This is a genomic window from Ruegeria sp. AG7, assembly GCF_056541545.1.
In genome coordinates, this window is the sequence record NZ_JBQFYP010000017.1 from 1 (window position 1) to 57,084 (window position 57,084).

A 57,084-nucleotide genomic window follows, 5' to 3' on the forward strand; every position below is an offset into this window, starting at 1 on the left:
AGTTTGGCCATCTGCTCGTCGGTCAGCCAGTAAAGATCGCTCATGACACCGCTCCGTTTTCCGAGCCGTGAATCACGCAGCGCGTTGGAAATCAATGCATCCTGACCCTAGTTTCAGCGATAATCTCAATGGCAATTGACGCGGGCGTCGGCCAGTTGGGGTGCATGATTGCTTCAACAATATCCGCGTCAGCTACAAACTGCGCACTATGTTTCGCCGCAAGATAGCGCAAGTGGCGGTTTTCCTTCAGGCACATCATTTGGATAGTCCGGACGCCTCTGTTCTGCGCCATCGCGTACATCAGTTGAAACAAAGCGTCGCCAATCCCAATGCCTTGCCACTCGGCTTCGACAGAGAGTGCAGCCTCTGGCTTTGATGGCCATGAATGAAAGAGGCCGCGCAGTTCGACAAGGCCTCTCAATTGGCCCCAGACAAACGCTCCACAAGCGATACTGTCGTACCGAAGGATATTCTGTGCGTAACTCAAGACACCATTGTCGTCGACGGCTCCACAAAACCCTGCCCGCCGCGTTCGGACATCTAACCGCAGAAAATGATCACAGATGTTATCTTGATCGCCGAAACCGAGACGACGGACGACCAGATCTTGTGAAGTTCTCCTATCGCTCATTTTTCGGGGCTCCTGCTTGGCAGGTTGGTTTGGGCCAGCACTTTCGGGAGGAGTTGAAAATGCTGGCCCGTGCGTTGGCGCTCCCTGTTGGCTTTTTCGCCGCCGCTCATGCTGGCTTACTCTGGGAGGAGCGAGAACCAGCATTTTTCGTGTAAGCTTTTGGACCTGAGGGCTCGCTTACCTATTCGTCAGCCATCAATTTTCCGGCATATTCCGGTATCTCAGATCGCGAAATTCCGATCTGAGAGAGTTGGTAATCGCTCATATTTGAAAGCGCAGAGAGCATCCGGGCCAATTTCAGTGCTTTCAAGGCAGCTTTTGCCGTGGATCTGATCCACGCCAAGAAGCTGATTGATAGGGCAATGGCGTGACCACGATCTGTACCAGCCGTTTGGGTGTTAGCAGCCATATGCAGCCTCCATAGCAAGTCTTTTGATGCTACTGCGCGGAATGCCCAAATCTATTAAGTCACGGTCAGATAGCACCGAGAGTTCATAATAAGTTTCGCGATAAACCCTGCGTTTGGCCTGTGCCTTGCGTATCGTGTCCAGCTTTTGATGAAAGAACGTGCGGCCAGCTTCGAAAACGACATCCAGCGCGCTGTTTGATCGAGTAATTGCCATGATATTGCCTCGTCCATTGCTGCAATGCAGTATTTATGCTGCAATGCAGAGATAAAGGCATTTGGTAGCGCTCACAACTCGCCATTTTGGCAAAGGCCCCATGCCATATTGGAACAGCAAAGGTTATGACATGGACATTTCTGCGCAAATGCTAATCTATGCGACGGTTGTCGAGCAGGGCAGTATTTCTGCGGCTGCAAGATCAATGGGGCAGACCCCATCAGCAGTAAGTAAGCAGATCGGGTTACTTGAAGATCAGGTGCACTACCGCCTTCTGAATCGTACCAGAACGGGTGTCTCTCCAACGCGGGAAGGCCAAGATTTCTATGAAAAATGCAAAGAGATGGCTGACAAATTCAATGAAGCCAAAGCGATGATCCACAGCTTTGACGGTGTCCCACGCGGAGAACTCAGGATCGCATCCACTGTTGCATTCGGTAAGTCCCAACTGATTCCTGCCCTCCCAGAGTTCATGAAAGAGAACCCAGAGGTAGAAATGTCTTTAAATCTGACCGACCGAGAAATTGATCTTCGGAGCGAAGGGTTCGACGCGGCGATCTGCTTTGCGGAACAACGGAAGAATCCAGATATGGTCATTAGGCGCGTTATGCAGAGTCGAAGGGTGCTATGTGCCTCACCTGAATACCTTGAGCGTTGTGGAACGCCGTCGAATTTTGCCGAACTGGCTGAGCACAATTGCCTGAGAGTTGCTGGGAGAAGCCAACGGAACGCTTGGAACAGCATCGAACCGAACGCAGGCGAAAAGTTTGAAGCAACGGGCAGCTTTGAGGGGAACAGCACCGATGTCGTCTTTAGAGCCGCTCTGGCTGGTATCGGCATCGCACGGCTGCCCTGCTATATGGCAAACAGGAAATTTCTCTCTGGCGAACTTGTCCATGTCATGCCGGAGTATGCACCTCCCAGCACGGATATTGTCGTAATGTTTGCCGAACGGAGGAATCTGGCACCAAAAACGCGCGCGTTTGTGGATTATCTCGCGCGGCGGTTTCGGGATGCCGAAGAGAACCAAAGGAACGGCTAACTACGCATAGAAACGGTCGTAGTTGTCCAAAATATTCCGGTCCCGTCCGCTGTGAGTGGTTAAAATTCCGGCCGACATTGGAAGAGAACTGAAGGGGTACCTCCATCGAAAACCTGGCATTGATCAAAAAACACTACATAGGTCATTTCGGTCACCTAGCTGCCTTCTCCGAACGCGTTATCAATGGCTGATATCAGCGGCATAAAAGTGATAGTGCGTTTAACCCGCAGATGAGCTGAACACTTAACGATGAATCGCTTCATCTAAAACCGCTTCGACAATATCCGTCCATGGTTTCGAAACCATAAAAACATCCAATAGTAGGGATTGCGGGCCAAGACCTTGTCGCAGAATCTCTAACTGCGAAGTTCAAGTTACTGTAGCTTCTAAGGTCTTGGCCAAGATGGGCCGAGGATATCAACGAAAAGATTTCAACGCATGACTGGCTTGGTAGCTTGTACCAATTACTTCAGATAGGTGTTGAACCAATCAATTGTGCGGTCCCAGGCTAGGTTTGCCATTTCCTCATCATAGCGTGGCGTACTGTCGTTATGAAAACCGTGGTTGGCGTTTTTGTATATATATGCCTCGTATACTTTGTCGTTGGCCTGCAGAGCAGCCTCAAAATCCGGCCAACCTGCGTTGATGCGCTCATCAAGCTCTCCCATCTGAATTAGTAACGGCGCTTGAATTTTGGCTACATCCTCAGCTGCTGGCTGGCGACCATAGAACGGCACGCCTGCGGCCAGTTCCGGGTAGGCCACGGCAATTGCACTGACTACACCGCCGCCATAGCAGAAACCCACTGCGCCGACCTTTCCGGTGCTGTCATCTCGGTTCAACAGGTATTCAAACCCATTGAAGAAATCGTTCATCAACTCGACACGATCCACTGTCTTTTGCAACTCGCGCCCATCGGCGTCGTTGCCCGGGTAGCCGCCAACCGATGTCAGGCCGTCGGGGGCCAACGCCATAAATCCGGCTTTTGCCAACCTGCGCGCCACATCCTCGATGTAAGGATTCAAACCGCGGTTTTCGTGGATCACCAGCACCCCAGGTAGGGGCTCTTCAACGCCAGCGGGCCGGACAAGATACCCTCGGACATCACCGGTTCCATTGGGTGACGGATAGGTAATGTAGTCTGCGTGGATATCGGGATCGTTGAATGACACTTGCTGAGCCATCGCATAATTCGGGCTGAGCATGTTCAGCAACGCAACCGCTGTCACGCCGCCGACCGCGAACTTTCCGGCGCGATCCAGGAATTGGCGCTTGGTGATCTTGCCGTGCGCGTAAAAGTCGTACAGGTCCAGAAGTTCCTGGTCGAAGTCTTTTGCCGTCATGCGGGTCATTATGGATCTCCTAATGAGTTTGGCAGTCTGAAGGGGAGGGTAGTATCCGATCTGAAAGTCTTTATTTGATTGAGCGTCTGGATGGGCTTACTAAGATTCTGCCGGCGACAGTTCCATGTCCGCGTACCGTTCGCGCAGCACGTTCTTTTGAACTTTTCCCATAGTGTTTCGCGGCAATTCCGAGACGAATTCGTAGCGGCGCGGATGTTTGAAGCGCGACAGCTTGTCCCTGATGGTCTCAGCAATCTGATCCGCTTCAAGTTTTACGCTTGGCTCAATAACCAGAGCGGCGATGATTGCTTCGCCAAAATCGTTGTCGGGGACGCCGAAAACCGCCGATTCCAGAACACCGTCGATGTCGTTCAGTATCTCTTCAATTTCTTTGGGATACACGTTGTAACCCCCGGTAATGATCAAGTCTTTCGACCGCCCCACAATCGATAGATAGCTGTCCTCGCTGAATTGGCCCAAGTCCCCGGTGATGAAGAACCCGTTCTCTCGTAACTCTTCGGCGGTTTTCTCGGGCATCTGCCAATAGCCTTTGAACACGTTGGGGCCGCGGACTTCGATCATTCCAACTTCGCCCGGGGGAAGTGGTTCTCCGGTTTTCGTATGTGTCACGATCACCTCGATGCCGGGCAGTGCCATGCCAACAGTTCCCGCGCGACGTTCGCCACTATAGGGGTTAGAGGTGTTCATGTTTGTCTCGGTCATGCCATAGCGCTCAAGTATTCGGTGGCCGGTGCGCGTTTCGAATGCCTGATGGGTTTCGGCAAGCAGGGGGGCAGAGCCCGAGACGAACAGGCGCATGTTCCCTGTGATCTCTTTTGTGAACCGGTCGTCTGCCAACAGTCTGGTATAGAAAGTGGGAACCCCCATCAAAAGGGTTGACTTGGGCAATTCATCCAGGATGGCGCCGAGGTCGAACTTTTGCATAAGGCGAACTCTGGCACCGGCGAGTAGTGACGTATTCATCGCCACGAAAAGCCCGTGCGTGTGAAAGATCGGCAGCGCGTGAACCAAGCGATCGTCGTTTGTGATACCCCACAGACCAACAAGAGCTTGGGCGTTGGACAATAGGTTTTGATGGCTCAGCATTGCGCCTTTGGAACGGCCTGTGGTGCCTGATGTGTAGAGCAACGCGGCAAGATCGTCCGGAGCGCGATCCACGGTTTCGAATACGCAGGGCTGCGCGTCGGCCTCGCGGCTCAGACTTGAAGTGTCGCCGCCGAGGGTCCGCAGCTTTGCGCCATAACGGGCCGCCAGTTTCCCGACCTCAGTTTCGTTGGTGCTGTCGCAGACGATCATGGCAGGTTGGGCATCGGCGATAAAATAGTCCAATTCTGCCAACGTGTAGGCAGTATTAAGCGGCAGATAGATAGCGCCCGCCTGAACCGCAGCAGCGTATAGCGCCAGTGTATCAGCCAGCTTTGGGGCCTGCACAACGATGCGATCGCCTGGTGAAACGCCGTTGTTTTGCAAAACATGCGCGACCTGCGCGGTGCGCTTCAAAAACGCGTCATAGGACACAACCTGATCATCGTCGAGTTGCAGGAACGGAGCCTCGTTGCCCTCATGCCGGGCAAACAGGCTGTCGTATAGAGTGTTGGTCACGCGGTATTTTCCCTTGGCTTGGTCGCAAGCGCAGCGGTTGAGGCCGCGCGAACAGAACGCGAGGCTTCGATCGTCGAATGTGTCGCGAACTCTTCGTGATGACGTTCTGTTTTGTTTAAATCGTACAGGTAGTTCACCATCGCACCGCCGGATTGTGATCGTCCGTTCGGTGACAAATCGGCTTCGGCGTGCAACTCGTGCAACTCGGCACCGTTTCCGAGGTGAAAGCGGGCCACGGGATCCAACGGCATCCCATCCTCGCGCTTGGCGAACAACAGGTACCGGGCGGCCATTGCGCGCACGTCCTGCGCAGAGGCTGTTCCCGCAAGTACAGCTTTGGCGGCATGGCCATGCTCGGGGTGCCCTGTTTCGCCAGCCAACCACCGGTTCATACCCGGTATCGGGGACAAGGTCACAAATGTATCAAGCCCCTCAAGTTCTCGCGACAGCTCAGTTACAACCTGTTTGATCAACAGATTGCCAAAGCTGATACCGGTTAAACCTTTCTGGCAATTCGAGATAGAGTAGAACGCCGCGACTTTCGCTTGTTCGGGTTCGATCGGTTCCCGATCTTCAGACAAAAGCGCATCGATTGCGTCTGGAACTTCAGCCGTCAGAGCAACTTCGACAAAAATCAGCGGCTCATCTGGCATCGAAGGATGGAAGAATGCAAAGCAACGACGATCCGGCGGGTAGAGCCTGCGTCGCAGATCATCCAGATCGTTGATTTGATGGACCGCTTCGTAGGCAACGATCTTGTCCAAAACGCGGGCAGGGGTATCCCAACTGATTTGTTTGAGGACAAGAAAGCCCCGATTGAACCAACTTCTCAGCAAATGAACGAAATCAATATCTGTTCGTTTGAGCTCGGGGTTGGATTTAAGAAAGCGCAATAGGTCAACGCGCATTGCTACGAGTTCTTGTGTCGCGCCGGATGGTTGGTTCAATCGGCGCAACAACTCTTGCCGTTTGGGTTCCGCGAATTCGCTAAGCTTCTGATATAAATTGACACTTCTGTCGTTGGCATAGAGGCTAGCCACTTCGGCAAGCTGATCCGCGTCCAGCTCAAGCTGGTCATTCAAATAGGCAAAAAACTCCAATTTCTCGGGGTCTTCTAAGGTCTGGAACCGATCAAGAATTGTGGAGGCGAGGGTGAAGCCCGATACTTCGCCTTCGGCGGACAACAAGGCCTCACAAAGCTCTGCAATGGATCGATAGTCATCGTTGCCGCGCTTTTTGCCGGGACGATCGAACAGCTGATTCAGCAGATCGCCCAGAAACCAGTTCCGCTGCATTTCAGGACTCCATCTGACTGCTCAGGTACTCACCCGTTCGGCGGTAGTGGTTGAGCAAGTGCCGGGTCGCGCTGTCTGCATCGTGGTCGAGTGCGGCATCCAGGATTTGCTGGTGTTCGGCAGCGATATCGCGCTTTTTGTAACTGGGCCCTCCCGCCGCCAGATAACGATAGCGAATGTTGAGGTCATAAAGCTGCGAGCAATACCGTAGCAGCAACGGCAGTTTTGCATTTTCCAACAAGGCCATATGAAACACTTTGTGGGCGTCTTCGAAGTCTGGTGCACTTTTTTGACTGGCCTTTTTCATATGGTGATGCCGCAAAACAAGCCTGTCCTCCCAAGCTCCATCTGCATTAGCGATGGAAGCGCGCAGCGCTGTTTCCTCGAGGTTGCATCGGAGCAACAGTATTTCCTCGAAGTTGGATTTGCTGACTGGCGCCGCCCTGAAGCCACGCTGGTCAATTCGTTCCACCAGCATATCCGAGGTCAAAAGGCTTAGGGCTTCGCGAACTGGGCTTGCGCCAGTGTCCAGTAGCCCGCGGAGCTGCTCGATCTTGAGCTTTTGACCGGGTGGCAGCTCGCCTGTCAGAATCATTTCGCGCAGCCTTCGATACGCACCATGAGTGGCGGAAGTCTCTTTGCCCTCGGTATCAAGCATGGCGTCCATATCTGGCTTTCCCTTCTTCGTGGCGCAATCTTCTGGGGCTCTTAGCTGAGAGCGCTCGTTCCAGTCGATAGTCCGATCGAGATGTTCAATGAGCCTTCGTTTATCATCCATCGCCGAAGTACAAAGCTGCGCGCCCCGCTTTTGTGCATCGGGTCATCCTCTGCCAGCTTTCGGGCGGCTTCGAGACTGTCGGCGCGGTAGATGATCAGGCCCATTCCCTGCATATGCTCACCGGTTTCATCCGACATTGGTCCGGCAAAAGCCAGCTGACCCGAACGTTCAAGCTGCGCCTGATATGCCAGGTGATCAGGAAGTGATGCCTTCACGTCTTCGGGCGCTTTGGCAGGCGTGCTGTGTGCAACGTAAAGCTCCAAAGCAAGTGCGCCGCGGCTCTGTGCTTCTGATTTGTAGTCTGCCCAGGCAACCATCTGCGCCCTCCAATAAAATCGATATTAATTGACATATGGCAAAATAATCGGCAAAAATCAAGCAAACTGATATGGATGATGAAAATGAAATACCTAGTGGGAGAGACTTTGGAAGGTACCGCGGTGTTTGCCGTGAACGGCGAAAAAGCAGTAAATTTAACGGCTTTGGACTCTGGTGTCGGCACAGATCTGATGGGATTGATTGCCGATCCTGGTTTGAGCGACTCACTGGCCGATAAAATCTCAGCAGCGGTGCCTGTGCCAGTCTCGACTATCACGCCGGCATTGCCGGTGGCCGCCCCCGGCACCATTGTTTGCATGGGATTGAACTATACCGACCATATCAAAGAAGGTGGATACGACGTTCCCGAGTACCCCACGCTGTTCATGCGCGGAAAGAACTCAATCATGGCGGCAGGCAAACCCATGGTGCGACCGGCGGCTTCCGAGCATTTCGATTATGAAGCGGAATTGATGCTGATCGTTGGGAAACGCGGTCGCCATATCTCGGAAGAAAAGGCGCTGGATCATGTGTTTGGTTATACCGTTTTCAACGATGGGTCGGTGCGGGACTATCAACGCAAAACGGTTCAGTGGACGCCGGGTAAGAACTTTGACGACACGGGCGCAATTGGCCCCTTCACCGTGACTCAGGATGAGTTGCCCGAAGGCGCTTCGGGCCTCAAGATCGAAAGCCGCGTGGGGGACGAAATCCTGCAAAGTTCGAACACCGCCAACATGATCTGGGGTGTCCGCCAGGTGATCGCGACAATTTCGGAATTCATGACCCTGGAACCGGGAGATCTGGTTGCATTGGGAACACCGCCGGGCGTGGGCCACGCCAAAAAACCCGACCCTCGCTGGTTGAAGCCGGGAGAAACCGTTGAGGTCGAGATCGAAGGTATCGGCGTCTGTTCCAGCCCGATCGTGGACGAAAAAGACAATAGGTCAAAGGTGGCAGCAGAATGAGCGCACCGACCGGGGCAGAGCTGGAGGCACTTCGCGCCAAGGCGCAGCAAGATCATCGCGAACTGCGCGCGCGCATTCCTCGTCTGTCGGATGACGCAATCGCCTTGATTCTGCGCGAGTCCCGGTCGCACTATGCGTGGACAAACAAGCCGGTTTCCGACGCGTTGCTTGAAGAGATTTACGACATCACGATCAACGGCGCGACCAGTATGAATACACTGCCTGCGCGGTTCATTTTCGTGAAAAGTGCCGAGGGCAAAGTGCGGCTTGCCAAGTCTTTGAAGCCAAAGAACGTGCCAAAGATGATGGGCGCGCCAGTCACGGCCATAATTGCCTACGACATGGACTTCTGGAAGGAACTGCCCTTCCTTTTCCCACACGAAGATCGTCGGCCGTTGTTCGAAAACAATCCCGATTACGTGGCTGATACGGCGTTTCGCAATGGTACGCTTCAGGGCGCCTACTTCATGATCGCGGCACGGGCCGTTGGGTTGGACGTTGGTGCCATGTCAGGCTTTTCGAACAAGATTGTCGACGAGGAGTTCTTTGCAGGAACCACCCTCAAATCGAACTTTCTGTGCAATCTAGGTTACGCCGATGAAACGGGTTTGTTTCACAAACTGCCGCGATTTCCGTTCGACAAGGTTTGTTCTTATGCATGAGGAAATGACGCAAGTGGGCGGCCAATCGGCCAAGTACTTTGCCGTCGCAATGCTGCGCAAATCGGTTGGTGTGGAAAGGACTGACTGCCGGGGTTCAAGGCGAACAAATAAAGGGCAACAAGATCAAACTTTCTGGGAGGAGAGATAATGAAAAACTGGACCAAGTGCAGTCTGCTGGGTGTTGCCGTGGCAGGCACTATGGCACTGTCAGTCGCAGCGGAAGAGACCATTTCAGCTGTCGTAATTGATGGTTACCCAGACCGGGCCTTGTGGGTGAAAGAATTCACAAACTTCTTTATTCCTGAAGTGGATAAGCGGTTGGCCGAGTCCGGCAATTACAAGATGAACTGGCAGGAGAACTATGGCGGTTCTATTGTAAAACCCAAAGGTGTTCTGGAAGGCGTACAGTTGGGTTTGGGCGACATTGGTATCGTCACAACCATCTTCCATTCGTCCAAGCTGCCCAGCCAGGGGATCTCGGGCTCGACACCATTCGTCGCGTCGGATGCTCGCGCAGTGGCCAAGGCGGTCGACGAGATCGCGCGAGAATATCCGGCGATGCAGAATGAGTTCGCTGCGCAAAATCAAGTCTATCTGGCGACAGGCGTTGTGCTCGACACCTATCAGATGTTTTGCTCAGAGCCGGTCGAGAAAGTTGCAGACCTTGAAGGACGCAAGATCGCGGGTGCTGGTCTGAACCTGCGCTATCTCGAGGGTATCAAGGACGCGGCGGGCGTACGCGGAGGCCTCACTGATTTCTACAACATGGTTCAAACCGGCCTTGTCGATTGCGTAATGATTTGGCCGGAAGCTTCCAAGACGTTCAAAATCGTCGAAGTGGCCCCTTACATGTTGAAGGCAGACCTTGGTGCGGTGAATACAAAAACAGTCACCGTCAATGCCGACTACTGGGCGAGTCTGCCCGATGAGGTCAAAGAAGTACTACAGGCCGTGGCTATCGACTACCGTGACCACGTGGCAGGTATTGCAATGGATCGAGCCGCTGCGTCGCGAGATGCATTTGTAGAAGCTGGCGGATCGATCATTGAAATCTCGGACGAAGACCGCGCTGCGTGGGCAAATGCGATGCCCAATGTTGCGCAGGAATGGGCTGCAACGCTGAATGAGAACGGCGAGCAGGGCACAGATATGCTGGCCGCTTATCTCGGCAAGCTTCAGGATGCTGGTTTCACTGGTGTGCGGGACTGGACGGCCGAATAATCGTTCGGCGACCCGAGAAAGGGGCCAGACATGCTGAAGACCGCAGTTGCCGTCCTGTCGCGGGTCGCCAATTCGCTTGCTATCGCCGCCAACGCATTGGGTACGCTTGTCGTCCTAGCGTTGGTGGTCATTCTGAATGTTGACGTCATTGCGCGGGGCCTGTTTTCGGCCCCACTGCGCGGAACCTACGAGATGGTGCAATTCTCGGTCGTGATGATCGTGTTCCTGCAGCTGGCCGACGTTGTCAGAGTGGATCGATTGACGCGCTCAGATGGGTTTCTGAACCTGCTACACCATCGTCGCCCCGGTCTGACAGCCAACCTGAGGCGCATCATCAACGCTATTTCGGCAATCTTCATGGCCTTGATCGCCTATGTAACCTTCCCAGAATTTCTTCACATGTGGGAAACACAGGACTACTTCGGAGTGCCCGGTCTTTTTACATTGCCTTGGTGGCCGGTCAAATTGGTCATCGCGTGCGGGACTGCGCTTGCCTGCGTGATCTTCCTGCTCAAGGTCGTCACGGCGCAGGACCGCCCGCAACTGGTCCGCACCCCCGAGCATGACGAGGCCGCAGAATGACTCCGATCGAGATTGGCCTGATCTCGGTCGTTGCAATCGTTTTCCTGATTTACGCAGGCGTCTACATTCCGATTGCGCTGGGCGTCGTGTCCTTCGTGTCGATCTGGCTGATGCGGGACAACTTCACACTTGCGCTGAACTTGCTGAAAGTGGCGGTCGGCGACAGCGCGATGGAGTACAGTTTCGCGACCATTCCGCTGTTCACCTTTATGGGTCTCATTGTCTCGAAGGCCGGGTTGGGTAAGGACATTTACGAAGTCATGACCATGCGATTTCGCAAGGTCAAAGGCGGCATCGGCATGGCAACCGTCGGAGCCAACGCCGTCTTTGCAGCCGTAACCGGGTCGTCAATAGCCTCTGCATCCGTGTTCACCAAAGTCTCGGTTCCTCAGATGATGGCGCAGGCTTACAACCCGCGCTTTGCTGTCGGGGTGGTCGCTGGGTCTTCGGTCTTGGGTATGATCATCCCGCCTTCGGCCATGCTGATCATCTATTCCTTTGTCGCCGAACAATCCGTGGGCGATATGTTCCTGGCAGGCGTCATTCCGGGGATCATGCTGGCCATTGCCTACGTCGCCGCGATCTGGGTTATGGGCCGTTTTACACCAGCTTTTGTCGGCGGTCGGGTCGTGGAAGACACCGAATGGATGTCCGGCCGCGAGGTCGCGTCTAAAACTCTGCCGACACTGTTCATTATCACAGTCGTGCTCGGCGGGATTTACACGGGGTGGCTAACCGCTGTCGAGGCGGGTGCCGCTGGGGCACTGGTTGCGCTCGTGATCGCAGTCGTACGCAAGTCCATGACACCAAGAGCGTTCTGGGACGCGTTGCTGGAAACCGGTCATATTACAGCGGCGATCTTGTTCCTGATTACGGCGGCTTCGATCTATAGTCGCATGCTGGGGCTGGCCGGGCTGCCCAATCAGTTGCAGGATTTGCTCGCGGGAAATTCCGCGTCCTTTTGGTCGATCATGCTGCTCTACGTTCTCTTGATGCTTTTTCTGGGAACTTTGCTCGATACAGCGTCCATCATTCTGATCGTCGTCCCGCTGTTCCTGCCCATGGCCGAAGCCCTGGACATGTCGTTGATCTGGTTTGGCATTATCACTGTGGTCGGCGCCGAAATCGGGCTTTTGACCCCGCCTTTGGGCATATCTTGCTTCGTCATCAAATCGACGATCAACGATGACCGAATATCGCTCAAGGATGTGTTCATGGGCGCGCTGCCCTTTGCGTTTGTTATGCTGATCGTCCTGTTCATTCTGATCGAATTCCCGATCCTCAGCCTTGCCCTGATTTAAGGAGACCCAGATGCGCTCTGTCACCAAAGACAATATCACCGACGTGTTCATGGGATACCTGTCCAAGGACACCGATCCGCGGATGCGCGAAATCATGGGGTCACTTGTCAAACACCTGCATGACTTCGCCCGAGAAACCAACCTGACGCATGACGAATGGCGAGCTGGGATTGCGTTTCTCGAGGGCTGTGCCGCTGTGGAAACCGAGGACCGGCACGAGTTTGTGCTTGCCTCGGACGTCCTGGGCCTGTCTTCTTTGGTGGATATGCTGCATTCCAGCCCGGATGCGACCAGCTCTTCCGTTTTGGGCCCGTTTCACGTCTCTGGCGCGCCTGCTTTGCCTATCGGTGGCGACATGAAACGCGACTACGGCGGGCCGGTGCTGCTTGCAGAGGGCGTCATACGCGATGCCGAAGGCAATCCGATTGCCGGGGCCGAGCTTGATATCTGGCAAACGGCCCCGAATGGCCTTTATGCCAGTCAGGATGAAGAACAGGATACGTATTCTTTCCATGGTCTGATGACCACTGGTGAAGATGGTCGGTACGCGTTCACCACCGTGAAACCAGTCGAGTATACCGTGCCGTCAGATGGGCCTGTCGGGGATATTCTGCGGGCATGTGGCCGTCATCCATGGCGACCGTCGCACCTGCATTACATCGTCAAGGCGCCCGGCCACCGATCTTTGGTGACCGAGATTTTTCCCGACGACGATCCCTATCTGGATCAGGATACCGTGTTTGGCGTTCGGGACGACCTGGTGATGACCTATGTGGAACGACCAGCTTCGGAATTTCCCGAAGGAATGGAGCTTTCTGGAAAGATTACCGAACCCTTCTTGCACGTGACTTTCGACGTGAGGCTTGCAAAATCCTGATAGTTGTTGAGGATGTTTGAGGTGCTGAGACATACCTTCATCATAGGTGCCGCGCTGTTCTGCGGCGCGGCGACCGCTGACGAGCGACCAATCTTCGATGCGCATATTCATTACAGCCATGATGCCGTAAAGCTGGTTCCACCAGAGCAAGTGGCCAAAATCCTTCAAGACGCAGGCGTGAGGAAAGCACTGGTTTCCAGCTCGGACGACAATGGAACTCAATTGTTGTTGGCGGCAGCCCCGGACATCGTTGTTCCGGCACTTCGCCCTTATCGTCGCCGAGGTGAAATCAACACCTGGATGCACGATGAAACTGTCATCGATTATCTGGAAGCAAATCTGGCCAAGAACGAATACGAAGCCATCGGAGAGTTTCACGCATATGGCGACGATATAAAAACGCCAGTTATCCAACATATGATCGCGCTGGCGAAAGAAAGGAACCTGATTCTGCACCACCACGGTGATCGCGACGCGGTTGACCTGATCTTCGAAACCTGGCCGGAGGCTCGGGTATTGTGGGCACATTCTGGCTTTGACGATCCGGGAAAGGTTGTCGACGCTTTAAATGCGTATCCCCGGCTTTGGGCCGATCTGGCGTTCCGTTCCGACATGGTCTCGCGGGGCCGTGTCGATCCGGATTGGCAAGCTGCGTTCGAAGCGCATCCTGATCGGTTTATGGTCGGTACCGATACATTTGCGCCGGAGCGCTGGTATTACGTCGGCCCGCATGCAGTTTTTTCGCGCGAATGGCTGGATCTGCTGCCAGATCGGATTGCAGACAACATCGCGTATGCCAACGCAGAACGTTTGCTGGCATCAGAATGATCCGCTGGGTTGTCTGGCTTATTGCTTCCCCTGGCGCAGCAATTGCTTGTGACGCTGTGGGGCAACGCATGGGTTCGCAAGCCCCAAATGCACCTGAAGTTTATGTGGATGTCGGTGAAATTCCGTTGGCCCAACCGTTTTCAATTCAGATTTCAGTCTGCGCTGAAGCCACGGTTCAAGAGGTGCGTGTTGATGCATTCATGCCCGCGCACCAGCACGGATTGAACTACGCTCCCGAAGTTTCGGCATTGGGTGACGGAATGTTCTGGGTCGATGGTTTGCTGTTCCACATGCCGGGTCTGTGGGAGTTGCAGACCGATGTTGAGTTCCGTGGGCGATCGGTGTCCTACACGTCAGATATTTCGCTAAAATGAAGCTCTGGGCCGCAGCCGTGCTCGTGTCGCTTCCGGTTGCGGTGCACTCAGACGTTCTGTTGTCCGAAGATGAAATACAGCAAACGCTCTCCTTCGGGCCGTGGCCACCAACATACCAGCCAGACCCCAGCAATCGAGTTTCAGGTGACTCCAGAGCGATTGCGCTCGGCGCGGCCTTGTTCAACGATCCCGTGCTGTCGATTGATGGTGCATTTGCCTGTGCAAGTTGTCACGACCCCGAGCAGGCACTCACCAACTCCGAGGCACGAACATTCGGTCGCGTGATTTTGGATCGGAATACGCCATCACTGCGAAATCTGGCAGGTCTGCGATGGTACGGGTGGGGCGGAAAGAGCGATAATCTGTGGGCTGCCAGCTTGCATCCGATCATTGAAGAACAAGAGATGGCGCACAGCAAAGAAAGCCTAATGAGAGCCATTTCCGAGAATACGTACATTGAAGATTTTGAGGTCATTTTTGGCGATGTTCAAAGCCAAGACACAGAGCAGGTCTTGGTAAACATTGCCAAAGCCCTATCAGCTTATCTGGAAACGCTGGTAACCGAGCGGACACAATTTGACGATTTTCGCGACGCGTTGGAGCGCAGCGATCTGGCAGAGGCTGCGAACTACCCCGAAGCTGCCCAGCGAGGGCTTCAGCTCTTCTTGGGGCGCGGGAATTGCGCGTTCTGCCATAATGGCCCGAGATTTTCCAACAACGAATTCCACGACGCGGGCGTGCCATATTTTCTGAGTGAAACCGAAGTCGACGATGGCCGGTTCGGAGGGCTGAACTTCTTGCTCTCCAGCCCTTACACATTGGACGGAGACTGGACTGACGATCCGGAAAAGAAAGGCGCGTGGGCGGTCCGAAATGTACGAAGGAGCCATTCCGATTTTGGAACCTTTCGCACGCCCAGCCTTCGAGGTGTGGCCGAAACCGCCCCCTACATGCATGACGGCAGCCTGGATGATCTGGACGCCGTGGTCCGACACTATAACGAAATTGATATAGAAAGGCTTCACGCCGATGGCGAAGCCATACTCTCTGAACTGAATTTATCCGAGCAGGAGATTGCAGACCTGGTTGAGTTTTTGGAGACTCTGTCCGGCGTTACGCGGCCTTGAGATACTCCAATGCAGCCTGAGTACCGCCTGTAGTGTGCGGCACGCCACTTTTGGCGAGTCCCATTTCTACGCCTGAGAGTGTGCCCATCAACATCAGGTCGTTGAAATCGCCCAAGTGACCTATTCGGAATACCTTGTCGGCTACTTTGGATAGACCATTTCCGAGTGAGATATCATAGTGCTCCAGCGCAGTCGCACGAAAGGCATCAGCAGAATGTCCCTCAGGCACTTTGACAGCGGTCAGTACGCCTGACTCCTGACCTTGGCGGGCACACAATACCTCAAGCCCCCATGCTTGCACGGCAGCTCGAGTCGCGGCTCCGTGGCGGGCATGACGAGCGAATACGTTCTCCAGCCCCTCCTCGTGCAACATATCGATGGCCTCATTCAATCCATAGATAAGATTGGTGCCAGGGGTATAAGGGAAGAACCCTTTCTGGTTCGGCTCGACCATATCCTGCCAATTCCAATAGCTGCGTGGCATGGTCACGGATTTTGAATGTTCCAGAGCACGATCGCTCACAGCGTTGAAGCTGAGACCCGGCGGTAGCATCATCCCTTTTTGCGAACCGGAGACACAGACATCTACGCCCCATTCGTCGAACCTAAGATCGATCGATGCAAGGCCAGAGATTGAATCAACCAAAAGAAGGGCAGGGTGTTTCGCCGTGTCTATTGCCCTGCGCACTTCCTCAATAGGCGAGACTGACCCGGTAGAAGTTTCATTGTGGACGACGCATACCGCCTTGATCTCGTGCTGACTGTCCGCGCGCAAGCGGTCTTCTATCTGATTGGGGTCCGCACCGCCACGCCAATCCCCTTCAATCAACTCTGGCTGTAACCCTATTTTTTCAGCCAAGTTGCACCACATGAATGCGAAATGTCCTGTTTCGTACATGAGAACATTTCCGCCCGGCGACACTGTGTTCACAAGCGCAGCTTCCCACGCGCCTGTACCGGATGAAGGGTAGATAAAGACGTTTTGTTCTGTCTTAAAAATTGTTTTCATCCCAGCGAGGGCTTTGTGGCCTACTTCTGCAAAATCTGGCCCCCGGTGATCGATGGTCTGCATGCTTATGGCCTTCAGGATGCGTTCCGGCACGGCACTTGGCCCTGGGATTTGCAAAAAATGTCTGCCCGCCTGGCGCATCTGAATTGATCCTTCCGCTGGCGCCGAAACAGTGGCGCAATTACCTATTGGCAAAAGTTAATTATGAATTCATTATTCAGTCAACGGTGAAGTGAAGCTTCTAATTGGCTAGTTGGGAAGGGAAGGCGAACCCGATGCTTGAGAATGGATCGTTGCATCGCCGACTGATGTCTGACGTCCAAGGCGAGGTGATGGCTGACCCGGCATCACGCGCACGATACTCGACTGACGCTTCGATCTATCAGATGATGCCGGACGCCGTGGTCATTCCCCGAAACAAAGAGGACGTGCAGGCCGTGATGTCTGTAGCGCGCGACGAAGGATGCTCCGTTCTTCCGCGCGGCGGCGGCACATCGCAATGTGGGCAAACGGTCAATCAAAGCGTTGTCTTAGACAACACCAAGCACTTGAATCGTGTTCTTGACGTGGACGTTGAGAACCGTGTCGCGCGTGTTCAGCCCGGCGTTGTTCTGGATCAGTTGAACCAGTCACTAAAGCAATATGGCTTATGGTTTCCCGTAGACCCCTCGACCGCGTCGCGTTGCACGCTTGGAGGAATGGCCGCCAACAACTCTTCTGGTGGAAAATCCCTGCGCTACGGGATCATGCGCGATAACGTCCGTGCAATAAGTGCAATCCTCAGCGATGGTATGGAAGCACGGTTCAGCGCCGATACGACGGCATCTGGCGATTATGCCGATCTTGTTGGGGACATGCGTGCTCTGGGGCGTCGCGAGGCTGCGGAAATTGACGCCCGGTTTCCCAATCTCCAGCGTCGTGTGGGCGGGTATAACATCGATGCGCTTGTCGGCAACGACGTCAACATGTCTCATTTGCTGGTGGGGTCAGAAGGCACTCTGGCCTATTTCGCTGAATTGGAACTGAACCTTGCTCACTTGCCGGGCGAGAAAGTTGTCGGCGTGTGTCATTTCCCGACGTTCCGTGCTGCGATGGAGGCAACACAGCACCTCGTGACGCTCAAGCCGCAGGCGGTAGAATTGATCGACGACACCATGATTGCGTTGGGGAGAGATATCCCATTGTTCCGCAGTACGATTGAGGCGTTTGTAGAAGGCAGCCCTGAAGCGTTGTTGTTAGTGGAATTTGCTGAGGGTAGCGCTGACGCCAATGCTGCAAAGCTGGTCGAGCTATCGCAACTGATGGGAGATCTTGGGTTTGATTTCAGTGGGACTGAAAACCGCTGGGGCGGGGTTGTATCAGTTACTGATACCAAACTGCAAACCTCGATCGCCGAATACCGAAAATCCGGGTTGAACGTTATGATGTCGATGAAGGAGGCCGGCAAGCCGATCTCTTTTGTGGAAGATTGCGCCGTCCCGTTGCCTGATCTCGCCGATTATACCGCTGGCCTGACCGAAATTTTTACCCGGCACGGCACAAAAGGGACATGGTACGCGCATGCCTCAGTCGGGTGTCTCCATGTTCGTCCTGTCCTGAACATGCGGCAGGACAAAGACGTCCGGACAATGAGGGCGATTGCCGAAGAGACCTTTGATCTAGTCAAGAGATACAAAGGGTCTCATTCAGGCGAACACGGTGATGGGATCGTGCGATCAGAGTTTCATGAAAAGATGTTCGGCCCTCGTATCGTTTCCGCGTTTGAACAGGTTAAGGCCCGGTTTGACCCTGCCGGGCTAATGAACCCCGGCAAAATCGTGCACGCGCCTGCCATGGATGATCGCCGCCTATTCCGCTACAGCCCGGACTACTCAGTTCCTGAATTCGAAACGGCGTTGGACTGGTCCGCTTGGCCGGGTGCCGGAGGAGGATTTCAGGGTGCCGTCGAGATGTGCAACAACAACGGTGCGTGTCGCAAGCTCAAGGGCGGAGTAATGTGTCCTTCCTTCCGTGCGACGAGAAACGAGCGTGACGCCACACGCGGGCGGGCAAACACGTTGCGTTTTGCCATCAGCGGGCAGTTGCCTGGTGGTTTAACTTCAGACGCAATGCAGGACACGATGGAATACTGCGTGTCTTGCAAGGCTTGTGCGCGTGAATGCCCGACTGGCGTCGATATGGCCCGCATGAAGATCGAAGTACTTTCAGCAAAGCGCAAAAAAGACGGGCTGACATTGGCTGATAAATTAATAGCTTATCTGCCGAGATATGCGCCAAAAGCTGCAAAAGTCGCGTGGTTATTGAATGCTCGAAACAAAATTGGGCCCTTGCGTACGCTGTTGGAGAAACCAACTGGAATTTCGGCGCGACGTGACCTGCCAGTGTGGTCCTCCGACCCATTCCGGGATGTCGAGGCCCAAGACACAGATCCGCAGGTGCTTCTGTTTGCCGATGTGTTCAACCGATATTTCGAGCCAGACAATCTGCGCGCCGCTGTCCGGGTTCTGCGTGCGCTAGGGCTTCGGGTTGCCATAGCAAGAGATGACCAAACAGGAAGGCCGCTGGATTGCGGGCGCACTCTTTTGGCTGAGGGTTGCGTGGAAGAGGCGCGTCACGAGGCACAGCGTGTGATTGACGCGACGCGAGAAGCAGCTGCACAGGGCATACCGGTAGTCGGTCTCGAACCTTCTTCTATCCTCACATTCCGGGACGAGTATTTGGCTCTTTGTCCGGGGCGGGATGCGGAGTTGCTATCCAAAGCCTCTCATACCTTTGAGGAGTTTCTGGCCAAACAGCCGGATCTGCCTCTCAAATCGGTAGATCGCCCCATTTATGTGCATGGTCATTGCCACCAGAAAGCACACGATGCCGTTACACCGATGCTCAACTTACTTAAGCGTATTCCCGCATCACAGGTTCACATGATCGAAAGCAGTTGTTGTGGTATGGCCGGGGCGTTTGGATACGCGCCCGGCACTATTGATGTCTCGATCAAGATGGCGGAACTCGACCTGTTTCCAGCTTTGGAGGCGGCGCCTGCGGATGCAATTGTTGTGGCGGATGGAACATCATGCCGCCACCAAATCGCCGAAGGTACGCAGCGCCAAGCGATGCACGTCGCGCGCCTGCTGGATATGGTCCTTGAATATTAGGATGTGGATATGAACCTGACGGATAGCATTAATCGCCCGACCCTACATGAAGAGTTGGTCGAACGCTTGCGCAATCTTGTCGTCGAAGACGTTTTGAAGCCGGGTGAGAAAGTGCCCGAGAAACAGCTTTGCGACTCATTGGGTGTTTCCCGGACACCATTGCGAGAGGCCCTAAAGGTTCTTGCATCCGAAGGCTTTGTGGTGCTTCAAGCCAACCGGGGTGCCCGTGTCGCGAGTGTTACGAGGGAAGAATTGGAAAACACGTTTCCAGTGCTCGCAGCGCTTGAGCAACTGGCGGGGGAACTAGCGTGTCAGCAAATGGACGTTGCGGAAATTCAACGGATTGAAAGTAGCCACAAGGATATGCTGAGCGCGTACGAAGCGCGTGATCGACAGGCGTACTTTAAAGCCAATCAAGACATCCATCAGGCACTTATAAAGGGCGCGCGAAACGACATACTGGAAAACCACCATAAGCTTTTGGCCGCGCGGGTCCGCCGTGCACGTTTTTTGGCCAACTTGTCGGACGAGCGTTGGGCACAGGCAATTGACGAACATGAAACCATGATGGAGTTGCTCAAGGCCCGAGATGCAGATGGGCTTGGTAAGGCAATGAAACTTCACATGATGAACAAACTTTCGGCGCTTGTAAAAGCGCTGAAGCCAGAAGTGACGCCTCGCTAAACTCTGGTCAAAAGTGCAGTCCGGCTTCCCTCAGATATGCCGCTAGTCAGTGCTAACATCAGGAAACGGGGGAGTCAGTCCACAGTCCAGGGCGAGATTGTTGAGGTCTCGGCAAAGAGCGGGGTTGAGGCTTACACCGTCTTTGCGACGGGCCTCAGCTGCAGCCGTTTTTCCGTCTCCGGGCAGGCGTACCGGGTCATGACCAGGCAGGGGGGCGGATGCGCGCATTTCAGAGAAGACGCGGGCTGCATTCGAAGCAAAGTCTTTTTCCATTCCAAAGGCCGCCGGATCAAGCGCCATTACGAATTGCCCTGTGTTCGTGGGTGAGGTTGTGTCTGATGTGAAGTTGACTACGTCAGAGCCGAAGGCAGCGCCGTTCAAGACTCCGGCCATCAACCCTATGGCCACGGAAAGGCCGAAACCCTTCGGACCTCCGATCGGCAAAAGAAACCCTTCTGATTTGCGGGCAGGGTCCGTTAACGGATTGCCATCACGCCCAACCATCCAACCTTCGGGCATAGGTTCGCCTTGCTGCAACAGGGTCTTGATCTTACCCATCGCGGCAACTGTCGTCGCCATATCAAACACAAACGGGTCGGGGCCATCGGCAGGTGCAGAGAAAGCGATAGGATTGGTGCCAAGAAGCAAGTCGCTTCCGCCATAGGGCGGAACGTGGTTAGCACTGCCCACCGCTGCGGCCATGCCAAGCATTCCAGCTTCGGCTTGTGGGCGCACATAAAGTGCCAAAGGTCCAGCATGATTGCCGCGCCGAACACCGACCCATCCGATACCTGCCTCTTTCGCCTTTTCTATCGCAAGATCTCGCGCCGCCGACATAGCCAAATGCCCAAGTCCGTCATCGCCGTCAATCAACGCGGTCGCGACAGACTGATGTATGACGGTAACGTTTGGTTTGGCGTTGCACCCGCCTCCGGCCAATCGGGCAAGATACTGGCGCAAGCGAAAGACTCCATGGGTGCCATATCCGAATATGTCGGCCTCAACCATCGTCGAGGCCACCTGATCTGCATCCGCTTTTGGAACACCTCGAGTTTCGAGCGCGCTCGCCACAAATTCACGCAAGGTCTGGCAGTTTATTTTCACTGGCTCAGAAGTCATCTCTGCCAACCTGCTCTTTGTGCCAGAACACCAGTTTTCGCTGTGTCCAAACCACCGTCGCAAATACAGCGAGACCAACGAGACTTAGGTACAGGATCAAGGAGAACACGCGCGGAGTATTGAGCTGCGATGCCGCAACACGGATCAACTCACCAAATCCCTTACCGCCCCCCAGGAACTCTCCTGTGATCGCGCCTGCCATAACACCAACTGCTCCGATTTTGAGGCCGGTGAATATCTGCGGCAGACCGGTTGGCAGTTTCATCTTGATCAATGTCTGCATCCGGCTGGCGCCCATCGTCTTGAACAACATGCGCGCGTTTTCGTCGGCGGCGTGAAGTCCGGCCGCAGTCCCAACCACGATTGGAAACGTCGCGATAAAGGCCGCAAGTGCCACCTTGGATTCAATGCCGAAACCCAACCAAGCCACAAAAAGAGGAGCGAACGCGACTTTCGGCATCGTATCGATAGAAACCAAATAGGGCATTACTGCCTTCTCGCCAAAGGCTGTTTCGCCAACCAAAACACCAAGCGAAAATCCGATCGCGATTGCCAGCGCAAAACCATAGATGACCTCTTTGATGGTGATCCACAGTGCCCCAAGCATGTAGCCGCCGGTCAAAAGGTTTTGCCCCAAGAAGATCATATCTTTGAGGGTCTCCATCGGCGTCGGTAGAATGATCGGAGAGACCAGCCTAAGGCTGGTCACAATTTGCCAAGTTCCGACAAAAACCACGAAGACAAAGGTCATCGCCAGCCAGCGAGGAACCGAGTCGATAAAGTGAACCTTCTGCTCCCATACAGTGTCTTCTGAGGGGGCAGCGTCTTTTACGGAAGGTGAGTAATTCTGAACTTCGCTCACATTTCTTCTCCCTTATCAAGGAGGCTGCGAATGTAGTCTACGATAGCGCCGAATTTGGGTGTCGTCATCATGTCGAGTGTTCGTGGGCGTGGCAGGTCGACCTCAACGATTTCAGCAATCCTGCCTGGGCGCGGTTTCAAGACGACAATTTCGTCAGACAAAATAACAGCTTCCTGAATTGAGTGCGTCACAAGAAAAGCAGTCGCATCCTGTTCCCTGCAAATCCGCTGCAATTCCATGTTCATCATGTCGCGTGACAACTCGTCGAGCGCGCTGAACGGTTCGTCCATCAATAGCACGGCTGGTTCCGTGATCAGCATTCGGCAGATCGAAGCGCGTTGTGCCATACCGCCTGACAATTCGTTCGGATATACGTTTTCGAACCCTTGCAAACCTACGATGTCCAAAAGTTCATGCGCCTTGGCCATAGCTTGCTTGGCCGCCGCTTTTCCATCGCGGATCTCAATTGGCAAGACGATGTTTTCCACCGCTGTTTTCCAGGGGAAAAGCGTCGCTTGCTGAAACATCATACCGATGTCCCGGCGGGTCCCAGTGACTGGTTGCCCCTGAAGGATTACACGCCCTTTGGTGGGCGGGATCAGACCCGCCATGATCTTTAGTAGAGTTGACTTGCCGCACCCGCTGGACCCGATGACAGATGTGAAGCTTCCTTTCCGAAGCGTCAGATTGATGTCCTCGAGAGCGACAACAAGATTGCGTGCATAGGTCTTGCTTACATGGGTCAACTCATAGACCGGCGTGCCCAAAGGCGCGCCGGAAAACTCATGTGTGACTACAGCGTTCATTTGCTGACAGCCGCGTTGCCGATGGCAGCAAACTCGTTGGTCCAAGCAGCGCTCAGGTCATCCAGCGGCCCTGGGATTTCGCCCCCTGCAACAAGTGCGTCTTGCCATTCCTGCCAAACTTCGGCGGGGTACCATCCCAGGCCATTGCTCGGATCCGCCGCGATAGTTTTCGAGCGTACGGCATCGAACAGTGCTGACTGGAACTCCTTGTCCTCGCCTTCCTGCGGGTTGCCATCCGCCAAATGCTTCAAAACAGCTTCACGGTTGGCATCATCCAGTGCAAATGCATGACCACGTGCGAACGCGCGGCTCCAAGCTTCGACCAATTCACGGTCGTTGGCGATTGTGTCAGCCATTGTGGCGATGCCGTTACCGAAGAAACGCCCGAACTCCGCAGGCGTGATGTCACGCACCGCCATTCCGCGCTGGTTCAGAATTGCCGTGTCAGCCGTCGAAGCAGAGTAAGCGTCGATTTCGCCGTTTAGGAAAGCCGCGGTCGCCGGGCCACCGTCGCCGACGGTAAGGAAGGTAAAGTCTTCACCCTCTTTCATGCCTGCTCCGGTCATCACGTTACGTGCAAAGCCGACTTCTGCGCCATCGGCCGTACCTGTTCCGATAACTTTACCTCGAAGCTCTTCAACACTTTGGATGTCAGAGTCTTCTGGCACGGCTATGCCAAAGTTGCTGCGTGCCGCAACGTTGTAGATGTGTACGGCATCTACATCCCGCGACCGTGCGGCAATTAAGGGGCCAGGACCGGGGCGACCGAAGTGAGCCTGTCCGGCGGACAATGCTTGAAGCACGGCTCCTGAGCCGTTGATCGCCTCGACGGTCACATCCAACCCTTCATCAGCGAAATAACCTTCGCCGATGGCGACAAAAACCGGAAATGAATTGATTGCCGAAGGGCTTGGCTGCACGAAGGTAATTTTACGCAAGTCCTGCGCAAAGCCCTGTGTTCCTAGTGCTCCTGCTACCGGAACCGCCGAAAGCAAGGACGCTGTGAAAGTCCTTCTGTTCATCATTTTAGTCTTCCTCCCTTGCATGGTTGGCAACCTGCAGATTCAGCTATGCAGGAGCCACTTAAACGACGCGCACGGTATTCCTGAGCGTGCCGATTTCTGAAATTTCACAAACCACAGTGTCCCCGTCTTTCAGGAACTGTGGTGGGTCCATGGCGTATCCGACACCACACGGTGTTCCGGTCGCGATTACGTCGCCAGGTTCCAGGGTCATACCTTCTGAAAGGGATGCGATCAGCGTTGGAATGTCGAAAATCATGTCCGACGTCGATCCGTTTTGGCGCTGTTCGCCGTTGACTGTTAATCCGATTGATAGAGCGTGCGGATCGCTGATTGTATCAGCGGTCACTATGAAGGGGCCCAATGGGCAAGACCCATCTAAACCTTTGCCTTTGAAATACTGCCCACCATGTCGGCGTTGAATGTCGCGTGCGGTGATGTCATTGAGGATCGTATAGCCGTATACATGGTCGTATGCGTCAGCCTTGGCTATGTTTCGCCCCGGTTTTCCAATCACAACTGCCAGTTCAACTTCATAGTCAATGGCTTGTGAGACCGAGGGGAATATCAGAATGTCTGCCTCTGGCGCCACAATCGATGTCGGCGGTTTTGTGAAGAAGACCGGATGCTCTGTTACTCCAATTTTTTGGTTTTGGGCACGTTCGCCCTCGGCGATGTGTTCAGCATAATTGCGCCCGACACAGAAAACGTTCTTACGCGGGGAAGGAATTGGTGCCAGAAACGGCACGTCATCCGGGACCAGTGCGTCGTTTAGATTACCCGTTTCGGCCGATGAAACGAGGGTTTTCAAAACGCCAAGCGTTTCTTTTCCGCCTGCGATCAGATGCTGCATTGAACCTGCGTCCAGCGCTTCGCCAAGCACTTGCGCTGCGCGCAAAACGTCCAACTTGCCGCCATCGTTTAGTATTGCCACGCAAACGGCGTGGCCCTCTACGGAAACAGTTGCTAACCGCACTCGGCACTCCTCCCTCGTGCTTGTGTCAAGACGTGGTCACGGATCCTGTCCGGCGACTCGTTTCTTGCTTTCTTCTCGCCCTTGAGTTTTTTCCGACTTGGCGTTTCAATCAATCAACCAATCGCTAAATTGGGTGGAGATATGAGTGCACCAACCGAACTCGCGCACCGCGTACGCGACCTGATTAACAATGCCGGATACAGGCATAACGACAGGCTCCCACCTGAACGTGAGCTGTGTTCAAAACTTGGGACCACTCGCAATCAGTTGCGAAGAGCGTTGGCAGAGCTTGAGGCCCAGGGGCTGATCTGGCGTCATGTGGGGCGGGGAACATTTGTTGGATCCAGGCCGGTTCTCAACCTCACCGATGTAACTTATTTGGGCAACCAAATTAAACCTGAGCAGGTTGTATCGGTTAGATTTACGATCGAGCCGCAGCTTAGCCGCCTCGCAGCGCTCCATTCCACACGTTCCGATCGTGAGCAAATGAGGCTATGCGCGGACAAATGTCGTACCGCAGAGGATTGGCGCACGTACGAAGCTTGGGACAATAATTTGCATTACGCTATAGCCCGCTCCACTCGTAACCAGCTCTTTTTATACTTCTTTGAGACTTTGAATTCGGTTCGAAGATCGATTGTTTGGGGGCAGCCACGCGAAAATTTAAAGCCCGCAGAAGACTATTCCAGCTTTAGCGAACATGATGTGATCGTGTCTGCCATAGCAAAGGGCGACTGTGAGCTTGCGGCCAGTGCCATGGTGGATCACCTGAAATCGGTTTATTCGCGGGTGCTGCCTACGAGCATCCAGTCCGACAGCTGAAGTAGCGCTGGCGCCCAACCAATTCGGGAAATGGTCGGGGCAGATTGTAGCCGTTGGTCTTGCAAAACAGCCTGAATTTTGGCGATGACTTGGTAAGCCGCCGCGTCCGTTTGAATGTGGCGTGGCATCGATCGGAAGGTATCTGACCGTTCGGAAATCCGATCTTTGGCAGTCAAGCGTTCAGGAGGAAAGCGATGTCCGATCATGTAATTCCCGCACCGCAGGTGCATGTCATACCCGTATCGGGGGGCGGCACGTTCCCGGTCCGGCGTGTCTACTGCATTGGACGAAACTACGCGGCGCATGCAATTGAAATGGGCCATGACCCGAACCGGGAACCTCCATTTTTCTTTCAAAAGAACCCAAACAATTTGGACCCTTCGGGGGAATTCCCGTACCCTCCGCACAGTTCCGACGTGCACCACGAAGCAGAAATGCTTGTTGCGCTCAAGTCCGGCGGCACGAATATCTCGGTGGACGATGCATTGGATCATGTCTTTGGGTACGGCCTTTCGCTTGATATGACCCGTCGCGACCTGCAAGGGCAGATGAAAAAGATGGGCCGCCCGTGGGAAATTGGGAAAGCGTTTGAGCGCTCGGCGCCATGCGGACCAATTCACAAGGCATCAGAGGTCGGGCATCTCGACAGAGGTCCGATTACTCTGACGGTGAATGGTGAAGTTCGGCAAGAAGGCGACTTGAACCAGATGATTTGGAAAGTCCCCGAGATGATCTCGTATCTGAGCGACTACTTCGAGCTTGCGGCCGGGGACGTTATCCTTTCAGGGACACCTTCTGGTGTTGGTCCCGTCAACCGAGGGGATGTTATGGTCTTGGCCGTCGACAAGCTGGGCAGCCTGAACGTACGCGTGACTTAGAACCTGCTGCGACGACCTAACATTGCGAAAGAAACCGATGCTTGTGTAAACGGATATCAGATGCCCCATTTAGTCGCTGAATTGATTGCACACCATGCAGACACGGCAAATGCCATTGGCGCTCCTGGCCAGCCGTGGTTGAGCTACCTTGGTTTGCGCGAGCATTGCGCGAAGGTCAAAGAGGATCTGCATCAGATCGGAATAGGGCGCGGCGACAGGGTGGCAATTGTGTTGCCTAACGGACCAGAGATGGCGACGGCATTCATATCCGTCGCCCAAGTGGCGACGACGGCGCCTTTAAACCCTTCTTATACTATCGAAGAATATGTGTTCTATCTCAAAGACTTGAAAGCCAAGGCTCTTGTAGTAAGCGAAAACGAAAGTGGCCCAGCCGTGCAAGCGGCGACTGAACTGGGTGTGGCCGTCTTGCGGATTTCTAGCGATAGTTCTCGTCCAGCTGGACAGTTTTCCGTTTTGGCCTGTGACCCAATTGGAGTGGCTGATACATCAGCGCCGGGTGAAGATGACGTCGCCCTGATACTCCATACATCAGGAACAACGTCGCGCCCCAAGATCGTTCCTTTGACGCAGGCCAATATCTACTCTTCGGCACGGAACGTGGCTTCGTCTTTGAAGCTGACAGTCGATGATCGTTGTCTAAGCATCATGCCGCTGTTCCATATCCATGGGTTGATCGCAGCAGTCGCGGCTTCTTTAGGCGCCGGATCGCAAATTAGCTGCGCCCCTGGGTTCAACGCTCTTAGCTTTTTTTCACAGGTCGCTGAGGTTGATCCGACATGGTACACGGCGGTTCCGACAATGCACCAAGCTATTCTCGCCCGAGCCGCCCGAAACCAATCAGTCATTGAGCAATCGCGCTTGCGTTTCTTGCGGTCGTCTTCCGCGTCGTTGCCCGCGCCGGTCATGGAAGAGTTGGTGGCGACATTCAATGCGCCTGTCATCGAGGCCTACGGTATGACTGAGGCCACGCATCAAATGTGTTGCAACCCGCTTCCTCCACAAAAGCAAAAGCCCGGATACGTCGGAGTAGCAGCGGGCCCTGAAGTCAGAATTGCAGACGAAACGGAAAATGTATTGATCGCTTCGCGGGATGTCGGAGAAATCGTTATCAGCGGTCCGAACGTGACCCCTGGGTATGAGAGCAACCCGCAGGCAAATGCAGACAATTTCTTTGAAGCGGATGGAAAACTCTGGTTTCGCACCGGTGATCAAGGGTCGTTCGACGAAGAGGATTATCTGCGACTGACTGGACGCCTTAAGGAGCTTATCAATCGCGGTGGAGAAAAAATCAGTCCACTTGAAGTTGACGCCGTGCTTCTAAGCCATCCGGACGTTGCTCAGGCAGTTTGTTTTGCCGTTCCCCACGAGAAACTGGGCGAAGATATAGCGGCGGCGGTGGTTCTCTCAGAAGGAGCGACGATTGCAGGTCAGGACGTCCGGGATTTTATTGGCGCACGGCTCGTAAAATTCAAGGTGCCGACTTCAGTGGTTATTCTCGAAGAGATACCAAAAGGTGCGACTGGTAAGATACAAAGGATTGGGCTGGCCGCTAAATTGGGACTGGCAAAGGCTTAGACACATGAAAGTTTGCATCTTTGGTGCCGGAGCTATCGGAGGTTACGTTGCCGCGAAGCTCGCGCAGACTGACGTCGACGTCAGTGTCGTTGCACGTGGCCCACATCTGGCTGCAATGCAAGAAAAAGGGCTGACTCTCCAAGAGGATGGGCAGGACCCAATCAATGTGCCAATACGCGCCTCGGACAATGCCGCCGATCTCGGCCCCCAAGACTATGTCTTTATCACACTGAAAGCGCATTCCGTTCCAACAGTTGTGGACTCGATCCAGCCACTGATTGGGGATGAAACGACAATAGTGAGCGGAGTGAACGGGGTACCCTGGTGGTATTTCCACAAGCTGGGCGGTCCCTTCGAGGGGACGAGATTGTCATCTGTAGACCCGGGAGACGCGCAATGGAACGGTTTCGGACCGGATCGTGTGCTTGGGTGTGTTGTTTATCCGGCCGCGGAAGTCATTGCTCCGGGATCGATCAAGCATGTCGAAGGCAATCGTTTTTCTTTGGGTGAGCCCGATGGCACTAAATCAGACCGTGCCTCCAACCTTTCGGCTGCATTGTCCACCGCCGGGTTGCGCGCGCCCGTAAGACCAAGAATACGGGACGAAATTTGGCTGAAGCTATGGGGCAACTTGTCGTTCAACCCGATTTCCGCACTTACCCACTCAACACTTGATGTCTTGTGTACTGATGAAGGTTCACGCTCCGTGGCACGTGGAATGATGCTAGAGGCTCAGGAAATCGGTGAAAAACTGGGGGTTAGGTTCCCGATTGATGTCGAAAAGCGCATTGACGGAGGAGCGGCTGTCGGAGCACACAAGACCTCGATGTGGCAGGATTTGGAGCTGAACCGACCTATGGAAATTGATGCCTTGGTCACTTCAGTACAGGAATTGGGGCAACTGACCGGGATCGCAACACCCACAATCGACACTGTTGCATCACTTATAAAACTGAGGGCAAAGGTCGCGGGTCTTTACTAAGATTCTGCTGGCGATCATCTGAAGAGATCAGTTCTGGGCGGGCGGGGAGCTGAATAGCGATCCGGCGCTACAAAACGCGGATCTTTCAAGCGTCTTGTCAGAAGAACTTTGCTTGGGCGGGGCAGGAGTTTTGCTTGCTTTTGCCTATGACTAGACCTGCCTCTTTCAAATTCTTAAAACCAATCTCGAGATCATCCACCTTTCGGTGATGCTGTACATCCGCTTTGTCCGCAGAGCGGTCATTGGAGTCCCATGGAGTGAGTGTCCGCTTTGTCCGCGAAGCGGTCACTCATGCAAAGAGCGGCGAACGGCTGCTCGGAGCCCAAAGTGCCAAATGCTGCGGAACGCATGAACTAGTAAGATGGGCGGATTCCGGTCATTCTCCGCACGCGCGAACCAACCGGACTGCATTAGCAAAAGCTGACACTCAATTTGGACTGCATGCAGGCATAGTTCTGCATCAACGCAAGTCGGCTCCGAGCCCCATTGACATTTTCTGGGGCATGCTCGAACTGATCAATAGTGCGGCAAGCGGACAATCGCGGGCGGATAGACGGCCTGAGCCAGACCGTTCATGCCTTTCCCAGCAGGGCTAGGAGTCAGCTTTCTACTCGCCTGAGATGCGCGTGATCGCCCTCTTGGCACGAAGCCCTATTATGGGCTCCTCAGTGACGGCCTCCAGCGCTGGCAAAGCTGCACTGGCTGGCGCGCCGATCTTTCCGAGCGTGATTACGACCTCGCGGCGTGCGCGCTTACCGCCAGTTTCTAGAACACCGAGCAGATCGGAGACCGCGTTGGCCGCCTGGGGACCGAACCAGCCCAACATCCGCAGCGTTTCGATCTGAGCTGGTCCTTCCTGCGTCTTGAGATCTTCCAGTAGGGATGTCACGGTAGTGGTCGGCCTGAGCGCTGCGAGTTTCAACCCGTCGGCCATCTTTCGGTTCAGTTCCTCGTGATCGCCGTCCCATTGCATCGGCAGCAGATAGTTTTCGGCAAGCGCCAGCCGATCCTTGTCGCGCGCCCAGGCATACATCAGGTCGTCGGCTTTCCGGCGGTCGCCCAACTGCGCGTGAATCGACGCCGCGGTGATGATCAGGTTCAGCGACTTTTTCGTTCTGGCAGTCGCCTCGTCCAGAATTTCGGCTGCCCTGTACAACTGCCCTAACGCATAATACGCAGCTGCCTCGACAATAACGACATTGGCGGGCACACTGGGGTCAAGCCGCTTGGCAATCGCAATCTCGTCTAGACCCTGCTCGGGATTGCCCGAAGCGATTAGCGCCCAGGCCATAGTGACATGCGCCTCGGGGTCATTTGGGCCAAGCTCGATCGCCCTGGCCGCTTCTTCGATGGCCTTTGCCGAGCGCGCGGCGCCAGTTTCGCCAGTGTTCTGGTCACGGAAGTTAAGCTGCCGCATGGCGCGAATAATGTGCACCATCGACCCGCCTCTGTCGCCGGCTTTTTCAAGATGATCGGGGATCAGAACGGTATAGAGGTGGGCGCGGGAGTTACCGCGAATTTTCTGGTTCCACCGGAACACGCCATCTCGTTGAAAGGCCAGCGCCAGTGCGGCATGGGCACGGCCATAGTCGGGATCAATTTCAATCGCCCTTTCGAAATGATCCACAGCTCGGGCATTGTCGCGTTCGTTGAAGTTCGACATCAACTCCCAGCCACGTTGAAATGCCTCGCGGGCGGCGACGATTTTAGTATCGGCCCGGTTCACCTCCTCGAGTTCGTCGTCGGTCAGTTCAACCTTCAGCGCGTTGATGATCTTCAGTACAAACGCGTCCTGTGCCGCAAAAACATCCGAGGCGTCGCCGTCGAAGCGGTCAGCCCAGACGTGGTTGCCGGTGGTGGCGTCAATCAACTGAGCGTTGACGCGCAATGTGGTGCCCGAGCGCCGCACGCTGCCTTCGAGCACGTATTGCACGCCCAGGGTTTCGGCGACGTCTTTGATGCTCACTGACTTGCGCTTGTAAATGAAGGTCGAATTGCGCGCGATGACGAACAAGCCCGAAACTTTCGACAGGTCGGTGATCAGATCCTCAGTTATCCCGTCGGCCAGAGGTTCCTGTTCGGACTCGCCGCTGAGATTGTCAAACGGCAGAACCGCAACCGAGGCCTTGTCGGGCAACGGCAATGCCATCGCTTCGATGGAGGCCGGTTCGACCTTCACCGGACGGGGTTGAAGCCAGTACGCCGCTCCAGCACTGATGGCCAGAAGGCCAAAAAGCGCGGCTATGACCGCGCTTGCTTTACCGTAGCGCCCGCGGGATGGCCGAACGACGGTTGGTTCGGTGCGTCTTGTGGCACGATAAACACGGACAGGCTCGGGGATGTTTTTCAGCGTCTTGTCGCCCAGATCGCCGAACGCCGCCTCAAGCTTGCCGCTGGCATGATCGACGACCGTGCGCGATACCAGCACCGAACCCGGCTCAGCGATGGATTCCAGCCGCGCGGCTACGTTGATGCCGTCTCCGAAAATATCATTGTCCCTGACAACGATATCACCCAGGTTTATCCCGATCCGAAATTGCAGGGCGTCCGGCTCGTCCGCGCGAGGCCTGATCCGGTCCTGCCAGTCCAAAGCGCAGTTCACCGTATCTACGACGCTGGCAAACTCAATCAGATAGCCGTCGCCCATCCGCTTAACGATCCGTCCCCCGTGGCGTTCGACCAATGGCGTGATGATGCCTGTGTCGAGTGCCTCGAGCCGGGCAAGAATGCCAGCCTCGTCCTCGTGCATGAGGCGCGAAAAATCGACCAGGTCGGCAACAAGAATGGCTGCTAGGCGCCGCTCCATCCAGAATTCCGCTGTGATACAAGCTATGCCTTTCAGGTTGCCCTAGCTGTTCGCGTCGTTCAATCCCTTTCGAATACTCGCAAACATCCCGGTCGCGAGCTGCAAACACAAGTCATGGGTAAGCGAAGGCCGAACTGCTGGCTTTTCCCGCCCTTCTGTCATCTGACAGCGTGAAAACCGCGCAGGAGCGGCCAAAATCCGCTAGGTGGGCTTCGAGTGCAGCATCTTGCTTGGTCGGTGAAGGTCCGGATCGGGCCGAACCAGTTGCACGGTGAGAAGCTGGTTACTGACCAACGCAATTTGGTACGTTTCCAGCGGCTAAGAATGTGTATATTGCGACAGCACCAAAAGACACCTCAGAAAAGTATCCAATCAAATAGAGGAAAAATCGAAGCAGTCGTGTGGAAATTGGTCCTGACCAGATTTCCAACTCTCGGAAGCTTCCAAAAGCTTTGTCGGACAGTCCCAACGCCAAACCGAATATGAGCAAGGCGAGCAGGAACACTGGAACCGAAAAGACAACCTGCCAAGACTCTTTAGTGCAAATGTAGTGATTATATCCAAAAGACAGCACAGCTGCGGAAAGGCCAACCAGTGCAGCGATCTTCAGCACAATGTCTGCTGTCTCAGTTATCTTTGGTTCACTCGACAACGCTGTCTGCCTCAAAAAATCAGATATGAACAAATGTCGCGTGACATTGAATTTTGCAAGTGTCGGCTTTAGGGAATCCACACTGCAGCGTCAGTGAAACCGGCCAAGGTCAGCAATGGGTCGTCCTTGCGTCGCATAGCGACCCCTATCACGAACGTTCTGCACCTGAGAACGGCGGTGAGAAAGTCGACCACGGTAGCGGCGGGATAACCCTGCTGCGGGCGGCGTAAAAGTCGTCCATCTTTGCCCTTCTTTTCGTAACGGGGGGGGCGGGAGGATCTTTTCCGTGGATTTGTATCGTAAAGTGCGTCTGGCCTGTGCCGAGGGCATGAGCTAGCGAGAAGCGGCCCGGCATTTCGGGATATCACGTGACAGCGTTCGCAAGATCTTGGCGTTTTCGGTCCCGCCCGGCTACCGGCGGTCAGCACCGATCCGGCGGCCCAAGCTGGATGGGTTCACCGGGATCATCGATCAATGGCTGTCAGAAGATCGGCAGCGACCGCGCAAACAGCGGCATACGGCCAAGCGGATCTTCGAACGCCTGCGCGATGAGCATGGCTTCGAGGGTGGTTACACCATCATCAAGGATTATGTTCGGGAACACGGTCGACGGCATCGCGAGATGTTCGTGCCGCTTAACCATGCACCCGGCCATGCTCAGGCCGACTTCGGCGAAGCGATTGTTGTGATCGGTGGCATTGAACAGAAGGCCCACTTCTTTGCCTTGGATCTGCCGCACAGCGACGCCTGCTACGTCCGGGCCTATCCGGCGGCGACCGCAGAGGCCTGGATGGATGGCCACGTCCATGCCTTTGGGTTTTTCGGGGCGGCTCCGCAGTCGATCCTGTACGACAACGACCGGTGCCTTGTGGCGAAGATCGAGCCCGACGGAACTCGCAGACGCGCGCGGCTGTTCAGCGAGATGCTGTCCCACTACGTGATCCGGGACCGCTACGGGCGTCCCGGCAAGGGCAACGACAAGGGGTCCGTCGAAGGGCTGGTTGGCTATTCCCGGCGCAACTTCATGGTGCCGGTCCCGAGTTTTCCGACTTGGGATGCCTTCAACAACTGGCTCGAAGAGCAGTGCCGTGAGCGCCAAAACGACAAGCTGCGCGGGCACAATGAGACGATTGGAGAGCGACTTCAACGCGATCTGGAGATCATGGCGCCGCTTCCCGCCCGGTCTTTCGAAGCCTGTGACCAGGCAACGGGTCGGGTCAGTTCGCTCGCGTTGGTACGTTACAAGACCAATGATTATTCCGTACCGGTTGCCTTTGGACACCGCGATGTCTGGATCCGCGCCTATGTCGACCGACTGGTGATCGGATGTGGCGGCGAGGTCATCGCGCGGCATGTTCGCAGCTACAACCGCGAGGACATGGTCTTCGATCCGGTTCATTACCTGCCGCTGATTGAGAAGAAGATAAACGCTTTCGAACAGGCAGCTCCGCTGGCCGGATGGGAGCTTCCCAAGGCGTTTGATACTCTTCAGAAGCTAATGGAGGCACGCATGCTGAAAGCCGGACGGCGCGAATACGTGCAGGTCCTACGGCTGCTCGAAAGCTTCGAGATGGAGGAGGTTCATGCTGCCGTGAAGACGGCTCTCCAGATGGGTGCGATCAGTTTTGATGCCGTGAAGCATCTGGTGCTGTGTCGGGTGGAGCGGCGGCCGCCGAGGCTCGATCTGGATGTCTACCCGTTCCTGCCGCGGGCCAAGGTGGCGACGACATCTCCGGCCAGCTACATGTGCCTGACAACAGGTGCCTCGACATGACGGAGACACCACAGATCCTGCTGAACCACCAACTCAAGAAGCTGAAGCTGCCGACCATCCTGCGGGAATACGACAAACAGGCTCGGCTGTGTGCCTCCGAGGGCCGCGACCATGTCCAGTTCCTGGCCCGTCTGATCGAGCTCGAGCTCATCGACCGGGAGCGGCGGATGATCGAACGCCGGATCAAGGCCGCGAAATTCCCGGCGACCAAGAGCCTTGATAGCTTCGATTTTGCCGCGATCCCTTCTTTGAACAAGATGCAGGTCCTGGAGTTGGCGCGTGGTGAATGGATCGACCGCGGAGAGAACGTCATCGCTCTCGGCCCCAGCGGCACCGGTAAGACCCACGTGGCGCTCGGCCTCGGTCTGGCCGCCTGCCAGAAAGGCCTGGCGGTTCGCTTTACTACTGCCGCGGCCATCGTGCACGAGTTGATGGAAGCCCGCGACGAGCGCCAGCTCCTGCGCCTTCAAAAGCAACTCGTGAAGCTGAAGCTCCTGATCATCGACGAGTTGGGCTTCGTGCCCCTCAGCAAAACCGGCGCCGAACTGTTGTTCGAACTGATCTCTCAGCGATACGAGCGCGGCTCGATCCTGATCACCTCGAACCTGCCCTTCGATGAATGGACCGAAACATTCGGATCGGAGCGCCTCACTGGTGCCTTGCTCGACCGGCTGACCCACCACGTCAGCATTCTGGAGATGAACGGAGAAAGCTATCGCCTGGCACAGAGCAGGGCCCGGCAGAACTCCTAAGGCACAGAAGAGATTGGTCCTGACGGACCAAGACGCCTTGGCAACCGCCAGCTATTTGGGAGCGCGTTTGCCAAGGCGCCGGTCACCCAAACAGTGGACGACTTTTGCTCCGCCCAATGGCAGACTTTCTCACCGCCGTTGACACAGCGATCCTCGTCGCTTCAGCGTTTCATTGTAAGCCGACCAGTTCGTGGTCTTGTACTTCGTAGGGGCCCAACTGCTCATGCCCTCACGCTATCATGCTGGATTTACACAGTGAATCCCTTACGCGATTTACGCAACAAGGCCCCTTCAGAAGACAAGCCTTGTTCACAAATGTTCCAAAATCTGTCCGATTTTACAGCTTCAGGCCAGTTAGGCCCATAATGACGGCGGCCACGGAGTTTCCCGGGACCCCTAATGTCAGGGTTGGGATCAATGTCGCCGCGACGTCAGCATTATTGGCACATTCCGCCGCCGCGATACCTTCCCCTATACTCACCAGACCTCAACCCAATCGAACAAAAATGGGCAAAGGTAAAAGCCTTAAGACGGAAAACAGGACAATCACCAGAACAACTCTTCAAGCACAAAATTTGAATCAATTTATGTCGGGTTAGCTATATCGGCGCGGGTTTTTGAGGCTCGGGCAGCGGCGCAGCGCAATTGAAAGGCTTCCTCAAAAGGGTTTACCTTACCAAATCGATCCGTGCGGAAAGGGTCGATATCAAAAGCGGGTTGTTGCCCTAAGATCAAATCGCTGATCGCGTCGCCTATTCCGGCGGAAAGCGTGATGCCGTGACCGCAAGCGCCCGCCGCGGCATAAAAGCCAGAGATCTCTGGAACAGGTCCAAGCAGCATTTTTCCATCCGGTGTATATGAAGATAGTCCGGCCATGTAATGGGAAAATTCGGCATGTTCGATTGCTGGGAAGAATTGCGCAAGGCCCTGATAGGCATCTGCAAGGACATCCCAATGCTCTTCGCCTTTTGTGGGCGAAAATGTGGCGGGGTCGTCTGGCAGCGCGCGAGCGTCAAATGTTGCGGAACGGGTTTCTTGCACGCCAAGGACCAATCCCCCAACTTCGGGGCGTGTATAGGCGCCAATATCGGCAAGGATCGTTATCGGGTGTTCTAGGCCATAGATATCCGAGGGTTCGGTCATCCAATAATGGCTGCGTACCGGGGCCATGGGCAAGGGAAAACCCGCGTGTTGCGAAAATACGGCCGCCCAAGCGCCACAGGCATCAATAACGGTGCGACAGGCAATCCTAGCGGTATCGGTCAAGACACCCACAACCCTTCCTTTGTCGCGCAGAACATCTTTCACATTGGTGCGCGGCCGGATCACGACCCCACGCGCTCGCGCGGCCCGAATATAGAACATCGTCAGAAGATAAGGATCAATATAGCCATCGGTAGGCATAAAGGCCGCCTTTAGAATGGTATCGGTATTCAACCACGGCACCATTTCGCCAATTTCGGCAATGCTGGGCCATTGCACCGGAATATCCCATTTCAGCGCATCCCTGGCCGTGGTCTGCAACTCCGCCACACGCGCTTGTGACACGGCAATACGCAACGAGCCGACCTGATGAAAATCCGCGTTTTCGCCCAGCTCGTCTTCAAGTTTACGTATGGTTTCAATGGTTTGCTTTGCCATTGGTGTATTTGCCGGCTTGGTTGATGCTTGCAAAAGCAATCCTGCCGCCCGGCTTGATGCTGCGCTTGCAAGCTCATTGCGCTCTAGCAACAGGATTTTTCCAGCGCCTTTGCAGGCCAAGTGATAGGCGATTGACGCGCCAATCACACCGCCGCCAACAATGATATGATCAAAAACGTCCATTAGAACCTCGAAAGGGGAGAGAATAGGTCTGTGCGGGGATGAAGCAGCGGTGCAAGAAGGCGTTCGGGCGCGCCGGTCATAGCACCTGAACCCTGGCTTGTGACAGCGCATCACGCATTTTTGCACTTGGCAGAGCATTGGATATAAGAATGTCGATTTCCGCCAAGGCACATACCGGATAGGCGGCACGCCGCCCGAGCTTTGACGCATCGGCCAATATGACGGTTCGTTTTGCCTTGCGTGTCATCGCCCGTGCAATTTCGGCTTCGTCAAAACTAAAATCGCAAACCCCACTTTTTGGACAGATGGTTCCGGCCGTGATGATCGCGTAATCGGCGTTGAAACGGTTGATTTCCGTGACCGTCGCGCTGCCAATGGTTTCGCTATTATCGCCTTCAACCCAGCCTCCAAGCATGAAAACCTTGGGCCCGTCAGGTTTTGCGGCCAGAAGCCCGGCAATCTTCAGGGAATTCGTGACGATTTTTAACGAGTTTTTCCTGACCAACGCTTCGGCGGCAATAAGTGTTGTCGAGCCCGTGTCCAAAAAGACCATCTGATCGCCCTGCAACCATGCGGAAAGCTTATCGGCGATGGCCCGCTTTTCCGCCAAATTGGCCTTCATGCGCGCGTAGAACGGGCCTTCATCATTCTGGGGGACTTGTTTTGCGCCCCCATGGATTTTCAAAAGCTTTCCGGCATCTTCCAGCACCGATAGATCGCGGCGTATAGTCTCGGGCGAGGCACCGAGCTCATGGGCCAATGTCTCTACGCTGACCTCTCCCAATGTGGCCACCATGGCGGATATGTGTTTCCGCCGCTCGGTTGCGCGTGCGGTCAAATTCCTGTCCGAACAGATATCAAAAACACGCTCGCCCCTTCTGCAAAAAACGGTAGTAAGTTGACCGAATACGTGTTATTTACTCGAAATATACCGAAAAATATGACCGAAACAAGTAATTTTTGGGTTCACCGCATCGGTAGTGCTAATGCTTAAGCGTGAAGAAATGCCCGAGGACTGTTTTGATATTGCCATCATAGGGGCGGGCATTATCGGGGCGGCGATTGCCCGTGGCTTGGCTTTGGAAGGGGCGCGCGTGGCTGTCCTTGAAAAAGCTATGGACCCTTTGGGCGGGGCCTCGAAGGGCAATAGCGCCATTTTGCATACGGGTTTTGACGCGCCGGTTGGATCGCTCGAACAGCAATGTGTTGCCCGGGGGCGCGAGATTTATCTGACGATACGTGAAGATCTTGGCCTTCCCCTGCATGAAACCGGCGCGATGGTTTTGGCCTGGAGCGATCAAGAGGCCGAAAAATTATCTGGTCTTTTGCAACAAGCCCATGAAAACGGTGTCGATGATGCAGCATGGATCGATCGCAACGATATTTTGGCGCGCGAACCGGCCTTATCCGATCGGGTCATCGCCGGGTTCGAGGTACCTGGCGAGCATATAATAGACCCTTGGACAACCCCTTATGCTTATCTGACGCAAGCCTTGGCCCATGGTGCATCATTTATTCCAGGCGCCGAAATCATGTCGGCAAGGCGCGACAATGACATATGGTCGCTGAATACCTTGCGCGGGTGCATCAAGGCGAAAGCGGTGGTGAATGCCGCCGGTTTATATGGCGATATCGTCGAAGAAAGGCTTTTGGGCACGGCGACGTTCAAGATCAAACCCCGCAAAGGCCAGTTTGTCATTTTCGACAAGGCTGCCGCGCGTCATTTGCGCTCGATCATTCTTCCGGTGCCGAATGACCGGACCAAGGGGGTTGTTCTGTGCCGCACGATTTTTGGCAATATCCTTGTGGGGCCAACAGCCGAAGAACAAGACAGCCGCGAGGATGCCTCGGTCGAACGAGAGACGCTTCTTAGCTTGCGGGCGCAGGCGATTGATATCCTGCCAGCTTTGGCCGATAGCGAAGTGACAAGTGTCTATGCGGGCATCCGTCCCGCGACGGAACGTAAGGAATATCGTATCATCGCGCGGCCTGATATGGGCTATGTCAATATTGGCGGCATCCGCTCGACCGGTCTGAGTGCGGCACTGGGGCTGGCGGAACATATTATCAAAACCCATGGTGACGCTTTGGGCGCACAACATTTTGCAAACCCACCGGTTTCTATGCCTGAAAAAATCGCCTTGCAACATTTGTCCGATTATCATCAGCGGGATTGGCAACGGCCCGGTAATGGCGGGATCATTTGCCATTGCGAAAAAGTAACCCATCGCGATATCCAAAACGCCCTTGCTGGCCCTTTGGCCCCTCGCAGCTTTGCCGGATTGAAGCGCCGGACCCGTGTATGCATGGGAACTTGCCAAGGCTTCTATTGCATGGCCGCAGTTGCGGCGGCCACAGGTGATGTGCTTGATGTTCCTATATGCGTAGAAGGCCAAAATCCCCATGACCGTTGAGCGTAAAGAGCTGTGTGATGTTGCAATCGTGGGGGGCGGCCCCGCCGGTTTGACACTGGCGGCTGAATTGCGGCATCTTGGTGTCGAGCGGGTGATCGTCCTTGAACGCGAGGCCGAGGCCGGGGGTATTCCCCGCCATTGTGGCCATTATCCGTTCGGGATCACCGAATATAACCGCCTTCTGAAGGGCCCTGATTATGCGCGGTGCAAAGTCGAAGATGCCGAACGTAAAGGGGTCGATCTGCGCACCGGCACAACCGTGACCGCGCTTCACCCGGGCGGCACGCTCGAGCTAAGCAGCCATGCAGGAACCGCAACGATCACAGCGCGGCGCGTTGTTCTGTGTACGGGCGCGCGTGAAGCAAGCCGCCCTCAGCGGTTCATTTCAGGAAGCCGCCCCCAAGGGGTTATCACCACCGGCGCGCTTCAGGCTTTCAGCTATATTGAAGGTCTTGTCCCCTTCAAAAAACCCGCGATTCTGGGGACCGAGCTTGTGTCTTTTTCTGCATTGCTGACCTGCCGACATGCGGGCATTCAGCCCGTCGCGATGATCGAGGAAAACCCGCGAATCACAGCGCGGGCATTCAGCCGCCTTTTGCCTGCTGTCTTGGGTGTTCCCATTCTGTCCCAGACCAAATTGACGCGGATTTTGGGCAAAAACCGTGTCGAGGGCATAGAAATCGAGCGCGCCGATGGCCGTAAAAAGGTTTTGGATGCCGATGGTGTCATTTGCACAGGCCGGTTCCGCCCCGAAGCAAGCTTGATGCGCAATGGCCATCTTGCGATTGACCCGAAAACGGGCGGGCCCTTGATCGATCAATTCATGACGACCTCTGATCCCAGCTATTTATGTGCGGGCAATCTGCTTAGACCCATTGAAACCCATGGATGGTGCGCTGAAGAGGGACGGCAAGCCGCGCGGATTATTGTTCAGGCGCTTGGGCAACCGGACAGGGCCGAGCCCCGGCGCCAAACGCCAATTCGGATCACGAGCCCGGCAATACGCTATGTTCTGCCTCAGCACCTGTCCACAGCTTGTCTCGGGGCGCATATGCCCAATCTACAACTTCGCCTGAACCGCCCCGCGCGTGGGCGGCTTGTGATTTCGGCGGATGGCAAAACCATCTGGTCGCGATCCATAAATTCCGTGCCCGAGCGCCGGATTCTCGTGCCGATTGCCCCCCTTCTGGCGCATGGCGCGACCACAAGCATCACTATCGGGCTGGAGGAACAGGATTGAGAATAGGCGCGATTGATCAGGGCACTACAAGCACCCGCATTCTGGTTCACGACAGCACAGGAAAAACCCATATTGCCAAGGCGATTGGGCATCGTCAGATATTGCCAAAACCTGGCTGGGTTGAACATGATCCGGAAGAGTTGATCCGGAATATTCAAGCTTGTCTTGACGCGGCCGGGCCACTGGACGCGGTCGGGATCGACAATCAGGGGGAAAGCTGCCTTGCTTGGGATGCCATCACCAAAGAGGCCCTAAGCCCCGTCATTGTCTGGCAGGATGAACGGACGAATGATGTGGTGGCCCGGCTGAAGGCCGACGGCGCCCAAGACCTTACACTTTCCAGATCCGGATTGCCGCTTGATAGTTATTTCTCGGCAAGCAAACTGGGCTGGATCCTTGAAAACGAACCAAAGGCGCAAAAGGCCCATAGGCGTGGTAGCTTGCGGTTGGGAACGAGTGATGCATTTTTCGTTGATCGTCTGGCCGGGCGTTGCATCACCGATGTTTCGACGGCCTCCCGCACCGCATTGATGAATCTTGAGACCTGCGATTGGGATCCGGATCTTTGCGCGCTTTTTGGCGTCCCGATCGATACTTTGCCCAAGATTGTTTCGAATACCGGTGATTTTGGACAGATCCAAGGCAGCGAAACCACGGCCCCTCTGACCGCGTTGATCGTGGATCAACAGGCGGCGCTTTACGGCGCTGGCTGTCGCCTGCCGGGCAAAGGAAAAGTGACTTTTGGCACCGGTGCTTTTGCGCTGATGTTAACCGGCGACACAATCTGTCGGGAACACAGCAAAGGCCTATTGCCGACCATTGCCTGGCGCAAACAAGGGCAAGCGGTAAATTATGCCGTTGATGGCGGCGTCTTTGCGGCTGGAGCCGCCGTTAATTGGGCCCGCGGATTGGGATTGTTCAACCAATTCGACGAAATCAACGCCTTCGATAAACCAAGTGCCATTTCCCGTGGCCTTGCCTTTGTTCCGGCACTTGCCGGGCTTGGCTGCCCCCATTGGAACAGGCGTGCACGTGGAACATGGCTTGGGCTTGGGCTTGACGATGGGCCCAAGGATTTGATGCAAGCCTTGCTGGAAGGAATCGCCTTTCGCGCCGCTGAGGTGATGCGCGCAATGACAGAAACCACGGCTGCCCGCAGCATGTTTTCAATCGATGGGGGTTTGACGGCCAATCCCTATTTTTGTCACGTTTTGGTAAATGCATTCCAGCAATCCCTGCGCCTTCAGAAGAATGCCGAAGTGACCGCGCTGGGCACCGCATGTCTTGCCGGTGAGGTCATCGGCATGCAAAACGTCCCGGCGCAACTAAACCGCCAAATCAACCCCGACAGAACTCAAAACCACCAAAATACCTTCGCCAAAGCGATTGCCCTCGCGCAGGAATGGGGAAGGGAGTGATTTGGCAAAGAACGTATTTCAACTTCATGCTAGGTGTTCAGTCCCGGCATCTGGTGGATCGGATTTAGAATGAAACGAACTGGTTTTGATGTCCAGATTTTGCAGATGCATTCGTAGGGAGTGAGACCGCTCAGAGTTTTGAGCCGACGCGCGAAGTTGTAGGCTTGCAGGAAGTCGCTGAGATGGCTGCGCAGTTGGTCGTGGCTATCGTAGTGATACCGCTTTACGGTCGCGTCTTTGATGGTGCGGTTCATGCGCTCCACCTGTCCATTGGTCCAAGGATGGTTCGGTTTGGTCAGACGATGTTCGATGTCGTTGGCCTCGCAAATTAGGTCAAAACGCATCTTGCGGAATGTGACGCTGTCGCGGTTCCGGGGCTGCTCTGCGAACTGGATGCCATTGTCTGTCAGGATCGTGTGAATTTTGTACGGCACGGCTTCAAGAAGGTGCTCCAGAAACTCCCAGGCTGTCTGGCGATTGGCCTTTTCGAAAAGCTGCGCGACTGCGAACTTGCTGGTCCGGTCAATGGCTACAAAGAGATAGAGCTTGCCCTCCTCGGTTCTGACTTCAGCGATATCGATGTGGAAATAGCCGATGGGATATCTCTTGAACTTCTGCCGTTTGGGCTTGTCTCCACTCATGTCTGGAAGGCGTGATATCCCGTGACGTTGCAAACAGCGATGCAGAGAAGACCGTGTGAGGTGTGGAATTGACGACTGCAAAGCATAGAGACAGTCATCCAGAGGCAACAGAGTATGCCGCCGGAACGTAACAACCATGGCTTCCTCTTCTTCGCTGAGAACGGTCGAGCGTGGTTCCTTCGGCCCGGTCTTCTGATCCTCAACCGTTTTGCGCTTCCGCCATTTGGCTACGGTCTTGGGATTGATCCCCAGTTCCCGGCTCAGCTCCGTGATCGAAGCTTGCGATCGCTGTATGTGAGCTCTGATGGCGTGCGTGGTCGAGGCGCTGCCATGACGAATTTGTCCCATAGTGCTTCCTTCCATTCAAACGAAAGGATCACACCATCAAACCGTGGGATCAAACACCTAGTTGTCAAGCTGACAGCTGCGCTGTCCAAAGTTTTGCCGGAGCCATGATGTCATGTGTCGAGCAAGCACTTCCAAGCTCGGCATCCGAGACAACCACTGTTTTTAGCAAGCGAGACCGTAAAAATCATCGCAATCATGCCCGTACCCTACCAGCCCTTAGGCAGTTCAGCGAATGCTCGGGGATGAATATTGGGCCTTTCATTTGTCTTGGCACAGCCGCTCATACGAACGTCTATTCAGCACAGCAGAGTTCGGGCAAATGGTCGAACCGTCGAGTTCCCTCTAGCAGCGCAAAGTTTCTGCGTGGATAAATGACGCAATGTCCCGCACTTGTGCGTCCGCCCGCGATGCAGCGAAAAGTCACTCTGAACTTCACCGCCCGGAGCAACGTAGAATGACCGAAAACGCGAAGTGCGCGGCGTCGCGGCGTAATGTCTGCTGCACTCGCAAAGGAATGCTGCATCGGCGCTAGACGCACGTGCATAAGGCGGCTCCGTCCGCGATGCGTGAGTTTGTCGATCGCTGGATTTCGCAGTCGCAGCTAAAGTCCGGTCTGGTGGGCCGCACCGCAGCGATGCGCGCCCTCGGTCAACGGCAGCAAAGGGCCGCTCACAAACTTCTCGATCTAGATGTGGAATATTGAGATATTCCCTGCCAAATCGACCTGAAGACGTCGAAGCACACAATCAGCATGTCGCATTACATAGCCTCCAACGTGTGGGTGAGGCCGTTTCGGATGTGATCTTCCAACAGTTTCTTGGCCGTGTCAGCGTCTCTGGCCAGCGCGGCATCGAACATGCCCTTGTGTTCCTTGACGGCCTCTTCGCCGCGATATGTCAGCACCAGCATCTGATACCGCAGATACTTGTCGTAGATGATCGAGTGCAGAGACAGAAGGTTCTTGGAGTTGCAGGCCGCGATCATCGCTTGGTGAAACTCCCAATCATATCGTTTCCAGGTTTCTTTCTCGGACTCGTCGCCCTTGAGAAGCTGCTGTTCCATCAGGTGCAGTTTGTGGTGTGCGGCAACGAGGTTGCCTTCCCAGTCCGTGTCGCCATTCGCAATGGACAACTCTAACGCGTGGCATTCCAACAGAACGCGCAGCTCTGAAATCTCGGTCAGGTCTTCTCGTGAAACTGGCGTGACCAGAAAACCCCGTTGCTCGGGAGCTTCGACAAATCCATCGCTGGCGAGCCGGTTCAGCGTTTCACGAAGTGTCGAAAGGCTTGCCGAGTAGCGTTCCTTCAGGGCGTCCAGCTTCAGTTTGGAGCCGGGCTGCAACTCCCCGAAGATGATGTCCCGCTTGATGCGCTGATAGATACTTGCACCTATCGTAGACGGCTGTTTCGCCATGCGTTTCACCCGATATTATCAGTTTCCTCGTTCAATTAGCATTTTTCAGAGACATCAGCAATCCAAACTGATGTATGGTAAAAATAAAAATATCATACATTATTGCGGAATCGCGAAAACCCCAATACGGTCGTGGCCAAGTTGGGCAAAGCAGCCCGATCGCAATCATCGGTTTCGGGATTTTCCGGACCCTCCGGAAGGAAGCAAAGTGTCTAAGAACTTTCGCATTGCCATTGTCGGCATTGGCCTTGTTGGACGCCGCCACGCAGACGCTATACGAGCGTTGCGCCATGTTGATCTCGTCGCGGTGGTCGACCCCAGCGATGAAGGCCGTGCTTACGCCGTTGAGCACGGGGTCGCATGTTACGAAACCCTCGAGGAAATGTTTGCAATTCAGACGCCGGACGGAGCTGTTCTTGCGACCCCGACCACGCTTCATGTTGAACAAGGCCTCACGTGTGTTCGACATGGTTGTCCCGTTCTTGTCGAAAAACCGATCGCCGTGGAAGCCACCACTGCACTGGAGCTTGTCCAAGCAGCGGAGAAGGCCAATGTGCCAATGATGGTCGGACATCATCGCAGACACAATCCTCTGATCAGGGCGGCTAAGGAAGCCATTGTCGATGGGAAGATTGGAGATGTGCGCGCTGTCCATGCGAATTGCTGGTTTTATAAGCCAGACGAATATTTTGATGCTGCGCCCTGGCGAAAGAAACCCGGCGCAGGGCCCATCTCGGTCAATCTTGTCCACGATGTGGATCTGCTGCGGTACCTGGCCGGAGAAGTCATGACCGTACAGGCGCGGTCGGCTGCATCGCAGCGGGGTTACGACAACGAAGATGTTGCCGGTGCTCTGTTGACGTTCGAAAGCGGAGCGATAGGAACCATAAGTGTGTCCGACAGCATCGTTGCTCCATGGAGCTGGGAGATGACGTCTCAGGAATATCCAATCTATCCTTCGACCACTGAGAGTAGCTACATGATAGGTGGCTCTCACGGGTCGTTGTCCGTTCCCGATCTTCGACTGTGGAGTTACCAGAGCGAGCAAAGGGATTGGTGGACGCCAATCTCATCAACCGCGCTGAAGAAGGGTGCATCCGACCCCTTGGTCAATCAACTCAGGCACTTTGTTGAAGTCGCTCGGCGCGGAGCAGATCCGATTGTGTCTGGATGGGAAGGTTTTAAAACACTCCAAGTTATTGAAGCTATACAGAATTCCTGCAGGACTGGCGAGACTGTCAGGATAAGAAACCTTCGGGAAACGCAACAACAGAGATTGCAGGTAATTAAAAATATCTGATATTTTGTAAAAAATCTTGCAAAATGTCCAAAATAGGTCAAAACTCAGAATCGGAAAATGCATCATGATGTCTCAGGGAGGAGCAAAGTGATTACCAAACTTACCCGCCGGGCTGCTGTATCAGCCCTGGTTGCAACCGGTGTTCTGTTTAGCGCAACAAGCGGTGCGCTGGCGGAAGACAAAGTGCAACTTCGCCTCGCAACATCAGGATCGGAGACCGACCAGCGCTCGGTCGCTATGGCCGAGGTTTTCGCGCCCATGGTCGCTGATTTCGCAAGCTACGAGCCCAGCTATAATGGAACCATCTTTGCCCAAGGCACCGAGTTGGACGCCATCAGCCGGGGTAACCTGGAAATGTCGATCACCTCGGCGCAGGAACTGGCACAGTTCTTCCCCGAGTTTTCGATCTTTACCGCAGGCTATGTCCACCAGGACGCCGCGCATCAGGTAGCTGTCTTCAACGATCCCTTGATGGATGCCTTTAAGCAGAAGGCCGAAGAAGAACTAGGCGTCAAACTGCTGTCGGTCATGTATCTGGGCCGTCGTCAGGTGAACCTGCGCCAGCCCAAGGATGAGCTGACAGTCACGACGCCCGCAGACTTGGAAGGCGTGAATCTGCGGATGCCGGGCACCGACGCATGGCAGTTCCTTGGCAAGGCGCTGGGTGCCGCGCCGACACCGATGGCCTTCTCCGAAGTCTATACCGCGCTGTCGACCGGTGCCGTTGACGGGCAGGATAACCCGTTGCCGACCGTCGTTGACGCCAAGTTCTATGAAGTGACCAATCAGATCGTCCTGACATCGCATCTGGTCGACCTGAACTATATAGCCATCGGCAAAGAAGTTTGGGACGGGCTGACACCGGAACAGCAAGCTAAGGTTCAGGAAGCTGCGGACGCAGCAGCTGAATCAGGCCGCCAGAAGCAGCTTCAGAAAGAAGAGGATCTTGTCAGCTTCCTGAAAGAGCAGGGCATGGAGATTTACGAACCCGATCTCGCTGCGTTCCGCGATCAGGTACAGTCTATGTATCTGGACAGCGAATTCGCTGGCTCATGGCCCGAAGGCGTTCTGGATCAGATCAACGCTCTGGGCAACTGAACCCAGTAAGACAGGGGAGGGAGAACCATAATGAAGGCCATTATGAAGGGGTTCTCCCGACTGACCGAAGCGATTGCCGGCGGGATGCTGGCGGCAATCTTCCTTATCTTCCTTCTCCAAATTCTACTACGGTACTTCTTCACCCCAGCAGGCTGGACGCTGGAATTGATCGGCATTCTTTGGGTCTGGGTGATTTTCTTCAGCTGCGCTTTCATCGTGCGCGAACGGGATCACGTGAAGTTCGACATCATCTATCTTTCGGTGCCGATGCGCGTACGGCAGGTCTTTGCGATGCTGGCGGCCGCAGCGATCGTAGTCGGTATGCTCTACAGCTTCCTTCCGACGTGGGACTACATCGACTGGATGAAAATCCGCAAGACATCGACTGTCCGCAATCCGTTCTCCGGTGAGAAGATACCGCTGCGCACAGTATTCTCGATTTACGCGGTATTCATGCTGGTCGTCGCAGCGCGCTACGCGTGGCTATTCTTCGACGTCATGCGCAATGGCCCACCAAAGACAGAGTTGGAACTGGTCGTTGGGTACAACGTGGTTGACGATCATCCCCGTGTCGACGTCGAAAAGGATGAGGAAGTTAAAAAATGAGTTTTGAACTTCTTTCCTGCCTGCTCGCTCTCTTTCTTCTGGCAGGCATCGGGACACCTATCGGCTATTCCATCCTCCTGGCCTCATTAGTGTACCTGGGCACGGCCGGACTGGACGTCGCCCTCGCGGGCGAGAAGATCCTGCAAGGCTTTTACAAAAGCACGATCCTGCTTGCCGTGCCTTTGTTCATCGTCGCCGCGAATATCATGAACGCTGGATCGATCACGGACCGTCTTTTGAACTTCTGCGTCGCTGCTGTCGGTCGTTTCAAGGGCGGCCTCGGGCACGTAAACGTGGTAGCGTCACTGATCTTTTCGGGTATGTCCGGCTCGGCCGTCGCGGATGCTGCGGGGATCGGGAAGATCATCATTGAAATGATGACCAAGGATGGCCGCTACAGCCGAGGCTACGCAGCTGCAATCACGGCAGCGTCGGCAACGATCGGCCCTATTATTCCGCCCTCTATCCCGATGGTTTTGTACGCGCTCGTTTCCAAGGCCTCCATCGGGTCGCTGTTTCTCGCCGGTATTCTGCCGGGCCTGATCATGGGCGTCGTCCTCATGGCGATGAACTATTATCTGGCCGGAAAGCGGAACTTTGCATTGGAAGAACCTGTTCCACTGCGCGAGTTGCCGGCTAAAACCGCCAACGCATTTCCGGCACTGCTGATGCCCGCAATCCTGCTATACGGCATATATGGGGGCGTCACCACTCCGACCGAAGCTGCCGCCGTAGCTGCATTCTACGCCCTGCTACTGGCAGCGTTGTTCTACCGAGCGCTGACCTTTCGCGGCCTTTATCAGGTGTTCGTCGACAGTGCGCGCTCTTCCGCAGCCGTCGGGGTTGTCATTGGTGGCGCGTTCATTCTGAACTTCATCGTCATTCAGGAGCAAATTCCTCAGTCTATCTCGGCGCTGCTGGAGGGTTCCGATGTTAGCCCGATTGTGTTCCTGATCCTCGTAAACCTGCTGATCCTCGCGCTGGGATGCGTGTTAGACGCAACAACGATCATCCTGGTGATTGTGCCCCTGTTCATTCCAACCTGCGAAGCGCTTGGGATTGATCTGGTGCATTTCGGGGTGCTGGTCGTCGTGAACTCGATGATCGGTCTGATCACGCCGCCCTATGGCATTCTGCTCTTTGTGATCAACGCCGTGACGGACATTCCGCTACGCGAAATCATCTCGGAAATCTGGGCCTTCCTCGCGGTTCTCATCTTCGCCCTGGTGATCATGATACTGATGCCTGATTTGGTCCTGTGGTTGCCGCGTATGTTTGGATATCAGGGATAATGTGCCTCTCGGTTTCGACAACGTCGATCCCCGGTGATCTGGCCGAAAAGCTGAGTGCTATCGCTGACGCGGGATTCGGGGGTGTCGAATTACACGAACCGGACTTGACCGCTTTTGACGGGCCGCCATCGCAAATTCGGAACATAGCATCAGATCTCGGCCTGAAGATTTGCCTGCTGCAACCTTTCCATAACCTTGAAGGCCAGTCTGGCGGCGGACGGGAGCGCGCCTTTGATCGACTGAAGCGCAAACTCGACCTGATGAGCGAGTTGGGTACGGATCTGCTGCTAATTGGGTCCGCATTCGAGGTCGATGCCGCTGCGACCGAAGAACAGGTAATCGCAGATCTTGGCGAGGCGGCCGAAATAGCAAAGGCAATGGGGTTGCGTCTGGCCTATATGGGCTTGCCATGGTCGGATCTTATTCACTCGGATGAACAGGCGTTAGGCGTCGTTGAAGCTATCGACAGCCCTTATTTGGGGTTGGCCTTGAATTCCTTCTTCTCGCTTGCCGACGGGTCCAAACCAGCCCGCCTTCGGGACATTCCTGGAGATCGGCTGTTCCATGTGCAGCTATCCGATGCACCCCGACTTGAGATGGATATTCGCAGGCTCAAACGGCACTTTGGGCTTCTGCCGGGGCTTGGGTCACTGAACCTTGCGGGCTTTGTGCGGGTGTTGTCCCGCGCTGGGTACAAGGGGCCTTGGTCCATTGCGCGCGTCAATGAAGCAGCTCCTCAACCCGGTGGCCTGACACTGGCCCGAGACAGCTACAGGTCGCTGGTGAACCTGTTAGATGAGGTTTCCCGGACCGAACCGGGAACAGATTTCGGCATCCCGGACCTGCCGGAACGCGTCTATGCGTCAGGCTTCGAATTCGTCGAATTTACAGCCGACGAAACAAGCGGCGCGCAGCTGGCAGATATGCTGTCAGCAATGTGTTTTCGAATGGAGCGAAAACACGTAACCAAGTCCGTCGAGCTGTGGCGGCAGGGCGCGATAAACATCGTTGTGAATACCGAAAAGGAAGGTTTCGCCCATTCGGCGTTCCTGGGTCACGGCCCCTCCGTGTGTGACATGGGGTTGCGTGTCAAAGATGCGGATCAGACGGTTCAGCGAGCGACCGCGTTGGGCGCGCCGAATTTCTCACAGCCGGTAGGGACTGGGGAACTGGACATCCCGGCCATCCGAGGTGTTGGTGGCAATGTTGTACATTTCATAGATGAGAAATCCGATCTGCATCGGGTTTGGGACATCGAGTTCGAGCCAGTCGCCAAGACCAAAGCGATCCAGCCTGCCGGTCTGCGCCGCATCGACCATCTGGCGCAGACGATGCGTAACGATGAGATGCAAAGCTGGCTGCTCTATTACATTTCGACTTTTGAGATGGCAAAGTCCCCGATCGTAAACGTTGCCGACCCATCAGGTGTTGTGCAAAGCCAAGCCATCGAGAGCCCCGAGGGCGAAGTGCGTTTAAACCTGAATGGTGCAGTTGGGCGTCGAACACTGGCGGCTTCATTCCTTGAAGACGGTTTTGGTGCCGGTGTTCAGCACATAGCCTTCCAGTCGGACGACATATTTGAAACCTCAGCCCAATTGCGGAAGTCCGGCTTTCCCAGCCTGTCCATCCCAGAAAACTACTACGCTGATCTGCAAGCGACATTCGGGTTAAGTGAAGACCTGATCGCCCAAATGCGCAGGGATAACATTCTCTACGACCGCGCAGCGGGTTCCGAGTATTTTCAGATCTACAGCCGACCTATCTTTAACGGCTTCTTCTTTGAAATTGTTGAGCGCCGATCTGGCTACTCCGGCTACGGCGCGCGCAATGCTGCGTTCCGATTGGCGGCCCAAGCGCGACACCACATGGCGGAAGGAACAACCTGATATGAAGGCGGCACTAATCGGCCAAGGTATTGCTGGCTCCATGACGCCTGAGATGCACGAGGCAGAAGGTCGGGCGCAGGGTATCGATCTGAGCTACGGTAGGATCGACACTGCAAAAGAGCCATTTCGTGGAATGTCGGTCGCTGATTTACTGCATTATTCCGTTGAATTAGGCTGCGCGGCGGTCAACGTGACGCATCCCTACAAAGCATCAGTCATTGATCATCTTGATGAGCTTTCCAAGACTGCTGAGGAGCTTCAAGCTGTCAACGCGGTGGTTTTTTGTGACGACCGAATGGTTGGCCACAACACCGACTACATAGGTTTCCACAGTGCCTTCGGAGATTTTTTGGGATCATCGAAGACTGAAACGGTTCTCATGTTTGGAGCTGGTGGCGCGGGCAGTGCAGTCTCTTTGGCTTTGCTTGATTCAGGTGTTCGAGACCTGGAGATAATCGATCCTGACTTCCACCGAGCGCAGGCGCTGGTCAGTCGACTAGAGGTCTTGCGCCCTTATGCAAAGATTCAGGGTTCCCCTTCGATTTCGTTGGATCGGATCGAACTTGTGGACGGAGTGGTCAACGCAACACCACTTGGAATGGGCAAGTACCCCGGAACAGTCATTGAACCATCCCTGTTGCGGCCCGATGCATGGGTGGCAGACATCGTATATTTCCCGCTTGAGACACACCTACTGAGCAGGGCCCGCGCAACTGGGTTGAAAGTGATGAATGGTGCTGGAATGGCGGTTCATCAGGCTGCAGCGTCTTTTGAAATCTTCACCGGCTGCACCGCCTCAATCAGTCGCCTTCAAAACGTTTTCGATTCACTTCGTCAGCAGCGCATGCGCGAGTTTAGAGGTGCAACGGTATGACAAACGACGAACAAGCAATCCGCCAATGGTGGCGCACATCCATCATTGACATGAAACCCGGTAAGATCGCGTTTCGTGGCAACGCAATAGAGGATCTGATCGGGAACGTTTCTTTTCCGCAAATGATCTGGCTGATGGTGCGGGGTGATCTGCCCAGCGACGCACAAGCGCGTCTGTTCGAAGCCGCTTTGGTCGCAGGCGTGGATCACGGCCCACAGGCCCCCTCAATCGCGGCGGCGCGCATGGCTGCCACCTGCGGGGTAGGTCTCAATAATGCGATGGCGACTGCGGTGAACATGCTGGGCGATGTGCATGGCGGGGCAGGGGAGCAATGCGCCGAGCTGTATTATGATATCTCGGAACGCATGAATGCTGGGGCATCGCTGATTAATGCTGTTCAGGACGGTCTGGACAGCTGGCGCGAGACGTACGGCAAGATCGTCTCGGGCTTTGGCCACCGTTTTCACAAGCCCGTCGACCCGCGCGCGCCCAGGCTGATGCAACTTGTTCGTGATGCAGCGACAGAAGGTACAGTTTCTGGCCGCTTTGCCGATATCGGAGAAGAGGTTCAGTCCGAACTCGGTCGTCAACGCGGCGGTCGGCCGATTGCCATGAATATCGATGGTGCAACAGCCGTGATCTTCTGCGAACTTGGCTTTCCTGCGCCCTTGTCGCGAGGGCTGTTCTGCCTGTCCCGCTCGGTCGGAATACTTGCCCATGCGTGGGAGCAGATGGGTCAGGGCGGTCGGAACAAAGGGCCCATGCCCCCGAATTACTTACCCCACTACGAAGACAGGAATGATGACACGTGAGACATCGAAATCCTTCCGGGTCGGCCTTATCGGCTGTGGTCGTATCAGCGATATTTATCTAAAAACACTCTCCAATTTCTCAAACGTCGAGGTCGTCGCCTGCGCCAGCCTCGATCCTTTGGAAAGCCGCGCCAAGGCGGATCAATACGGCATCTCCAAGGCCTGCACACCGGATGAGGTGTTCGATGACCCGACGATTGACTGCGTTCTGAACCTGACGATCCCGGCAGCCCATGCCGACATCAGCCTGCGCGCCTTGGAGGCGGGCAAGCACGTCTATTCGGAAAAACCACTGGTCATGAACCGGACGGATGGCAAGGCGATTCTGTACGCGGCCGCCGAAAAGGGGCTGCTGGTCGGTTGCGCGCCCGACACGTTTCTGGGCGGTCGCTGGCAAACCGTTCGGCGCTTGATAGACGAAGGCGCAATCGGGAAACCAACTGGGGTATTTGCCCATGTCGGAACCCACGGGACGGAACGCCATCATCCCAATCCGGATTTCTACTATCAGGTGGGTGGTGGGCCATTGCTGGACCTTGGGCCTTACTACCTGACCGCCATGATCTGCTGTCTTGGTCCCGTTGATCGGGTCGCCGGAATGGCACGACGCACATTCGACAAGCGGATGATCGAGAATGGTCCCCGAAACGGGGAATGGATGGATGTCGAGGTCGACACGCATTCGCTTAGCCTGTTGCAGTTCTCATCCGGCGCCATCGGGTCGATGACAATGAGTTTCGACGTCTGGGACAGCGAAACCCCGCGCTTCGAGATCTATGGTGAAAACGGAACCATCAGCATTCCGGATCCTGACCCGGTGCATGGTGCCAATATCTTTCAAGGCGATGTTTGGCTGAAGACGCGCGAAACCTCGCGCTGGTCACATCAGCCCCGTCCAACAGGTCGCGAAGACTGGCCGGTGGTCGAGAACAAACACGGGTTCAACGAAGACAGCCGCGGCTTAGGCCTTTTGGACCTTGCTCTGGCCACACAGGAAGGGCGTCAGCCCCGTGCCAGTGGCGCGCTTGCCTACCATGTGTTCGAGGTCATGGACGCGATTGAACGGGCACCGAAATTCGGAGCCTATCAGACCATAGAAAGCCGGTGCGAGGCACCGAAGCCTCTGCCGGTCAATTTCCTGCAAGATGAGCGGAAGGAGCTGGCTCATGCCGGTTAAAAAACTCGACTTTGCGCTGCCTTTCTTTGACGTCCAGCACATCACTGATGAACAGATTTCCGTCGAGGGCCGTGCAATCGTGTTAACCTTGGCGAACGGGGCCTCTTGATCGAGGATCAAGCCGTTGCGCCACTTTCGTCCGTGATTGTACAAAATAGCGTTTTGCACGGTGTGGAGCGCGCGGTGATCGTCCATGGCTTTGATGCCCACGGCGATGACGGCCAGCTGTTTGCAAAGGTGAAAAACACGTGGCCGTCTGCTTTTGACGTCCGGCAAGAGGAGCGTTTGCGCGGTGTCAGCCATTACATGTCGCCAAAGGTCTTCGTCGGTAACGTCGGGCTGACCATGTATCACTCGGGTTCGGTTCCGCTGAATGTCGGATTGCACATGGATCATCCGTTCTGCCCCGTACCGGGGTTTCGCGAAGTGCATACGCAAATCGTTGGCTTTGGCAAAATGCAGCAATGCCGGGAACGGGACGTTGAAACCCTTTATCTCGAAGAGTTCATGGCCCCGGGCACGACGCACAAGCCGATGTATGACACCGAAGGCAACTATCCCTGGCATCAATACGAGACGATTACCCCCAGCATCTTCATGGCGGTGGAAATCCTGCCCGAGGGCGCACGGGTCCCGGAAATGGAGGTTCAGAATGGCTGAGAGACTTCTGCCCGAAAACCTGAATTTTGACGGTCCTTTCCCCCGGTTGTCGCGCCGTTTGCGCCTGGGCGTTGTTGGCGGAGGGCGGATATCTGTCACGCAAGCAACGGCCGCGCGGATGACCGACCGGTGGGAGGTCGCCGCAGGTGCGCTCAGTTCTGACGCCGCGCGCAGCAAGGCGCGCGGGGCCGAGTGGTTTCTGCCGGCAGACCGGTGCTATGCGTCGTTCGAGGAGATGGCGCAGGCTGAGGCAGCGCGTCCGGATGGCGTGGATGCCGTGATGATCACCACTCCGAACCACGTTCATTTCGACGCGGCCAAAGCGTTTCTGGAGGCGGGCATTGACGTGCTGTGCGACAAGCCCCTGACCAATGAAGTCGCCGAGGCCGAGGGGCTTGAGGAGATCACCGCGCGCACCGGGCAGGTCTTTGCCGTCGGCTATGCGATGTCGTGCTTTCCGGTAATCCGGCAGGCGAAACAGATCGTGGCCGATGGCGGTATCGGCAAGATCAACCAGATCCATGTTGAGTTCATGCAAGACTGGATGACGCCCGAAGATGTGGCCGATGCGCCTCATGTAAAGTGGCGGCTGGATCCCAAGATTTCAGGCCCGACCAGTTGTGTCGGCGATATCGGCACCCATGCCGCGCATCTCGCCAGTTTTGTCTCGGGCCTGCCGATGACCGACCTGCGGGCCGAGTTCCACGTCTGCGGCGCGTCAAAGCCTTTGGAAGACACGGTATTCATGTTCACCAGCTATCAAAACGAGGTTCCGGGAACCCTGATGGCAACGCGCCTTGCCCCCGGAAACCGGGGCGGGTTGCGGTTGCGCATATTCGGGAGCGAAGGAGGTCTCGAGTGGGATTTGGAGAAGTCCGAGCAGCTGAAGTTCAATCGGTTTGGTGAACCGGATCGTATTATCAGCCGAGGTCACGGGCATGGCATCGGCCCCGGTGCAGAACGACTGATCCGTACCGCACGGGGTTTTCCGGAGGGGATTATCGAAGCCTGGGCCAACTTATATACGGAATTTGCCATGGGGGTGGCTGCCCGCCGGGATGGTGTCCCGGTTCCGGCTGATTGGCTTACTTATCCCAGTGTCGATCAAGGTGCAGACGGCGTGCGTTTCATTGGTGCCTCGGTCCGGTCACACCAATCCGGCGGTGATTGGGTCACAGTTTAAAACATAAATCCGAGCAGTTGGAAAACGCCCGTGGCATCGCCCGGGCGTTTCTATTTTCAGAGCAGCATTCAGAGTTGATATTTTAAAAAATATCAGATATTTTTTACTACGTGTGATGAATTTGAGATTCGCAGACACGTGGAGCTGTCGTTCATGGTGAAACCCGATGAGGCTGGCGCAAGCCCCTCTCTTTATTCCTTGGCGCATCTGACGCTGATCGGCTGCACGCCGCCCGAGTTGGTTTATATCGCCGCCCGGGCCGGTTACGATGCCGTCAGCCCGCGGTTCATTCCGATGCACGTGCCCGGTGAATTTACTCAGTCTCCAATCGACAAGGCGCAGGTGCAGGCCACCAAAACGGCTCTCTCTACCACCGGGGTGAAAGTCCTCGATGTCGAGCTTGCGCGCATCACGGAAGATGTCGATCCGCGCAGTTTTGAGCCCTCGTTGGAGATCGGAGGGGAACTCGGCGCCAAACGCATGATCATGAGCGCATGGACCAACGCCCGCGATGATCGTGACTTTCTGATCGACGTCTATTCCGAAACCTGCGAACTGGCAGCGCCCTACGGGTTAACGGTGGACTTGGAGTTTCCGAGCTTCTCCCGCTTGCGCACGCTGGATGAAGCACTGGACATTGTCCGCGCCTCTGATCAGCCCAACGGCGGTATTCTGGTTGATACGCTCTACCTGCACCTCAGCCGCGTAGATCTTGGTGAGCTGTTGCACGTTCCCTCGGACCTGTTTCACTTCCTGCATATCTCTGATTGCCTGCCCGGCATCGCCGATACGCGTGAGGGCATGATCCAACTGGCCCGCGATGCGCGGCTATATCCCGGTGAGGGATGGATCGATTTCACCGGCATCATCGAACGGATGCCACCCGTCGACTATTCCATCGAACTGCCCAACCAAAGCCGCGTGGCCGAGTTGGGATATGAAGAACACGCGCGTCGCTGTCTCAGCCACGCCAAGCGAACATTCGGCGAGGCGCGGTCACAGCGTCGTATGCACGATGCAGCAATTCCAAAACACCAAGAGGATCACCATGGGCAAAGAGCTCACTGAAAACGATCGCAACATGGCGGTCGATATGCTGGAACGCGCCCGCGCCGCCATGGCCGAGATTGAGGATTGGGATCAGGACAGGCTGAACCGCCTGTCCCAAGCAATCGCGTGGTATGCGGGGAACGAGAAAACTTTCACGCGCCTGGCCCAGCAAGGCGTGGACGAAAGCGGCATCGGAGATCGCGAAGGGCGTCCAGCGAAACGGTTCAAAATCCACATGGTACTGCGTGATGTCTTGCGCACGCCCTCGACGGGGATCGTCGAAGTCGACGAAGAAAAGGGGCTCGTGAAATACGCCAAACCTGCCGGTGTGATCGCGTCTCTGATCCCCATGACCAATCCAGC

52 protein-coding genes and 3 pseudogenes (1 of these 55 only partly in view) are annotated in these 57,084 nt (G+C 55.3%); 34 read left to right on the forward strand and 21 right to left on the reverse strand.

Annotated features, from left to right (window positions below):
• Window positions 1–91: 91 nt before the first annotated feature.
• The 3 genes from ACR0BF_RS17435 to ACR0BF_RS17445 form a co-directional block, all read right to left on the reverse strand.
• Window positions 92–631: a GNAT family N-acetyltransferase gene (locus ACR0BF_RS17435; RefSeq protein ID WP_480625416.1), complete on the reverse strand. Its 540-nt coding sequence runs from the start codon at window positions 629–631 to the stop codon at window positions 92–94.
• 181 nt (window positions 632–812) lie between these two features.
• Window positions 813–1,040: a DUF1127 domain-containing protein gene (locus tag ACR0BF_RS17440; RefSeq protein ID WP_170611126.1), complete on the reverse strand. Its 228-nt coding sequence runs from the start codon at window positions 1,038–1,040 to the stop codon at window positions 813–815.
• Complete coding sequence (locus ACR0BF_RS17445; protein ID WP_170620196.1) at window positions 1,030–1,254, reverse strand: DUF1127 domain-containing protein; 225 nt, start codon at window positions 1,252–1,254, stop codon at window positions 1,030–1,032. Before ACR0BF_RS17445 ends, ACR0BF_RS17440 begins: the two co-directional genes overlap by 11 nt.
• 130 nt (window positions 1,255–1,384) lie before the next feature.
• On the opposite strand from ACR0BF_RS17445, the gene ACR0BF_RS17450 reads away from it, so the two are divergent.
• A complete protein-coding gene (locus ACR0BF_RS17450; RefSeq protein ID WP_170620296.1) occupies window positions 1,385–2,296 on the forward strand; it encodes a LysR family transcriptional regulator in 912 nt (303 codons plus the stop codon).
• A 464-nt stretch (window positions 2,297–2,760) separates the two neighbouring features.
• Here the strand turns inward: ACR0BF_RS17450 and yghX are convergent, their stop codons facing one another.
• The 5 genes from yghX to ACR0BF_RS17475 form a co-directional block, all read right to left on the reverse strand.
• On the reverse strand, window positions 2,761–3,648 hold the full coding sequence (gene yghX / locus ACR0BF_RS17455) for a YghX family hydrolase (RefSeq protein ID WP_170494854.1): 888 nt from the start codon (window positions 3,646–3,648) through the stop codon (window positions 2,761–2,763).
• 90 nt (window positions 3,649–3,738) lie between these two features.
• Entirely contained in the window at window positions 3,739–5,262 is a 1,524-nt protein-coding gene (locus ACR0BF_RS17460; protein WP_480625417.1) for a malonate--CoA ligase, read from the reverse strand.
• A complete protein-coding gene (locus tag ACR0BF_RS17465; protein WP_480625418.1) occupies window positions 5,259–6,557 on the reverse strand; it encodes a malonyl-CoA decarboxylase in 1,299 nt (432 codons plus the stop codon). Before ACR0BF_RS17465 ends, ACR0BF_RS17460 begins: the two co-directional genes overlap by 4 nt.
• Before the next feature lies 1 nt (window position 6,558).
• Complete coding sequence (locus tag ACR0BF_RS17470) at window positions 6,559–7,335, reverse strand: GntR family transcriptional regulator (protein ID WP_254440740.1); 777 nt, start codon at window positions 7,333–7,335, stop codon at window positions 6,559–6,561.
• On the reverse strand, window positions 7,266–7,652 hold the full coding sequence (locus ACR0BF_RS17475) for a YciI family protein (RefSeq protein WP_480625419.1): 387 nt from the start codon (window positions 7,650–7,652) through the stop codon (window positions 7,266–7,268). The genes ACR0BF_RS17470 and ACR0BF_RS17475 overlap by 70 nt, the downstream gene beginning before the upstream one ends.
• An 84-nt stretch (window positions 7,653–7,736) precedes the next feature.
• Between ACR0BF_RS17475 and ACR0BF_RS17480 the strand changes: the two genes are divergently transcribed.
• The 9 genes from ACR0BF_RS17480 (at window position 7,737) to ACR0BF_RS17520 (ending at window position 15,593) form a co-directional block, all read left to right on the forward strand.
• Window positions 7,737–8,621 (forward strand): fumarylacetoacetate hydrolase family protein, encoded by an 885-nt coding sequence (locus ACR0BF_RS17480; RefSeq protein WP_170494838.1) that lies wholly within the window; start codon window positions 7,737–7,739, stop codon window positions 8,619–8,621.
• The gene (locus ACR0BF_RS17485; RefSeq protein WP_170494835.1) at window positions 8,618–9,283 is read left to right on the forward strand and encodes a malonic semialdehyde reductase; all 666 of its coding nucleotides are present in this window, start codon (window positions 8,618–8,620) and stop codon (window positions 9,281–9,283) included. The genes ACR0BF_RS17480 and ACR0BF_RS17485 overlap by 4 nt, the downstream gene beginning before the upstream one ends.
• A 147-nt stretch (window positions 9,284–9,430) precedes the next feature.
• Complete coding sequence (locus tag ACR0BF_RS17490) at window positions 9,431–10,504, forward strand: C4-dicarboxylate TRAP transporter substrate-binding protein (protein WP_170494833.1); 1,074 nt, start codon at window positions 9,431–9,433, stop codon at window positions 10,502–10,504.
• A 30-nt stretch (window positions 10,505–10,534) separates the two neighbouring features.
• Entirely contained in the window at window positions 10,535–11,086 is a 552-nt protein-coding gene (locus ACR0BF_RS17495) for a TRAP transporter small permease subunit (protein ID WP_170494830.1), read from the forward strand.
• Window positions 11,083–12,387, forward strand: coding sequence for a TRAP transporter large permease (locus tag ACR0BF_RS17500; RefSeq protein ID WP_170494826.1), 1,305 nt, complete (start codon window positions 11,083–11,085; stop codon window positions 12,385–12,387). The genes ACR0BF_RS17495 and ACR0BF_RS17500 overlap by 4 nt, the downstream gene beginning before the upstream one ends.
• Window positions 12,388–12,397: 10 nt before the next feature.
• Entirely contained in the window at window positions 12,398–13,264 is an 867-nt protein-coding gene (locus ACR0BF_RS17505) for a dioxygenase family protein (RefSeq protein ID WP_170494822.1), read from the forward strand.
• Window positions 13,265–13,276: 12 nt separating this feature from the next.
• Window positions 13,277–14,092 carry an amidohydrolase family protein gene (locus ACR0BF_RS17510; protein WP_480625420.1) on the forward strand — a complete coding sequence of 272 codons (816 nt, stop codon included), beginning with the start codon at window positions 13,277–13,279 and terminating at the stop codon, window positions 14,090–14,092.
• A 68-nt stretch (window positions 14,093–14,160) separates the two neighbouring features.
• Entirely contained in the window at window positions 14,161–14,466 is a 306-nt protein-coding gene (locus tag ACR0BF_RS17515; protein WP_480625421.1) for a hypothetical protein, read from the forward strand.
• A gap of 59 nt (window positions 14,467–14,525) precedes the next feature.
• Window positions 14,526–15,593 (forward strand): cytochrome c peroxidase, encoded by a 1,068-nt coding sequence (locus tag ACR0BF_RS17520; protein WP_170494813.1) that lies wholly within the window; start codon window positions 14,526–14,528, stop codon window positions 15,591–15,593.
• On the opposite strand, the gene ACR0BF_RS17525 is transcribed toward ACR0BF_RS17520, so the two are convergent.
• A complete protein-coding gene (locus ACR0BF_RS17525) occupies window positions 15,580–16,743 on the reverse strand; it encodes a pyridoxal-phosphate-dependent aminotransferase family protein (RefSeq protein ID WP_170494810.1) in 1,164 nt (387 codons plus the stop codon). The genes ACR0BF_RS17520 and ACR0BF_RS17525 overlap by 14 nt on opposite strands.
• A 134-nt stretch (window positions 16,744–16,877) precedes the next feature.
• Between ACR0BF_RS17525 and ACR0BF_RS17530 the strand changes: the two genes are divergently transcribed.
• Both ACR0BF_RS17530 and ACR0BF_RS17535 read left to right on the forward strand, forming a co-directional pair.
• A complete protein-coding gene (locus ACR0BF_RS17530) occupies window positions 16,878–19,754 on the forward strand; it encodes an FAD-binding and (Fe-S)-binding domain-containing protein (RefSeq protein ID WP_480625422.1) in 2,877 nt (958 codons plus the stop codon).
• Between the two features lie 9 nt (window positions 19,755–19,763).
• Complete coding sequence (locus ACR0BF_RS17535) at window positions 19,764–20,438, forward strand: GntR family transcriptional regulator (protein ID WP_170711979.1); 675 nt, start codon at window positions 19,764–19,766, stop codon at window positions 20,436–20,438.
• A gap of 42 nt (window positions 20,439–20,480) precedes the next feature.
• Here ACR0BF_RS17535 and ACR0BF_RS17540 read toward each other — a convergent pair whose 3' ends face one another.
• From ACR0BF_RS17540 to ACR0BF_RS17560, 5 genes are read right to left on the reverse strand one after another with little or no spacing between them, the layout of a single operon-like run.
• Complete coding sequence (locus tag ACR0BF_RS17540; protein ID WP_170494801.1) at window positions 20,481–21,557, reverse strand: Ldh family oxidoreductase; 1,077 nt, start codon at window positions 21,555–21,557, stop codon at window positions 20,481–20,483.
• The gene (locus tag ACR0BF_RS17545; protein WP_480625423.1) at window positions 21,547–22,419 is read right to left on the reverse strand and encodes an ABC transporter permease; all 873 of its coding nucleotides are present in this window, start codon (window positions 22,417–22,419) and stop codon (window positions 21,547–21,549) included. The genes ACR0BF_RS17540 and ACR0BF_RS17545 overlap by 11 nt, the downstream gene beginning before the upstream one ends.
• A complete protein-coding gene (locus ACR0BF_RS17550) occupies window positions 22,416–23,225 on the reverse strand; it encodes an ABC transporter ATP-binding protein (protein ID WP_170336353.1) in 810 nt (269 codons plus the stop codon). The genes ACR0BF_RS17545 and ACR0BF_RS17550 overlap by 4 nt, the downstream gene beginning before the upstream one ends.
• A complete protein-coding gene (locus tag ACR0BF_RS17555; protein WP_170383461.1) occupies window positions 23,222–24,250 on the reverse strand; it encodes an ABC transporter substrate-binding protein in 1,029 nt (342 codons plus the stop codon). Before ACR0BF_RS17555 ends, ACR0BF_RS17550 begins: the two co-directional genes overlap by 4 nt.
• Window positions 24,251–24,308: 58 nt before the next feature.
• Window positions 24,309–25,223, reverse strand: coding sequence for a fumarylacetoacetate hydrolase family protein (locus ACR0BF_RS17560; RefSeq protein ID WP_480625424.1), 915 nt, complete (start codon window positions 25,221–25,223; stop codon window positions 24,309–24,311).
• Window positions 25,224–25,364: 141 nt separating this feature from the next.
• On the opposite strand from ACR0BF_RS17560, the gene ACR0BF_RS17565 reads away from it, so the two are divergent.
• The 4 genes from ACR0BF_RS17565 (at window position 25,365) to ACR0BF_RS17580 (ending at window position 29,501) form a co-directional block, all read left to right on the forward strand.
• A complete protein-coding gene (locus ACR0BF_RS17565) occupies window positions 25,365–26,045 on the forward strand; it encodes a FadR/GntR family transcriptional regulator (protein ID WP_170494798.1) in 681 nt (226 codons plus the stop codon).
• Between the two features lie 194 nt (window positions 26,046–26,239).
• Window positions 26,240–26,923, forward strand: coding sequence for a fumarylacetoacetate hydrolase family protein (locus ACR0BF_RS17570; protein ID WP_170383457.1), 684 nt, complete (start codon window positions 26,240–26,242; stop codon window positions 26,921–26,923).
• Window positions 26,924–26,983: 60 nt separating this feature from the next.
• Complete coding sequence (locus ACR0BF_RS17575) at window positions 26,984–28,519, forward strand: acyl--CoA ligase (RefSeq protein WP_480625425.1); 1,536 nt, start codon at window positions 26,984–26,986, stop codon at window positions 28,517–28,519.
• Between the two features lie 4 nt (window positions 28,520–28,523).
• Window positions 28,524–29,501 carry a 2-dehydropantoate 2-reductase gene (locus ACR0BF_RS17580; protein WP_480625426.1) on the forward strand — a complete coding sequence of 326 codons (978 nt, stop codon included), beginning with the start codon at window positions 28,524–28,526 and terminating at the stop codon, window positions 29,499–29,501.
• A gap of 607 nt (window positions 29,502–30,108) precedes the next feature.
• On the opposite strand, the gene ACR0BF_RS17585 is transcribed toward ACR0BF_RS17580, so the two are convergent.
• The gene (locus tag ACR0BF_RS17585; RefSeq protein ID WP_480519626.1) at window positions 30,109–32,307 is read right to left on the reverse strand and encodes an adenylate/guanylate cyclase domain-containing protein; all 2,199 of its coding nucleotides are present in this window, start codon (window positions 32,305–32,307) and stop codon (window positions 30,109–30,111) included.
• Between the two features lie 283 nt (window positions 32,308–32,590).
• Window positions 32,591–32,920: a hypothetical protein gene (locus ACR0BF_RS17590; protein ID WP_480495749.1), complete on the reverse strand. Its 330-nt coding sequence runs from the start codon at window positions 32,918–32,920 to the stop codon at window positions 32,591–32,593.
• A 325-nt stretch (window positions 32,921–33,245) separates the two neighbouring features.
• Between ACR0BF_RS17590 and istA the strand changes: the two are divergent.
• Both istA and istB read left to right on the forward strand, forming a co-directional pair.
• A pseudogene (gene istA, locus ACR0BF_RS17595) lies at window positions 33,246–34,733 on the forward strand (IS21 family transposase).
• The gene (istB, locus tag ACR0BF_RS17600) at window positions 34,730–35,485 is read left to right on the forward strand and encodes an IS21-like element helper ATPase IstB (RefSeq protein ID WP_480625427.1); all 756 of its coding nucleotides are present in this window, start codon (window positions 34,730–34,732) and stop codon (window positions 35,483–35,485) included. The pseudogene istA and the gene istB overlap by 4 nt, the downstream one beginning before the upstream one ends.
• 358 nt (window positions 35,486–35,843) lie before the next feature.
• Here istB and ACR0BF_RS17605 read toward each other — a convergent pair.
• Window positions 35,844–35,954, reverse strand: a pseudogene (locus ACR0BF_RS17605) (tripartite tricarboxylate transporter permease); the annotation flags it as partial.
• Here ACR0BF_RS17605 and ACR0BF_RS17610 point away from each other — a divergent pair.
• Window positions 35,948–36,031: pseudogene (locus ACR0BF_RS17610) on the forward strand (transposase); the annotation flags it as partial. The pseudogenes ACR0BF_RS17605 and ACR0BF_RS17610 overlap by 7 nt on opposite strands.
• 39 nt (window positions 36,032–36,070) lie before the next feature.
• Here ACR0BF_RS17610 and ACR0BF_RS17615 read toward each other — a convergent pair.
• Together ACR0BF_RS17615 and ACR0BF_RS17620 are read right to left on the reverse strand one after the other, a co-directional pair.
• Entirely contained in the window at window positions 36,071–37,309 is a 1,239-nt protein-coding gene (locus tag ACR0BF_RS17615; RefSeq protein ID WP_480625428.1) for an NAD(P)/FAD-dependent oxidoreductase, read from the reverse strand.
• A gap of 76 nt (window positions 37,310–37,385) precedes the next feature.
• Window positions 37,386–38,147, reverse strand: coding sequence for a DeoR/GlpR family DNA-binding transcription regulator (locus ACR0BF_RS17620; RefSeq protein ID WP_480487289.1), 762 nt, complete (start codon window positions 38,145–38,147; stop codon window positions 37,386–37,388).
• A 148-nt stretch (window positions 38,148–38,295) separates the two neighbouring features.
• Here ACR0BF_RS17620 and ACR0BF_RS17625 point away from each other — a divergent pair, with 148 nt between their 5' ends.
• Genes ACR0BF_RS17625 through ACR0BF_RS17635 form a run of 3 tightly spaced genes read left to right on the forward strand, consistent with a single transcriptional unit; the run spans window position 38,296 to window position 42,381 of the window.
• Window positions 38,296–39,723: an FAD-dependent oxidoreductase gene (locus tag ACR0BF_RS17625; protein ID WP_480625429.1), complete on the forward strand. Its 1,428-nt coding sequence runs from the start codon at window positions 38,296–38,298 to the stop codon at window positions 39,721–39,723.
• Window positions 39,713–40,963, forward strand: a complete 1,251-nt coding sequence (locus ACR0BF_RS17630) for an NAD(P)/FAD-dependent oxidoreductase (RefSeq protein WP_480484921.1) — start codon at window positions 39,713–39,715, stop codon at window positions 40,961–40,963. Before ACR0BF_RS17625 ends, ACR0BF_RS17630 begins: the two co-directional genes overlap by 11 nt.
• A complete protein-coding gene (locus tag ACR0BF_RS17635; protein WP_480495728.1) occupies window positions 40,960–42,381 on the forward strand; it encodes an FGGY family carbohydrate kinase in 1,422 nt (473 codons plus the stop codon). Before ACR0BF_RS17630 ends, ACR0BF_RS17635 begins: the two co-directional genes overlap by 4 nt.
• 29 nt (window positions 42,382–42,410) lie before the next feature.
• Here the strand turns inward: ACR0BF_RS17635 and ACR0BF_RS17640 are convergent, their stop codons facing one another.
• Window positions 42,411–43,370, reverse strand: a complete 960-nt coding sequence (locus ACR0BF_RS17640) for an IS481 family transposase (RefSeq protein ID WP_480625430.1) — start codon at window positions 43,368–43,370, stop codon at window positions 42,411–42,413.
• 759 nt (window positions 43,371–44,129) lie between these two features.
• Window positions 44,130–44,783: a GntR family transcriptional regulator gene (locus tag ACR0BF_RS17645; RefSeq protein WP_480607554.1), complete on the reverse strand. Its 654-nt coding sequence runs from the start codon at window positions 44,781–44,783 to the stop codon at window positions 44,130–44,132.
• On the opposite strand from ACR0BF_RS17645, the gene ACR0BF_RS17650 reads away from it, so the two are divergent.
• The 12 genes from ACR0BF_RS17650 to ACR0BF_RS17705 all read left to right on the forward strand — a co-directional run.
• Entirely contained in the window at window positions 44,782–46,083 is a 1,302-nt protein-coding gene (locus ACR0BF_RS17650; RefSeq protein ID WP_480625431.1) for a Gfo/Idh/MocA family protein, read from the forward strand. The genes ACR0BF_RS17645 and ACR0BF_RS17650 overlap by 2 nt on opposite strands.
• Window positions 46,084–46,170: 87 nt before the next feature.
• Window positions 46,171–47,181 (forward strand): sialic acid TRAP transporter substrate-binding protein SiaP, encoded by a 1,011-nt coding sequence (locus ACR0BF_RS17655; RefSeq protein WP_480554957.1) that lies wholly within the window; start codon window positions 46,171–46,173, stop codon window positions 47,179–47,181.
• 30 nt (window positions 47,182–47,211) lie between these two features.
• Window positions 47,212–47,787 carry a TRAP transporter small permease gene (locus ACR0BF_RS17660; RefSeq protein WP_480520424.1) on the forward strand — a complete coding sequence of 192 codons (576 nt, stop codon included), beginning with the start codon at window positions 47,212–47,214 and terminating at the stop codon, window positions 47,785–47,787.
• Window positions 47,784–49,079, forward strand: coding sequence for a TRAP transporter large permease (locus tag ACR0BF_RS17665; RefSeq protein WP_170753386.1), 1,296 nt, complete (start codon window positions 47,784–47,786; stop codon window positions 49,077–49,079). The genes ACR0BF_RS17660 and ACR0BF_RS17665 overlap by 4 nt, the downstream gene beginning before the upstream one ends.
• Entirely contained in the window at window positions 49,079–50,965 is a 1,887-nt protein-coding gene (locus ACR0BF_RS17670; RefSeq protein ID WP_480607549.1) for a bifunctional sugar phosphate isomerase/epimerase/4-hydroxyphenylpyruvate dioxygenase family protein, read from the forward strand. The genes ACR0BF_RS17665 and ACR0BF_RS17670 overlap by 1 nt, the downstream gene beginning before the upstream one ends.
• Complete coding sequence (locus tag ACR0BF_RS17675; protein ID WP_480520420.1) at window positions 50,907–51,839, forward strand: shikimate dehydrogenase; 933 nt, start codon at window positions 50,907–50,909, stop codon at window positions 51,837–51,839. The genes ACR0BF_RS17670 and ACR0BF_RS17675 overlap by 59 nt, the downstream gene beginning before the upstream one ends.
• Window positions 51,836–52,651, forward strand: a complete 816-nt coding sequence (locus tag ACR0BF_RS17680; protein WP_480520418.1) for a citryl-CoA lyase — start codon at window positions 51,836–51,838, stop codon at window positions 52,649–52,651. Before ACR0BF_RS17675 ends, ACR0BF_RS17680 begins: the two co-directional genes overlap by 4 nt.
• Window positions 52,641–53,828, forward strand: coding sequence for a Gfo/Idh/MocA family protein (locus tag ACR0BF_RS17685; RefSeq protein ID WP_480625432.1), 1,188 nt, complete (start codon window positions 52,641–52,643; stop codon window positions 53,826–53,828). The genes ACR0BF_RS17680 and ACR0BF_RS17685 overlap by 11 nt, the downstream gene beginning before the upstream one ends.
• A gap of 105 nt (window positions 53,829–53,933) precedes the next feature.
• Window positions 53,934–54,488 carry a hypothetical protein gene (locus ACR0BF_RS17690; RefSeq protein ID WP_480625433.1) on the forward strand — a complete coding sequence of 185 codons (555 nt, stop codon included), beginning with the start codon at window positions 53,934–53,936 and terminating at the stop codon, window positions 54,486–54,488.
• The gene (locus ACR0BF_RS17695; RefSeq protein ID WP_480520412.1) at window positions 54,481–55,671 is read left to right on the forward strand and encodes a Gfo/Idh/MocA family protein; all 1,191 of its coding nucleotides are present in this window, start codon (window positions 54,481–54,483) and stop codon (window positions 55,669–55,671) included. Before ACR0BF_RS17690 ends, ACR0BF_RS17695 begins: the two co-directional genes overlap by 8 nt.
• 153 nt (window positions 55,672–55,824) lie before the next feature.
• Window positions 55,825–56,739, forward strand: coding sequence for a sugar phosphate isomerase/epimerase family protein (locus ACR0BF_RS17700; protein ID WP_480520410.1), 915 nt, complete (start codon window positions 55,825–55,827; stop codon window positions 56,737–56,739).
• Window positions 56,720–57,084, forward strand: partial view of an aldehyde dehydrogenase family protein gene (locus tag ACR0BF_RS17705; protein WP_480607539.1) — the start only. It continues 1,045 nt past the right edge of the window; the window shows 365 of its 1,410 coding nt (coding positions 1–365); its start codon is at window positions 56,720–56,722; the stop codon falls past the right edge of the window. Before ACR0BF_RS17700 ends, ACR0BF_RS17705 begins: the two co-directional genes overlap by 20 nt.

Bases quoted from the DNA above. Each gene is read 5' to 3' on its own strand.
- ACR0BF_RS17490 (WP_170494833.1), top strand. From the start codon at position 9,431: ATGAAAAACTGGACCAAGTGCAGTCTGCTGGGTGTTGCCGTGGCAGGC.
- ACR0BF_RS17465 (WP_480625418.1), bottom strand. From the start codon at position 6,557: ATGCAGCGGAACTGGTTTCTGGGCGATCTGCTGAATCAGCTGTTCGAT.
- ACR0BF_RS17665 (WP_170753386.1), top strand. From the start codon at position 47,784: ATGAGTTTTGAACTTCTTTCCTGCCTGCTCGCTCTCTTTCTTCTGGCA.
- ACR0BF_RS17565 (WP_170494798.1), top strand. From the start codon at position 25,365: ATGAGTGCACCAACCGAACTCGCGCACCGCGTACGCGACCTGATTAAC.
- ACR0BF_RS17650 (WP_480625431.1), top strand. From the start codon at position 44,782: ATGCGTTTCACCCGATATTATCAGTTTCCTCGTTCAATTAGCATTTTT.
- ACR0BF_RS17695 (WP_480520412.1), top strand. From the start codon at position 54,481: ATGGCTGAGAGACTTCTGCCCGAAAACCTGAATTTTGACGGTCCTTTC.
- ACR0BF_RS17630 (WP_480484921.1), top strand. From the start codon at position 39,713: ATGACCGTTGAGCGTAAAGAGCTGTGTGATGTTGCAATCGTGGGGGGC.
- ACR0BF_RS17680 (WP_480520418.1), top strand. From the start codon at position 51,836: ATGACAAACGACGAACAAGCAATCCGCCAATGGTGGCGCACATCCATC.
- ACR0BF_RS17475 (WP_480625419.1), bottom strand. From the start codon at position 7,652: ATGGTTGCCTGGGCAGACTACAAATCAGAAGCACAGAGCCGCGGCGCA.
- ACR0BF_RS17525 (WP_170494810.1), bottom strand. From the start codon at position 16,743: ATGCGCCAGGCGGGCAGACATTTTTTGCAAATCCCAGGGCCAAGTGCC.
- ACR0BF_RS17660 (WP_480520424.1), top strand. From the start codon at position 47,212: ATGAAGGCCATTATGAAGGGGTTCTCCCGACTGACCGAAGCGATTGCC.
- ACR0BF_RS17645 (WP_480607554.1), bottom strand. From the start codon at position 44,783: ATGGCGAAACAGCCGTCTACGATAGGTGCAAGTATCTATCAGCGCATC.
- ACR0BF_RS17450 (WP_170620296.1), top strand. From the start codon at position 1,385: ATGGACATTTCTGCGCAAATGCTAATCTATGCGACGGTTGTCGAGCAG.
- ACR0BF_RS17500 (WP_170494826.1), top strand. From the start codon at position 11,083: ATGACTCCGATCGAGATTGGCCTGATCTCGGTCGTTGCAATCGTTTTC.
- ACR0BF_RS17530 (WP_480625422.1), top strand. From the start codon at position 16,878: ATGCTTGAGAATGGATCGTTGCATCGCCGACTGATGTCTGACGTCCAA.
- ACR0BF_RS17445 (WP_170620196.1), bottom strand. From the start codon at position 1,254: ATGGCAATTACTCGATCAAACAGCGCGCTGGATGTCGTTTTCGAAGCT.
- ACR0BF_RS17585 (WP_480519626.1), bottom strand. From the start codon at position 32,307: ATGGAGCGGCGCCTAGCAGCCATTCTTGTTGCCGACCTGGTCGATTTT.
- ACR0BF_RS17535 (WP_170711979.1), top strand. From the start codon at position 19,764: ATGAACCTGACGGATAGCATTAATCGCCCGACCCTACATGAAGAGTTG.
- ACR0BF_RS17670 (WP_480607549.1), top strand. From the start codon at position 49,079: ATGTGCCTCTCGGTTTCGACAACGTCGATCCCCGGTGATCTGGCCGAA.
- ACR0BF_RS17550 (WP_170336353.1), bottom strand. From the start codon at position 23,225: ATGAACGCTGTAGTCACACATGAGTTTTCCGGCGCGCCTTTGGGCACG.
- istB (WP_480625427.1), top strand. From the start codon at position 34,730: ATGACGGAGACACCACAGATCCTGCTGAACCACCAACTCAAGAAGCTG.
- ACR0BF_RS17625 (WP_480625429.1), top strand. From the start codon at position 38,296: ATGCTTAAGCGTGAAGAAATGCCCGAGGACTGTTTTGATATTGCCATC.
- ACR0BF_RS17555 (WP_170383461.1), bottom strand. From the start codon at position 24,250: ATGATGAACAGAAGGACTTTCACAGCGTCCTTGCTTTCGGCGGTTCCG.
- ACR0BF_RS17485 (WP_170494835.1), top strand. From the start codon at position 8,618: ATGAGCGCACCGACCGGGGCAGAGCTGGAGGCACTTCGCGCCAAGGCG.
- ACR0BF_RS17515 (WP_480625421.1), top strand. From the start codon at position 14,161: ATGGGTTCGCAAGCCCCAAATGCACCTGAAGTTTATGTGGATGTCGGT.
- ACR0BF_RS17480 (WP_170494838.1), top strand. From the start codon at position 7,737: ATGAAATACCTAGTGGGAGAGACTTTGGAAGGTACCGCGGTGTTTGCC.
- yghX (WP_170494854.1), bottom strand. From the start codon at position 3,648: ATGACCCGCATGACGGCAAAAGACTTCGACCAGGAACTTCTGGACCTG.
- ACR0BF_RS17570 (WP_170383457.1), top strand. From the start codon at position 26,240: ATGTCCGATCATGTAATTCCCGCACCGCAGGTGCATGTCATACCCGTA.
- ACR0BF_RS17640 (WP_480625430.1), bottom strand. From the start codon at position 43,370: ATGGGACAAATTCGTCATGGCAGCGCCTCGACCACGCACGCCATCAGA.
- ACR0BF_RS17700 (WP_480520410.1), top strand. From the start codon at position 55,825: ATGGTGAAACCCGATGAGGCTGGCGCAAGCCCCTCTCTTTATTCCTTG.
- ACR0BF_RS17470 (WP_254440740.1), bottom strand. From the start codon at position 7,335: ATGGATGATAAACGAAGGCTCATTGAACATCTCGATCGGACTATCGAC.
- ACR0BF_RS17435 (WP_480625416.1), bottom strand. From the start codon at position 631: ATGAGCGATAGGAGAACTTCACAAGATCTGGTCGTCCGTCGTCTCGGT.
- ACR0BF_RS17495 (WP_170494830.1), top strand. From the start codon at position 10,535: ATGCTGAAGACCGCAGTTGCCGTCCTGTCGCGGGTCGCCAATTCGCTT.
- ACR0BF_RS17505 (WP_170494822.1), top strand. From the start codon at position 12,398: ATGCGCTCTGTCACCAAAGACAATATCACCGACGTGTTCATGGGATAC.
- ACR0BF_RS17615 (WP_480625428.1), bottom strand. From the start codon at position 37,309: ATGGACGTTTTTGATCATATCATTGTTGGCGGCGGTGTGATTGGCGCG.
- ACR0BF_RS17510 (WP_480625420.1), top strand. From the start codon at position 13,277: ATGTTTGAGGTGCTGAGACATACCTTCATCATAGGTGCCGCGCTGTTC.
- ACR0BF_RS17685 (WP_480625432.1), top strand. From the start codon at position 52,641: ATGACACGTGAGACATCGAAATCCTTCCGGGTCGGCCTTATCGGCTGT.
- ACR0BF_RS17675 (WP_480520420.1), top strand. From the start codon at position 50,907: ATGCTGCGTTCCGATTGGCGGCCCAAGCGCGACACCACATGGCGGAAG.
- ACR0BF_RS17540 (WP_170494801.1), bottom strand. From the start codon at position 21,557: ATGACTTCTGAGCCAGTGAAAATAAACTGCCAGACCTTGCGTGAATTT.
- ACR0BF_RS17440 (WP_170611126.1), bottom strand. From the start codon at position 1,040: ATGGCTGCTAACACCCAAACGGCTGGTACAGATCGTGGTCACGCCATT.
- ACR0BF_RS17575 (WP_480625425.1), top strand. From the start codon at position 26,984: ATGCCCCATTTAGTCGCTGAATTGATTGCACACCATGCAGACACGGCA.
- ACR0BF_RS17580 (WP_480625426.1), top strand. From the start codon at position 28,524: ATGAAAGTTTGCATCTTTGGTGCCGGAGCTATCGGAGGTTACGTTGCC.